Annotated in this window: 49 protein-coding genes and 1 other RNA gene; 45 read left to right on the forward strand and 5 right to left on the reverse strand. The window is 28.6% G+C overall.

From position 1 onward, the window contains the following. Positions 1–405: 405 nt before the first annotated feature. The 24 genes from C1715_RS08165 to C1715_RS08280 all read left to right on the forward strand — a co-directional run bounded on the left by C1715_RS08165 (position 406) and on the right by C1715_RS08280 (position 31,665). Positions 406–1,899 carry a polysaccharide deacetylase family protein gene (locus C1715_RS08165; RefSeq protein WP_102400021.1) on the forward strand — a complete coding sequence of 498 codons (1,494 nt, stop codon included), beginning with the start codon at positions 406–408 and terminating at the stop codon, positions 1,897–1,899. Between the two features lie 85 nt (positions 1,900–1,984). Further along, positions 1,985–3,418 (forward strand): hypothetical protein, encoded by a 1,434-nt coding sequence (locus tag C1715_RS08170; protein WP_102400022.1) that lies wholly within the window; start codon positions 1,985–1,987, stop codon positions 3,416–3,418. A gap of 36 nt (positions 3,419–3,454) precedes the next feature. After that, on the forward strand, positions 3,455–4,552 hold the full coding sequence (locus C1715_RS08175) for a glycosyltransferase (protein WP_102400023.1): 1,098 nt from the start codon (positions 3,455–3,457) through the stop codon (positions 4,550–4,552). Positions 4,553–4,634: 82 nt separating this feature from the next. Then, a complete protein-coding gene (locus tag C1715_RS08180; RefSeq protein ID WP_102400024.1) occupies positions 4,635–5,801 on the forward strand; it encodes a glycosyltransferase family 4 protein in 1,167 nt (388 codons plus the stop codon). A 116-nt stretch (positions 5,802–5,917) separates the two neighbouring features. Continuing rightward, positions 5,918–8,311: an N-acetylmuramoyl-L-alanine amidase gene (locus C1715_RS08185; RefSeq protein WP_102400025.1), complete on the forward strand. Its 2,394-nt coding sequence runs from the start codon at positions 5,918–5,920 to the stop codon at positions 8,309–8,311. Between the two features lie 334 nt (positions 8,312–8,645). Next, the gene (locus C1715_RS08190; protein WP_102400026.1) at positions 8,646–10,181 is read left to right on the forward strand and encodes a SpoIID/LytB domain-containing protein; all 1,536 of its coding nucleotides are present in this window, start codon (positions 8,646–8,648) and stop codon (positions 10,179–10,181) included. A 454-nt stretch (positions 10,182–10,635) separates the two neighbouring features. Continuing rightward, positions 10,636–11,634 carry a GNAT family N-acetyltransferase gene (locus tag C1715_RS08195; RefSeq protein WP_102400027.1) on the forward strand — a complete coding sequence of 333 codons (999 nt, stop codon included), beginning with the start codon at positions 10,636–10,638 and terminating at the stop codon, positions 11,632–11,634. Between the two features lie 6 nt (positions 11,635–11,640). After that, entirely contained in the window at positions 11,641–13,005 is a 1,365-nt protein-coding gene (locus C1715_RS08200) for a DUF7033 domain-containing protein (protein ID WP_102400028.1), read from the forward strand. Positions 13,006–13,020: 15 nt separating this feature from the next. Beyond that, complete coding sequence (gene wecB, locus C1715_RS08205) at positions 13,021–14,085, forward strand: non-hydrolyzing UDP-N-acetylglucosamine 2-epimerase (protein ID WP_102400029.1); 1,065 nt, start codon at positions 13,021–13,023, stop codon at positions 14,083–14,085. A gap of 15 nt (positions 14,086–14,100) precedes the next feature. Continuing rightward, the gene (locus C1715_RS08210; RefSeq protein ID WP_102400030.1) at positions 14,101–15,324 is read left to right on the forward strand and encodes a glycosyltransferase family 4 protein; all 1,224 of its coding nucleotides are present in this window, start codon (positions 14,101–14,103) and stop codon (positions 15,322–15,324) included. Between the two features lie 396 nt (positions 15,325–15,720). Continuing rightward, on the forward strand, positions 15,721–16,383 hold the full coding sequence (locus tag C1715_RS08215; protein WP_102400031.1) for a sugar transferase: 663 nt from the start codon (positions 15,721–15,723) through the stop codon (positions 16,381–16,383). A 35-nt stretch (positions 16,384–16,418) separates the two neighbouring features. After that, a complete protein-coding gene (locus C1715_RS08220; protein ID WP_102400032.1) occupies positions 16,419–17,654 on the forward strand; it encodes an O-antigen ligase family protein in 1,236 nt (411 codons plus the stop codon). Further along, complete coding sequence (locus C1715_RS08225) at positions 17,647–18,363, forward strand: WecB/TagA/CpsF family glycosyltransferase (protein ID WP_102400033.1); 717 nt, start codon at positions 17,647–17,649, stop codon at positions 18,361–18,363. The genes C1715_RS08220 and C1715_RS08225 overlap by 8 nt, the downstream gene beginning before the upstream one ends. A 22-nt stretch (positions 18,364–18,385) precedes the next feature. Beyond that, positions 18,386–19,660: a glycosyltransferase gene (locus C1715_RS08230; protein WP_102400034.1), complete on the forward strand. Its 1,275-nt coding sequence runs from the start codon at positions 18,386–18,388 to the stop codon at positions 19,658–19,660. Between the two features lie 62 nt (positions 19,661–19,722). Beyond that, complete coding sequence (locus tag C1715_RS08235; RefSeq protein WP_102400035.1) at positions 19,723–20,952, forward strand: nucleotide sugar dehydrogenase; 1,230 nt, start codon at positions 19,723–19,725, stop codon at positions 20,950–20,952. Positions 20,953–20,967: 15 nt separating this feature from the next. Next, positions 20,968–22,107: a glycosyltransferase gene (locus tag C1715_RS08240; RefSeq protein WP_102400036.1), complete on the forward strand. Its 1,140-nt coding sequence runs from the start codon at positions 20,968–20,970 to the stop codon at positions 22,105–22,107. A 234-nt stretch (positions 22,108–22,341) separates the two neighbouring features. Further along, positions 22,342–22,890 (forward strand): nitroreductase family protein, encoded by a 549-nt coding sequence (locus C1715_RS08245; protein WP_102400037.1) that lies wholly within the window; start codon positions 22,342–22,344, stop codon positions 22,888–22,890. A 215-nt stretch (positions 22,891–23,105) separates the two neighbouring features. Next, positions 23,106–24,548 (forward strand): lipopolysaccharide biosynthesis protein, encoded by a 1,443-nt coding sequence (locus C1715_RS08250; RefSeq protein ID WP_102400038.1) that lies wholly within the window; start codon positions 23,106–23,108, stop codon positions 24,546–24,548. 168 nt (positions 24,549–24,716) lie between these two features. After that, positions 24,717–25,583, forward strand: a complete 867-nt coding sequence (locus C1715_RS08255; protein WP_180964031.1) for a DMT family transporter — start codon at positions 24,717–24,719, stop codon at positions 25,581–25,583. 136 nt (positions 25,584–25,719) lie between these two features. Beyond that, entirely contained in the window at positions 25,720–27,243 is a 1,524-nt protein-coding gene (hutH, locus tag C1715_RS08260) for a histidine ammonia-lyase (protein WP_102400040.1), read from the forward strand. Positions 27,244–27,294: 51 nt separating this feature from the next. Beyond that, positions 27,295–28,191 carry a glutamate formimidoyltransferase gene (gene ftcD, locus C1715_RS08265; protein ID WP_102400041.1) on the forward strand — a complete coding sequence of 299 codons (897 nt, stop codon included), beginning with the start codon at positions 27,295–27,297 and terminating at the stop codon, positions 28,189–28,191. Between the two features lie 365 nt (positions 28,192–28,556). Beyond that, positions 28,557–29,819 carry an imidazolonepropionase gene (gene hutI, locus C1715_RS08270; protein WP_102400042.1) on the forward strand — a complete coding sequence of 421 codons (1,263 nt, stop codon included), beginning with the start codon at positions 28,557–28,559 and terminating at the stop codon, positions 29,817–29,819. Positions 29,820–29,844: 25 nt separating this feature from the next. Next, a complete protein-coding gene (locus C1715_RS08275; protein ID WP_102400043.1) occupies positions 29,845–30,474 on the forward strand; it encodes a cyclodeaminase/cyclohydrolase family protein in 630 nt (209 codons plus the stop codon). An 18-nt stretch (positions 30,475–30,492) separates the two neighbouring features. Further along, positions 30,493–31,665 (forward strand): CD0519/CD1768 family membrane protein, encoded by a 1,173-nt coding sequence (locus C1715_RS08280; RefSeq protein WP_180964032.1) that lies wholly within the window; start codon positions 30,493–30,495, stop codon positions 31,663–31,665. Between the two features lie 306 nt (positions 31,666–31,971). On the opposite strand, the gene pdaA is transcribed toward C1715_RS08280, so the two are convergent. Continuing rightward, a complete protein-coding gene (gene pdaA / locus C1715_RS08285; protein WP_102400044.1) occupies positions 31,972–32,973 on the reverse strand; it encodes a delta-lactam-biosynthetic de-N-acetylase in 1,002 nt (333 codons plus the stop codon). Between the two features lie 156 nt (positions 32,974–33,129). Here pdaA and C1715_RS08290 point away from each other — a divergent pair, with 156 nt between their 5' ends. The 7 genes from C1715_RS08290 (at position 33,130) to spoVAE (ending at position 38,742) form a co-directional block, all read left to right on the forward strand. Then, on the forward strand, positions 33,130–34,869 hold the full coding sequence (locus C1715_RS08290) for an Eco57I restriction-modification methylase domain-containing protein (RefSeq protein ID WP_102400045.1): 1,740 nt from the start codon (positions 33,130–33,132) through the stop codon (positions 34,867–34,869). Positions 34,870–35,061: 192 nt separating this feature from the next. Next, positions 35,062–35,397 carry an anti-sigma F factor antagonist gene (gene spoIIAA / locus C1715_RS08295; RefSeq protein ID WP_102400046.1) on the forward strand — a complete coding sequence of 112 codons (336 nt, stop codon included), beginning with the start codon at positions 35,062–35,064 and terminating at the stop codon, positions 35,395–35,397. Between the two features lie 16 nt (positions 35,398–35,413). Then, the gene (gene spoIIAB, locus C1715_RS08300) at positions 35,414–35,845 is read left to right on the forward strand and encodes an anti-sigma F factor (RefSeq protein ID WP_102400047.1); all 432 of its coding nucleotides are present in this window, start codon (positions 35,414–35,416) and stop codon (positions 35,843–35,845) included. 9 nt (positions 35,846–35,854) lie between these two features. Beyond that, positions 35,855–36,613, forward strand: a complete 759-nt coding sequence (gene sigF, locus C1715_RS08305; RefSeq protein WP_102400048.1) for an RNA polymerase sporulation sigma factor SigF — start codon at positions 35,855–35,857, stop codon at positions 36,611–36,613. A gap of 263 nt (positions 36,614–36,876) precedes the next feature. Next, positions 36,877–37,350, forward strand: coding sequence for a stage V sporulation protein AC (gene spoVAC, locus C1715_RS08310; RefSeq protein ID WP_102400049.1), 474 nt, complete (start codon positions 36,877–36,879; stop codon positions 37,348–37,350). 14 nt (positions 37,351–37,364) lie between these two features. Beyond that, the gene (spoVAD, locus tag C1715_RS08315) at positions 37,365–38,390 is read left to right on the forward strand and encodes a stage V sporulation protein AD (protein WP_102400050.1); all 1,026 of its coding nucleotides are present in this window, start codon (positions 37,365–37,367) and stop codon (positions 38,388–38,390) included. After that, positions 38,383–38,742, forward strand: a complete 360-nt coding sequence (gene spoVAE / locus C1715_RS08320; protein WP_102400051.1) for a stage V sporulation protein AE — start codon at positions 38,383–38,385, stop codon at positions 38,740–38,742. The genes spoVAD and spoVAE overlap by 8 nt, the downstream gene beginning before the upstream one ends. 212 nt (positions 38,743–38,954) lie before the next feature. Here spoVAE and C1715_RS08325 read toward each other — a convergent pair whose 3' ends face one another. Further along, positions 38,955–41,252 (reverse strand): transglycosylase domain-containing protein, encoded by a 2,298-nt coding sequence (locus C1715_RS08325; protein WP_102400052.1) that lies wholly within the window; start codon positions 41,250–41,252, stop codon positions 38,955–38,957. A gap of 200 nt (positions 41,253–41,452) precedes the next feature. Here C1715_RS08325 and yunB point away from each other — a divergent pair, with 200 nt between their 5' ends. After that, entirely contained in the window at positions 41,453–42,103 is a 651-nt protein-coding gene (gene yunB / locus C1715_RS08330; protein ID WP_102400053.1) for a sporulation protein YunB, read from the forward strand. A gap of 130 nt (positions 42,104–42,233) precedes the next feature. Here yunB and hpt read toward each other — a convergent pair whose 3' ends face one another. Then, a complete protein-coding gene (gene hpt, locus C1715_RS08335; RefSeq protein WP_102401909.1) occupies positions 42,234–42,758 on the reverse strand; it encodes a hypoxanthine phosphoribosyltransferase in 525 nt (174 codons plus the stop codon). Positions 42,759–43,009: 251 nt separating this feature from the next. Between hpt and C1715_RS08340 the strand changes: the two genes are divergently transcribed. From C1715_RS08340 to C1715_RS08390, 10 genes are all read left to right on the forward strand, one after another. Continuing rightward, positions 43,010–43,363 carry a DUF4064 domain-containing protein gene (locus tag C1715_RS08340; RefSeq protein WP_102400054.1) on the forward strand — a complete coding sequence of 118 codons (354 nt, stop codon included), beginning with the start codon at positions 43,010–43,012 and terminating at the stop codon, positions 43,361–43,363. 274 nt (positions 43,364–43,637) lie between these two features. Beyond that, positions 43,638–45,422: a GTPase HflX gene (gene hflX, locus C1715_RS08345; RefSeq protein ID WP_102400055.1), complete on the forward strand. Its 1,785-nt coding sequence runs from the start codon at positions 43,638–43,640 to the stop codon at positions 45,420–45,422. A gap of 129 nt (positions 45,423–45,551) precedes the next feature. Further along, positions 45,552–46,844, forward strand: coding sequence for an amidohydrolase (locus tag C1715_RS08350; protein WP_102400056.1), 1,293 nt, complete (start codon positions 45,552–45,554; stop codon positions 46,842–46,844). A gap of 514 nt (positions 46,845–47,358) precedes the next feature. Beyond that, the gene (locus C1715_RS08360; protein WP_102400058.1) at positions 47,359–47,688 is read left to right on the forward strand and encodes a hypothetical protein; all 330 of its coding nucleotides are present in this window, start codon (positions 47,359–47,361) and stop codon (positions 47,686–47,688) included. A 118-nt stretch (positions 47,689–47,806) separates the two neighbouring features. Then, on the forward strand, positions 47,807–48,028 hold the full coding sequence (locus tag C1715_RS08365; protein ID WP_102400059.1) for a hypothetical protein: 222 nt from the start codon (positions 47,807–47,809) through the stop codon (positions 48,026–48,028). A gap of 140 nt (positions 48,029–48,168) precedes the next feature. Beyond that, the gene (locus C1715_RS08370) at positions 48,169–49,065 is read left to right on the forward strand and encodes a nucleotidyltransferase domain-containing protein (protein WP_102400060.1); all 897 of its coding nucleotides are present in this window, start codon (positions 48,169–48,171) and stop codon (positions 49,063–49,065) included. Positions 49,066–49,266: 201 nt separating this feature from the next. Next, positions 49,267–50,670 carry a MocR-like pyridoxine biosynthesis transcription factor PdxR gene (gene pdxR / locus C1715_RS08375; RefSeq protein WP_102400061.1) on the forward strand — a complete coding sequence of 468 codons (1,404 nt, stop codon included), beginning with the start codon at positions 49,267–49,269 and terminating at the stop codon, positions 50,668–50,670. Between the two features lie 24 nt (positions 50,671–50,694). Next, positions 50,695–51,345 carry a HEAT repeat domain-containing protein gene (locus C1715_RS08380; protein ID WP_102401910.1) on the forward strand — a complete coding sequence of 217 codons (651 nt, stop codon included), beginning with the start codon at positions 50,695–50,697 and terminating at the stop codon, positions 51,343–51,345. Positions 51,346–51,368: 23 nt separating this feature from the next. Further along, positions 51,369–52,016, forward strand: a complete 648-nt coding sequence (locus C1715_RS08385; protein ID WP_102400062.1) for a YigZ family protein — start codon at positions 51,369–51,371, stop codon at positions 52,014–52,016. 389 nt (positions 52,017–52,405) lie between these two features. Then, on the forward strand, positions 52,406–53,578 hold the full coding sequence (locus tag C1715_RS08390) for an FprA family A-type flavoprotein (protein WP_102400063.1): 1,173 nt from the start codon (positions 52,406–52,408) through the stop codon (positions 53,576–53,578). 214 nt (positions 53,579–53,792) lie between these two features. Here the strand turns inward: C1715_RS08390 and rocF are convergent, their stop codons facing one another. Then, positions 53,793–54,689 carry an arginase gene (gene rocF, locus C1715_RS08395; protein WP_102400064.1) on the reverse strand — a complete coding sequence of 299 codons (897 nt, stop codon included), beginning with the start codon at positions 54,687–54,689 and terminating at the stop codon, positions 53,793–53,795. A 180-nt stretch (positions 54,690–54,869) separates the two neighbouring features. On the opposite strand from rocF, the gene ssrS reads away from it, so the two are divergent. After that, positions 54,870–55,053, forward strand: a non-coding RNA gene (ssrS, locus tag C1715_RS08400) — 6S RNA. A 41-nt stretch (positions 55,054–55,094) separates the two neighbouring features. Here ssrS and C1715_RS08405 read toward each other — a convergent pair. Next, the gene (locus tag C1715_RS08405) at positions 55,095–55,883 is read right to left on the reverse strand and encodes a phosphorylase family protein (RefSeq protein ID WP_102400065.1); all 789 of its coding nucleotides are present in this window, start codon (positions 55,881–55,883) and stop codon (positions 55,095–55,097) included. 515 nt (positions 55,884–56,398) lie between these two features. On the opposite strand from C1715_RS08405, the gene C1715_RS08410 reads away from it, so the two are divergent. After that, complete coding sequence (locus C1715_RS08410) at positions 56,399–56,575, forward strand: DUF896 domain-containing protein (protein ID WP_102400066.1); 177 nt, start codon at positions 56,399–56,401, stop codon at positions 56,573–56,575. Positions 56,576–56,608: 33 nt separating this feature from the next. Further along, positions 56,609–57,514 (forward strand): HPr(Ser) kinase/phosphatase, encoded by a 906-nt coding sequence (gene hprK / locus C1715_RS08415; RefSeq protein ID WP_102400067.1) that lies wholly within the window; start codon positions 56,609–56,611, stop codon positions 57,512–57,514. The last annotated feature ends 157 nt before the right edge of the window (positions 57,515–57,671 follow it).

Raw genomic sequence — 57,671 nt, forward strand, 5'->3', positions numbered from 1 at the left:
AAAGGTGAAGTGCTACCAAACATAACAAGTACAGTAATGGAGAAGCAAGAGTTAGAACAGGGACAAGAACAGGCGGTAAAAGTAAAAACAGATTATACGGGAAATGTACAATATCTTGTATATTTATATGATTATAATACTAAAAAGTGGACAGACCTAACAGGAGAATATTTACCAGCAGTAAGTGGAACCAGTGAACAGAGAATAAGTTTAGGGAAGAACTTTTCAGTAGGAAATTATAGAATAACCGTAAGAGCAAAGCGGGCAGGACAAGTAGGAAAGTATAATAATGTGTCATACTTTGAACCATATGATTCTTATGCCTATGGAGATTTTACTGTAANAAGTAAGTTACAGTTATAAAACCTATTGGAATTAGGTTCTAATAGTAAAAGGAGTTAAATTATGATATATATAGCTATAGAAAACAAAAAATATTTAAAAAAGATAAAATATGTTTTTGATACTATATTTTTTAATTTAGGACTAGACTATAAATTATTATCACAAGAAAAGTATACTAATATAAATGAAAAAGATATTTTAATAGTATATGGTTTTACTAAAGAATATGAAAATGATGTTATTGGGAAATTTTTCTTTAACAATTTAATCATCATAAAAGATAGTATGAAGCTATTCCATGAAGATTTCTATATGAAAGAGAGCTCTTTAGGAAATGTGCAAGTTAAAAATTTTGAGGGGTTTTTAGGAAAAAGTTTAATATCCATATTTTCTAACGATAATAAGTTATTTGTTGAAGAAACATATAAATGTGATAAGAAAATGTTTTTAACTAATTTTGATTTTATATCTGATATATTTTTTATGCTTACTAGATACGAAGAAGTCGTAAATACAGAAAAAATAGAAGAAATATACAATAGATTTCCAGCAGTACAATCTGTAGCTATAAAAAATAATTTTTTACACAGACCTATTGTAAATGAGGATATAGAGTTTATATGGTATATATTGCATAATTTCAATTTGAAACTTGAGAGAAAAAAATGGTGGAAGAATAATGAGTTTGCAGTATGTTTGACACACGATGTAGACATGCTTTTTAAGTACGATAAATTAAAAAATGAAATAAGAAATTGTGGAAGTTTTCTATTAAAGGAAAAGTCTTTTAATAAATTTGTAAAAAATATTAAGTTTTATTTTCGTAGCAAATTAGACTACACCAAGGATCTTTTTTGGAATTTGGATGATATAATGAAAAAAGAATATGAAAAGGGATTTAAATCCAGTTTCTATTTTATGAGTGGAGGAAATTCTCAATTTGATAATAATTATAGTTTGCAAGATTATAGAATTAAAGAATTAATAGAGCATATAGAAAATAAAGGATTTGAAGTTGGATATCATGGAAGTTTTAATAGTTTCGATGATATTAATATTATGGATGAAGAAAAAACAAGGATTGATGAGATAGTTACTTGTAATTCCTATGGATGCAGACAGCATTATTTAAGGTTTTCAACACCTACTACATGGAGAATACAAGAAAAGGTCGGGTTGTTATATGATACAACCTTAGGATATGCTGATTATGAAGGATTTAGAACAGGATATTGTTTTCCATATAAACCGTTTGATTTGATAGAAGATAGGGTTATGGATATATGGGAAATACCTTTGATTGTTATGGATGCTACAGTAAGTAATTATAGAAAATTATCTAGAAGTGAAGGGATTGAACGTATAAAGAATTTAATTGATTTAGTAGAAAAATACAAAGGAGTATTTACTTTATTATGGCATAACTCTTCATTTGATGAATTAAACAATGTTTGGAATAAATGGGATGGAGCTTATGAAGAAATACTTGATTATTTAGTATATAAAAATGCTTATGTAAGTAGTGGGAGGAATATTATAAACAAATTAATATAAAATGTTTTATGTAATAAACTGGTTGAAATATGACTTTAAAAATCAAATTAGTTTTTATTGTATAAACTTATAAAAGGAGAGAAATATGAATAATAAGTTGTTTATTAAAATATCAGTTTTAATAACAGTTTTTTTTACATGGATTGATATTTTATTGAATTTTACTATGCACGTAAATCAAATGTTTTTGGTATTTAGTTTAATTTTTATTATATATTATGTATTAAAAAATAAAATAACAATTAAAACTATAATAGCTGATTATACAAAAAATAGAATAAATAAATACATTTTAATTTTATTAAATTTATATATTTTGTATGATTTAATAACGATTATTTATTCTCCTGTAAAGATGTATGCATTGAGTAAATATATAATTATAATCCAAATGTACGTATTGTTTCTAGTCATATATTATTCATCTCAAAAAAAACAATATATATATGAATTGTTTTTAACAATAGGTATTGGGTCTTTAGGATTGGCTATTATTTCATTTTTAGCTTACTTTGGAATAATACCTATATATGTGCCATCTATAGAGAAAATATCCTTATTAAGTGATTATAATGTTGCAACTACAACTATATTAATAGGTATAATTATTTTATTCGCTATAATTTCCAAAATCTTAGATAAAAAAATGTATGGAAAATTTAATATATATATAAGTTTAATATGTATTTTAGCTATTCCAGTTATATTTAATGGAGGCTCAAAAAGAGCTGTTTTATTATTGGGTTTTGATTTAGTTGTGTTGTTATTATATTATATATTTAAATTATATAGTATGAAAAAAATAAATATTAAAAGTATAAGTGTTATTATATTTAGTATATTAATATCAGTTATGGTTACTGCAAAAGTTAATGAACTAGTTATAAAAGTTAGTAATGGTGAAAAAGTCATAGAATATAAAGTTAAACCTAATAATAAAGAAAATGATCAAAGTGATAAGAATAGTAAAAATGATTTAAACATAGATAGCAGTAAATCAGGATATAGTATTAATAATGCATATAAAACCATATATAAAGGTGGAGCTTTATCAAAAAGAAGAATTATATGGGATATTGCTTTTAAAGACATTTCAAAGTATAAATTAAAAGATATATTAATTGGAAAAGGAGCAGGATATTCTTCATATATTTATAGTAATATTTATCAGGAAAATATACAACAACTATATAAAAATAAAAAAGAAGTAAAATTAGGAGGAAATCATCCTCATAATTGTTTTATGATTGATATATTAGATGGAGGAATAATTAAATTATTATTAGGGCTAGGTATTTGGAGTTTAATATTATTTGAAATTATAAAAATATTTAAATTAGATAAAACTTTAGGTGTGATCTTGTTTACTGCATTTACAACTATTTTTTGCAATAACATGATATCAGGTAGATTTGGATATATTTATGATAAAGCATTTTGGATTTTTATTGCATTGTGCATGGCATCGATTAATGTATTAAATCACAATGAAAGAGAAAAATATGAAAATGGGATTTAAAATAATTAAGATATTATTAGTTGAAGAGGTGAAAAAATGAAAATTTGTGTTTTGACCTCAGGTCACGACGTTTTTGATGATAGAATTTATTATAAAGAAATTTTATCTTTAAAAAAGAAATATAGCACAATTTATTTAGTAGCACCAGGGGATAAAGATTTTATTACACAGGATGGGATAATAGTAAAAACATTTCCTAAAAGAAAAAAGTGGTACCATAGAATAAGTATTATAAAACAAATGTATAAAATAGCCACAACTATAAATGCAGATATATATCATGCTCATGAACCAGATTCATTTCAAGTAGCTGTTAAATTAAAGAAACATTTAGGGTGCAAAATAATATATGATTCTCATGAGTATCATCCAGAAGGATTTGCTGAACATTTTCCTTTATGTAGAGGAATAATAACAAAAATTATATATCAATATGAAAAGAAAATGGCGCAAAGAGCTGATTACATTATAACTGTTAACTCCATTTTAGTTAATAAATTTAAAAAATATAATTCAAATGTGGCTCTTATACCTAACTATCCTGTAATGGAATACTTAAATTTTGAAAAAGAATATAATAAAAAACCAACATTTATATATGTGGGGGGACTTAGAGAGGATAGAGGAATATTTAAAATATTAGAGGCAATTTCTTTAATAAATTATGATTATAAATATTATTTTGTTGGTCCATTTGAAAATGATGAATTCAAGCATAAAGTTGAGAATTTTATAGATTCAAATATGAAAAAAAGCGATGTGGTATTTACTGGAAAAATATCTCATATGGAAGTTTTTAAATACTTGAAAAAATCTCATGTGGGATTTGTATTATTACAAGCTAAAAATTGGAGATATGTAAATTCAGAGCCTGTAAAGTTATTTGAATATATGATGGGCAAAAATGCTATCATAGGAAGTAACTTTCCTATGATGAAGAATATTATTGAAAAATGGCAAGTAGGTCTAGTTATAAAACCCGATTCTGTTGAAGCTATAAAGGAAGCTATTGAAATAATGGGAGAAAACATTAGTGATACTAATAATATGGGAGCAAGAGGATTAAAAGCAGTAGAAATGGAATATAATTGGGATAAGTGTGAAAATGTTTTATTGGACATTTATAGTAAATAGTAAAATGTATTTTAATAATAAATTGTATGTATTTAATTATGTTTTGGTAAATTTTAAATAAATATGCAAGGATGGTATATATATGAGCAAGGTATTGATGATTGTACAGAATGATTTTGTTAATGATTCAAGAATAATAAAAGAAGCTAGTATATTGGCGAAAAATGGATATGATGTTAAAGTACTAGCATTACACAATAACGATTTATTAGAACAAGAGTGTATTCAAGGATTTAAAGTAAAAAGAATAAAATTATATACTCGTAATAGACTAGGAAAAAATGAATTTATTCAGGCTATAAAATATTTAGAATTTAAGAAAAAATGTAAAGAAGAGGCACTTAGCTTTTTACCAGATATTGTACATTGCCATGATGTTTATACGTTGCCTATAGGTGAAGAAATTGTAAAAAAAATAAGAAAAATAAAAAATGTAAAATTTGTATATGATTCACATGAATTGTGGCCTGAAGCATCTAATAATTTAAGTATGCCTAAAATTTTATTAAATATTCAAAATATGATAGAAGGTAAAATTATAAGAAAATGTGATAAAGTTATAACAGTAAGTGAATCTATTGTTAATTACTTAAAGGAAAAATATAATCTTGGGGAATATCCTGTACTTTTAAGAAATATACCATATAAACATAGTTCTATTGAAAACAGGAAATTATTTCATAAAGAATTAAATATAGAAGAAAACAAAAAAATAGTTATATATCAAGGGGTTATAGGAAGTGGTAGAGGTATAGAAAATTTGATAAAAGCAATGAAGTATACTAATGAAAATATAGTACTTGTACTTTTAGGTAATGGAAATAAAGTCGATGAATATAAAAATATAGTAATAAAAAATGAATTGCAGAATAAAATATATTTTCATGAAGCGGTTGACCCAAGTGTTTTAATAAAATATACTTCATCTGCTGACTTAGGAATGAGTATGATAATGAATATATGCTTAAGTTATTATTATAGTTTACCTAATAAAATGTTTGAGTATATACAATCGGAAATACCAGTGATTTGTAGTAACTATCCTGATATGAGCGAAATAATAAGTAAATATAATGTTGGCGAAGTGGCTAATGCTGATAGTTATAATGATATTGCAGAATCTATTAATAAAATTTTGTCAGATGAGGATATTTGTCAAATATATAAAAACAATTGCAAGTTGGCTAAGAAACAATTAAATTGGGAAGAAGAAAGTAAAAAATTAATTAATTTATATAATGAACTTTAATCTAATAATCTTACTAGAAACTATTTTATTAAAAAACATTATTTATAATGCTAAGGTTATTATTATGATATACGAATAATTATATGTAGAACATAAAAGAAAGGAGGTGATAGAAAGTGAAAAAGAAGCATAAATTTTTAACATTGTTATTTGCATTTTTTATTATACTAGGTTTGTTTTATTGTAAAACATATGCAGTGGAAAAATTACCTAGTATAACGAGTGCTACAATAGAAAAATCTGTGTTGCAAGTAGGAGAGGAACAAGCAGTAAAAGTAAAAACAGATTATACGGGAAATGTACAATATCTTGTATATTTATATGATTATAATACTAAAAAGTGGACAGACCTAACAGGAGGATATTTACCAGCAGTAAGTGGAACCAGTGAACAGAGAATAAGTTTAGGGAAGAACTTTTCAGTAGGAAATTATAGAATAACTGTAAGAGCAAAGCGGGCAGGACAAGTAGGAAAGTATAATAATGTGTCATACTTTGAACCATATGATTCTTATGCCTATGGAGATTTTACTGTAAAAAAAGGTGAAGTGCTACCAAACATAACAAGTACAGTAATGGAGAAGCAAGAGTTAGAACAGGGACAAGAACAGGCGGTAAAAGTAAAAACAGATTATACGGGAAATGTACAATATCTTGTATATTTATATGATTATAATACTAAAAAGTGGACAGACCTAACAGGAGGATATTTACCAGCAGTAAGTGGAACTAGTGAACAGAGAATAAGTTTAGGGAAGAACTTTTCAGTAGGAAATTATAGAATAACCGTAAGAGCAAAGCGGGCAGGACAAGTAGGAAAGTATAATAATGTGTCATACTTTGAATCATATGATTCTTATGCCTATGGAGATTTTACTGTAAAAAAAGGTGAAGTGCTACCAAACATAACAAGTACAGTAATGGAGAAGCAAGAGTTAGAACAGGGACAAGAACAGGCGGTAAAAGTAAAAACAGATTATACGGGAAATGTACAATATCTTGTATATTTATATGATTATAATACTAAAAAGTGGACAGACCTAACAGGAGAATATTTACCAGCAGTAAGTGGAACCAGTGAACAAAGAATAAGTTTAGGCAAAAACTTTTCAGTAGGAAATTATAGAATAACCGTAAGAGCAAAACGAGCAGGAAAAGTAGGTAAGTATAATAATGTGTCTTATTTCCAGGATTATGATAGTTATGCTTATGGAGATTTTACTGTAAAAAAAGCTGAAATTTTACCAAATATAGCTAGTGCAACTTTGGACAAATCTGTATTAGCAGTAGGAGAAGAACAGGCGGTAAAGGTAAAAACGGATTATACAGGAAATGTACAATACATTGTATATTTATATGATTATAATACTAAAAAGTGGACAGACCTAACAGGAGGATATTTACCAGTAGTAAGTGGAACCAGTGAACAGAGAATAAGTTTAGGGAAGAACTTTTCAGTAGGAAATTATAGAATAACCGTAAGAGCAAAGCGAGCAGGACAAGTAGGAAAGTATAATAATGTGTCTTATTTCCAGGATTATGATAGTTATGCTTATGGAGATTTTAAAGTTAGTGCATTACCAAGTATAACAAGTGCAGTAATGGAAAAGGCTATCTTAGAAGTAGGAGAAGGACAAGCGGTAAAAGTAAAAACAGATTATACAGGAAATGTACAATACCTTGCATATTTATATGACTATAGCACAGGAAAATGGACGGACTTAACAGAAGGATATTTACCAGCAGTAAGTGGAACCAGTGAACAGAGAATAAATTTAGGCAAAAACTTTTCAGTAGGAAATTATAGAATAACTGTAAGAGTAAAACGAGCAGGACAAGTAGGAAAGTATAATAACGTATCTTATTTTCAAGATTACGATGGGTATGCGTATGCAGATTTTAAAGTTGTAACTCATAGAAGCGGATTGGAAGGAAAAGTAATAGTTATAGATCCGGGACATAATCATGGTGGAGACTATGGAGCAGTTGGAAATGGTTTAAGTGAAACAGAATTGAATATGCAAACTGCTTTAAAGTTGAAAAGTGAGTTAGAGAAAAAAGGTGCAAAAGTAATTTTAACTCGTGATCCAAACCACAAGGAATATTTATCCGTAAAAGAAAGTTTGGTTAGAAGAGTAGAAATAGCAAATAGTAGTAAGGCAGATTTATTTATAAGTATACATCATGATTCTAGTGAGTATTCTTCTGCATATGGTACTTCTGCATACTATAGTATTTCTAGAGGAAATAGTAGTGTTTCAAGTTATGCAATACAAAAAAGCAAGGAACTTGCTGAAAAAGCATCTTCTAAAATAGCTTCTTTAGGAACGAAAAATAGAGGAGCACACGATAGGGATTTATATGTTACAAAATATACAAATATGCCTTCAGTGTTAGTTGAAGTTGGCTTTATAAGTAACTCAGCAGAAGCTAAGAAAATCAGTGATTACTATTATCAGCTAAGTGTGGCTAAAAAACTAACAGAAGCAGTTGAAGAGATTTTTAAATAAGGTTAAGTTAATGAGACTATAAGCTGTTGGTAAATTATATTATCAACAGCTTATATTTATATATAACAGCAATTATTAACTAAATCTTATATTATATCCAATTTAAAAACTAAATATGATATAATCATAATGAGTATTATTTATATTATATGATTAAAGTTTTAAATTTTAGATGAAGCTTTGGGTCAACTAAAATTTAAAACTTGTATCTGGGGGCTTATCCATTGTAATTCTTTAGTTTTCCACTATGATAAAAGTTATAATATTACGGTAAGTAGACATGGTATGTGGAGAATAAAAATATATCTAAAGAAAGAAGAGGTGACTTAAATTAATGAGGAAAGTGAAAAAAAATATAGCTTTATTTTTGGTAAGTTTTATGTTTTTAAATGTATTTTATTATAAAGTAAGTGCATTAGAGCAATTACCTAAAATAACAAGCACTGTAGTGGAAAAGGTAGAGTTAACACATGGAGAGGAACAAGCAGTAAAAGTAAAAACAGATTATACGGGAAATGTACAATATCTTGTATATTTATATGATTATAATACTAAAAAGTGGACAGACCTAACAGGAGGATATTTACCAGCAGTAAGTGGAACCAGTGAACAGAGAATAAGTTTAGGGAAGAACTTTTCAGTAGGAAATTATAGAATAACCGTAAGAGCAAAGCGAGCAGGACAAGTAGGAAAGTATAATAATGTGTCATACTTTGAACCATATGATTCTTATGCCTATGGAGATTTTAAAGTTGAGAATTTTACTAAATATGATGTTTCTATAGGATTAACTCAATTAGGTAATATAAATACCTTGAATTTTTCATTAACGGGTAATTATAATGTTAAGGGAAATAATGAGAATATATCTTTAGCAGCTAATACATATACTATAAAATCTAATGCACAAGGATTCCTTATTTATAAAAATGCTACATTAATTAAGAGTTTAGGGACAAACGAAATAGTAATAAAACCTTCTAGTAACGATACTTATATAAAATTTGTTAAAGAGTCATATACTAGAAATTTTCCAGGAGAGATAATTCTACAAAAAAAATCAGATAATACTATGCTAGTTATAAATAAATTAGATATAGAGGAATATACAAAAGGAGTACTACCTTTTGAAATGGGGGAAAGCTTTAGTTTAGAAGCTTTGAAGGCCCAAGCTGTGGTTGCAAGGACATATGCTGTTGCAAATAAGGGTAGATATTCAAGTTATGGATATGATTTAACTGATGATACTAGATGTCAAGTATACAGAGGTTATAATTCTAGTCTTACTAAATGTAATAGAGCTGTTGATGAAACTAGAAGTAAGGTGCTAAAATATCTGGGACAACCCATCTCAACAGTATATTGTTCATCGAATGGAGGATATACTGAAAGAAGTGAAAATGTATGGTTGGGCTCTCAATCATATTTAATAGATCAAAAAGATCCATTTGATTCAATTAGACCTAGTTATTTGACTAATTGGAGAGAAGAAAAAAGCAATGGAGATATTTTTGAATTATTAAAAAAAGCAAGTTGTAATATAAAGGAATTTGTTAAAATAGATATAAGTAATATAGAAAAATATCCTAGTGGTAGAATAAAAAAGTTGTGTTTAATATATAAAGATTCAAGTAATACGCAACAGAAGTTAGAGTTAACAAAAGAAAGAGCTAGAACATTTTTCGGTTTAAAAAGTGCAATGTACGATGTCAAATATGAAAATTCCAAGTATGTGTTTATAGGAAATGGATGGGGACATGGAGTTGGAATGAGTCAATGGGGCGCAGAAGGAATGGCTAGACAAAATAATAACCATAATGAAATACTAAAATTTTATTATAAAAATGCTACTTTAAGTAATATCTATTAAATGAAAGATTTAGTCAATAATATGAATTAATTTTAAATTAAGAGTATGAGTGAATTTTTAACAAAAATCTACTTGTACTCTTAATTTTGGTATATTGGAGTATGCTAATTGAATATGTAATAAACTCTAATGTTTATTACATATTCAATTGTAAAATGAGAAATAATGTTAGTTATGTTTTGGGATTTTTCTATTTGTAAAAATATTTTGATGCAATTTTATAAGTTTTTAAACTTGAAAAAGTTGCTTTAACAATTAAAGTCATGTATTATGATTCTTATGAAGTGATGAATTAATAATATAAACATGAATAGTAAAAGTTTATAAAACTCCATTTGAAATTTATGTAAAATAATTATATAATAAATGATTATATGTAATATTAGAAAGTTAAAGATGTTAAAAGGTATTTTATAAATTTTGATTATAGATAATAATAACTAGAGGTGGTTTTATGAAAAATATTACAGTTAGATATTTGAATAAAGATGAATTTGAAAAATGGGATGAATTTGTGGATGAATCACCATACGGAACCATATTTAGCAAATCTTATTGGTTGGAGAAAGTTTCAAATCAGTTTCAAATCTTAATAGCAGAAGAAAATAATAAAATAGTTGGAGGGATAGCTTTACCTTCAATATATGGTAAATTATACAAAGATTCTAAGTTGACGCCGCAGCTAGGAGTTATTTTATTTAAGCCTAACAATAAACAAAAATATTGCAGCGTTTTATCAAAACAAATAGAAATTACTGAAGCGTTAATAAAGAAATTACCTGAATTTAAACAGTTTAAATATAATTTTAATTACAACTACACAAATTTTTTGCCATTTATATGGAATGGATTTAGTGTTAATGTAAATTATACTTATGTGATTGAAGACTTAACGGATTTAGATAAAGTTCACAGCAACTTTGACTATGATGTAAAGTATATGATTAAGAAAGCTCATAAAAATAACTTAAGAGTAACTGACGAGTTTGGTATTAAAGAGTTCTATGAAGTAAATAAGAAAACTTTTGATAGACAAGGGATGGAGATGCCTTATACATTGGAGTTTTTAAGTCAATTAGATTCTATATTAGAGGAACATGGCAATAGAAAGATATTTTTTGCTTTAGATGATGAAAATAGGATAATTGCGGGAACATATATACTTTATGATAAGGAATGTGCATATTATTTAATGGGTGGAGCTGATCCAGAATTTAGAAATACTGGTGCTCAAACATTTTTAATTTGGGAGAGTATTAAGTTTGCAGCTAAAGTATCGAAAAAATTTGATTTTGAAGGCTCTATGGTAAGGAGTATAGAAAAACCTTTTAGAGAATTTGGAGGTACACAAAAAATAATACATAATGTGTATAAAAGTGATAAATTAACGGAAATCGCTTATAATTTTGCTAAAAAAAATAAAAATATTATAAGAAAAATATTTAAGGTGTGATGTATTATGATAAATTTTGTTATAAGTCCAAATTTAAAAAATAAAAAATCGTTGGTATACACTATATATTACTTAACAAAAAATCTTAATTGTGAAATAAAGATTTCATATGTAAAGAGAGAAGAAGCTTTAAATATATACTATGGAATAGATTGTAATGAAGGTATACATATACCTTGTGATTTTAGCACAGAAAAAATCATGTTTAGCAAGTATAAGGACAAGTTAATAATGTCTAATAGGGTAATTAAGGAACCTTTTATAATTAATAAAAATAAAATAGAATTTAATTATGATATATTATTTATTTCAAAGTATTTATTGACTTGTCAGGAAGAGTATGAAATAAAAAATAGGGACGACAAAGAAAGATTTATAGCTGAATTAAGTTTGAGAAAAGAAAAGGTAAAGATACCATTTTTTAATATTAACTCAGATATTTTATTAGAAGCAATTAATGTAATGAATAAATCTATTGGAATAAATAAAGATAATTTTGAAATATTTTTGACGCATGATGTAGACAGCATAAATAGTAGAGATAAATATGTTTTTTTGCACAATGCAAAGGTCTTATTGACAAATAAGAACGTTCCGTTAAAAGAAAGAGTTTCAGATTTATTTTTAGATATAATTTATAATAGGCATTTACAGATAGAGAATTATATTGACATTGAGTCAAGAAGAAAAGCTAAATCAGAATTTTATTTTATTGAAGGAGAAAAGCATAGACTAGGTAAAAGATATGATTTAATGAGTATAAAAAAGCAGATAGATAAAATAAAAAATAGTCCTAATCATGTAATTGGAATACATACAAATTATTTTTCTTATAAAGATAAAGGTAGAATACAAAATGAAATTAATCAAATTGAAAAAAGAACTGGAACTAAAGTTAAAAGTTGTAGAAATCATTATCTGAGATTTGAAATGCCAACAACACTTAATATTTTAAGTGAGTGTGGAATTATATCAGATTCTACTATGGGATACCCGGATATTAATGGATTTAGAGCTGGTATCTGTGAAAGTTATGTTCCATATGATTTAAATGAAAATAAATTAATTGATATTTATGAAACACCTCTTGTAGTTATGGATGGCGTTGTTATGGAGAAAAGTATAAGCTTCCAAGAAAAATGGCATGAAATAAAATATAACCTAGATTCTGTTATTAAATATAACGGAACAGCCTCTGTATTATTTCATCATAGGGTTATAGTTTCTGATGAATATAAATGCATGTATGAAAAAATATTAGACTATGTAGTAGATAAGGGAGGTAAATTTGTTCTTTCTAAAGAATTTGAAAATAGAAAAAAAAATGATATAATTGCTATTGAAAAACTATTTTCATATATAAATGATTAGTAAGGGAGTAATAGTATGAAAAAGATATTAACTATCGTAGGAGCACGTCCACAATTTATAAAAGCAGCAGCAGTTTCTAATATAATAAGAAAAGAACATGAGGAAGTTTTAATACACACAGGGCAGCATTATGATGAAAATATGTCTAAAGTATTTTTTGAAGAGTTAAATATACCAAAACCAGATTATAACTTAGGGGTTGGTTCAGGGTCTCATGGAAAGCAAACAGGTGAAATGCTACATAAATTAGAAGAAATATATTTAAAAGAAAAACCAGATTTAGTTTTAGTATATGGAGATACCAATTCCACATTAGCAGGGGCCTTAGCAGCAAGCAAACTTTTAATACCAGTTGCTCATGTGGAAGCGGGACTTAGAAGTTTTAATAAAGCTATGCCAGAAGAACAAAATAGAATACTTACAGATCATATATCAGAACTTTTATTTGTACCTACTATTACAGCAGAGAATAATCTTAAAAATGAGGGAGTAACTAAAGGTGTGCATAATGTAGGAGATGTTATGTTTGATGCAGTACTTCATTTTAAGAAATTATCTCAGGAGAAAAGTAAGATTCTTGAAGAAGTTGGTTTGAAAAGCGAAGAATTTATATTAACTACAATACATAGAGCTGAAAATACTAATGATATAAATAGGTTAAGAAATATAATAGAAGCTTTAAACGAAAGTGGTGAAAAAATAGTTTTACCACTTCACCCAAGAACCAAAAAGTATATAGAGGATTATGGCTTGGAATTTGGAGAAAATATAAAGGTAATAGAACCTATTGGTTATTTAGATATGATAAGTCTCGAGATGCATGCTAAAAAAATAGTTACAGATAGCGGTGGAGTTCAAAAGGAAGCATTTTTTATGGAAAAACCTTGTGTGACTATGAGAGATGAAACTGAGTGGGTAGAGACAGTAGAAAATGGATGGAATGTTATAGTAGGAACAAATAAAGAGGATATACTTGAAAATATAAAGAATTTTATTCCAAAAGAGAAGCAAAAAAATATATTTGGAGATGGTCATGCGGGAGATAAAATTTTAGACATTATAAATAAGGCTATAGTGTAAAATAGAGGTGAAATAATGAAAATACTTTTTTTAACTCAATATTGTCCACCAGAAGTTGGTGCGCCACAAAATAGAATATTTGAGCTTGCAAAACGGTTAAAGAAGTTTGGACATGAAGTTACTATTTTAACTGCAATGCCTAATTATCCTAAGGGGGAAATATTTGATGAATACAAGGGTAAAAAAGTAGTTAGAGAAGAAATGGACGGAATTAAAATAGTTCGTACCAGTATTTACGCTACTAAGGAAAAATCTTTTACTAAAAGACTTAGAAATTATCTTTCTTTTACATTTTCATCTGTATTTACAGGAGCAAAGTATATTGAAAAGCAAGATGTTCTAATAACAGAATCTCCACCATTATTTTTAGGATGGTCAGGTTATGTATTATCTAAAAAGAAGAAGGCTAAATTTGTATTTAATGTATCAGACTTATGGCCAGAATCTGCAGTTAAATTAGATGTATTACATAATAAAGCACTTATTAAAGCTTCTACATGGTTAGAAGAATTTTGTTATAAAAAAGCATCAGCTGTGACAGGACAAACACGTGGGATTGTTGATAACATAGTGAATAGAGGTTTTGATAAAAACAAAGTTCATCTTATAACTAATGGAGTGGATACTGAGTTTTTCAAAAAAGAAAATAGAGATGAAAATTTTAGAAAAGAAATAGGCATAGATGCTAAATTTGCACTATGTTATGCAGGAATACACGGTTTGGCTCAAGGATTGGAAGTTATAATAAATGCAGCAGAAATTATAAAAGAACATGAAGGTATACAAATTGTATTTATAGGGGATGGACCAGAAAAAAATAAGCTTATTGACATAGTTAAAGAAAAAGGTCTAAAAAATGTTAGTTTTTTACCAATTCAGCCTAAAACTAATATGCCTAAAATAATAGCTTCTATGGATGCTACTATTATACCTCTTAAGAAGTTAGATATATTTAAAGGGGCATTGCCATCCAAGATGTTTGAAGCTTTAGCATCAGAGCTACCTATAGTATTGGCTGTAGAAGGTGAAGCAGAAAAACTTATAAATAGTGCAAAAGCAGGTATAGTAGTGGAACCAGAAAATCATAAAGAAATTGCTGATGCAATTCTAAAGTTATATAATGATAAAGAATTGAGAGATAATTTAGGTTATAATGGTAGGAAATATGTAATAGATAATTATTCAAGAGAATCTATTAGCAGAAAGTTAGAAAATATATTACTAAAATTAGTTGATTAATTAATTTAAAATTTATTGAATATATTTTTAGGGGTGCTAAGTTGCTAATTAGAAACTCAACTTACTAAAAGCAATATATACTTTTAGGATTATAGGCATGTAATTAATATTACATGCTTATTTTAAAGTGTAATAGCTGTAGGAATTGTTTATGAAGAACTTGTATTTAAAAAGCAAATTTTGATAATTTGTTTTTATAGCTTAATAACTATAAAATGTTATATTATTGTTCTTAGTGGTGATAATATTTATAATAATGAGGGAAGAAGGTATTATTAATTAAATGTTATTAAAAATTCATATACTTATTTGAGTATATTTATGTTAAAATAACTATGATTAAATAAGTAATGATAATAATAAGGGCGCCTATTCAACATGAAAGGATGTATACATATGGATAAAGATAATAAATATGATAAAATAATTATAGATATAGATAAATTAAAATCTAAAAGACTAAGTTTTGCTATTAAGAGAATACTGGATTTTATATTATCTTTAATAGGTATAACTATATTGTTTCCAGTTTATTTAATTATATATTTAGCTATAAAGTTAGATTCAAAAGGACCAGCCTTATTTAAGCAAGTTAGAGTAGGTAAAGATAATAAAGAGTTTGTAATTTATAAATTTAGGACTATGATAGTAAATGCAGAAAAGAAAAGGGAGTTAGAAATAGATCCATCTAATATTGAAAATTTTGTTTTCCAAAGTAAAAGTGATAATAGAATAACAAAAGTAGGTGCTTTTTTAAGAAAGACAAGTTTAGATGAACTTCCACAGCTTTTTAATGTACTTATTGGAAATATGAGCTTAGTTGGGCCTAGACCGGAAATACCAGATGTAGTTAAGTATTATCCAAAGGAATATGCTCAAAGGCTTTTAGTTACTCCAGGCATAACTGGACTTGCACAGATTAGTGGAAGAGGAGAAATAGAGCTTGGAAAAACTATTTATTATGATTTGAAATATATACAAAATTTCTCTGTAATATATGACATAGAAATCTTTTTTAAAACAATAGCTTCTGTTTTAAAAAAAGAAGGAGCATATTAGAAATGACTTTATTTTAAAAAGGAGATTTTGTTATTATGAAAAGGGCATATGTTTATTTAACAAACATGTTATTTATTATATACGTTATTATTTATCCTTTAATTCCTATTGAAAATAAAATAGGCAAAATAGCTTTTAAATCAGATTATATTATTTATGTTTTAATATTTATTACTCTATTAGGGATAATTTTAAATAAATCTATAAGGAAAAAAATATTTTCTAATGTTGAAGAATTTTTTAAATCACCATTGGCTTGGTCACTTATAGGACTAAATATAGTTATGTATTTTTCAAGTATATATGCTTTAGATAAGAGAGTTGCAATTACTCATAGTATAAGATTTACAATTTATATTTTTATATTTTTTATAGTTTCCTATATGAATGATAATAAGAAAATAATAAATTTTTATACTATACTTATTTTAAGTGTTACTACATTTATAAGTTGTGGAGCAGTTTATGAATATATAAATATGCGCTATTTCCTACATAATAAAGGGGAAATAAGAATAGCATCATTTCTTCAAAATTCTAATAATTTAGGTGCATATATTATATTTTTTATTTTCATAAGTTTAACTTTGATTTTTGTAGTTAAAGGAAAGAAAGAAAAATTTATTTGTGGAATCATATCTTTAATTATGTTATTTTCAATAATATTTTGCGGTTCTAGAAATGCATTATTAGCTCTTATATTAGGAATAGGTATATTTGCTATATTTTATAATAAAAAATTTACGATAGTTGCTTTAATATTAGTGACTATGTTGTGTATAATACCTATTAGCAGAAATAGAATAACGCAAGTTTTTAATAGAGATCAAAATGAGTCTAGAATAAAGATATGGAAAACAGCTAGATATATTATAAAGGACAATAGTATTTTAGGAGTTGGGTATAACAATTATATGACAGCCTATACTAAGTATGTCAGTAAGTATCCTAAACAGTTACAAATACGTTCTAGTTACATTCCTAAACACCCACATAATATATTTTTAAAAATCCAATGTGAATTAGGAATACCGGGAACTATAATGTTCATAATGTTTTTATTGTTTTCTTTAAAAACAATTAGACAATCTTTAAAAGGGATCAAAGGGACAAGACAATATTATATTGTAAAAGCCTTAGGAATTTCATTTTTTATATTTCAAGTTATGAATTTAATAGATTGTTTTTATGATATACCTAAAATAATGACTACTATGTTTATTATATTAGGAATAATAAATTTTTATCAAAGGAAGATGTTAAATGAGTGATAAATTCATTAATTTATTAGGTTATAATATTTTTAAAAATGATATTAATGATTTAATGCAGTATATTAATAATTTCAACAAGATTAATATAATTTCAGGGAACCCAGATATCCTATATAGCGGATTAAAAAAACCTGAGTTATATAATAGCTTTACCTCGGAAAATAGTTTAATAATACCTGATGGCATTGGGACAGTATTAGCATCTAAGATAATAAAAAATCCTGTTAGAGGAAAAATAGCAGGTATAGATTTAATGAAAAATATTTTAAAGGAATGTGAAAAAGAAAATAAAGGGGTTTATTTTTTAGGAGCATCCCAAGAAAATTTAGATGCATGTGTTCAAAATATAAGTAATGAGCTTCCTAAATTAAATATAGTTGGATTTAGAAATGGATACTTTAATTCAGAAGATGAAGCAGAGATAGTAAATGATATCATTAGTAAAGAACCTTATGCAGTGTTTATTGCATTGGGTTGTCCTAAACAGGAAAATTTTATTATTAAATACATGAATAAGATTCCAGCTACAATTTTTATGGGAGTTGGGGGAAGCTTTGATGTCATAGGGGAAAAAACTAAGAGAGCTCCTAAATGGATGATAGATTTAGGATTAGAATGGCTTTATAGAACAATAAAAGAACCATATAGAATTAAGCGATTAGGCAGTATTCCTAAATTTTTATTAGAAGTTGTAAAGAGTAAATAATTATACAACTGAGGAGGGACGTATGAATATATTATTTATAGCTTGTTATGCACCATTTATAAATAATTCAGCAGCTATAAGGACATTACAGTATTTAAATAAAATATCTAATACAAGTGGGTATAAAGTACATTTATTGACTGTGAATTTTCCTAAAGATTCCATATATTATGATGAAAATTTAGCCGGTATGATAGCTCCTGAGGTTAAAGTACATTTAATAGATGGTGGAATAATATTTAATAAATTTATGCCCAGAAAGTCAACTAGTAATGTATCAAAAAATATTAAAAAGAGTAGGAAAAATAAATTTTTAAGAAGGATTAAAAATTATTTAGCTACACCAGATATGTATATAAGATGGGCTAATAAAGCTGCTAAATTTGGAATAAACCTTATGGAGAAGGAAAAGTTTGATGTGATTTTTTCAATGCATGAACCTCCCTCATCACATATATGCGCTTATTACATAAAGAAAAAGTTTAAAAATGTAAAATGGATAAGTTATTGGAGTGATCCGTGGTTAAAAGATTCTACGAGAGAAAATAGTTTTTGGTTAAAAAGATTGATAGAGAAAAAGTTAGAAAAAAAAGTAGTTAGGTTAAGTGATAAATTTTTATTTGTAACGGAGCCTAATAGGATTGATTATATAAACACGTATAACATTCCAGATGAAAAGACAAATATAGTTTCAAGGGGATTTGATTTGGAATTTTATACAAAAATTGAAGAAAAAGATCCTCCTAAACTTATACAGAAGGATAAAATTAATTTTTTATATGCGGGAGAGATTTTTTCTAAGTTGAGGGATTTAAAGCCTTTTATCAATGCGTTAAATAAATTAAAATCCAATGATATAGATTTATATAAAAAGCTAAACATATTGTTTTTTGGAAATATAGATGATGAGGCTATAAAAAATGATTTAGATAATATTGATGTGGTAACGGTTAATGGACGTATTTCCTATGATAAAGTTGTAGAGTATATGGTTAATTCAGAAGTATTATTGTTATTTGGGAATAAAAATTCTAAACAAATTCCAGCTAAAATATATGATTATTTTGGCACTAAAGCTAAAATAGTAGTTATTTATGGAGATGAATCCGATCCAATAAAAGAATTGGTTGAAAATAATGATAAATGTATATGCATTAATAATAGTGAGATTGATATACATAATACTTTAAAAAGTATAGCACAAGAAAATAAGGAAGAAATAATTGCAGATAGAGATTTAAATTATGAGTGGAAGAATATAGTTGAAAAGTTAATAGAAATTATTGAAGAAAATTAATTTTAGGATTATTATATATTAGTGATTATATGTTGTAATAATAATAGAAATGAGGTAATACGATGGGAGTATTAAATATTATAGGTTTAGGATATATTGGATTGCCTACATTATTAATGTTTGCATCTCATGGAATAGAGGCTGTAGGAACAGATCTGAATATAGAATTAGTAGATAAATTAAATAAAGGGGAGCTTACTTTTAAAGAAGAAGGGTTAGATTTAATTTTTGAACAAGCTATAAATAAAGGGGTAAGATTTTCTAATGAATATTGTTCCACTGATAAGTATATTATAACAGTACCTACTCCTTATATGGAGGATAGTAAAAAAATAGATGTAAGTTATTTAGTAACGGCAACTAAAAGTGTATTAGAGGTATGTAAGAAAGGTACTATATTAGTTATTGAATCTACCATATCCCCAGGGACTATTGATAAGTATGTAAAACCTTTAGTTATTGAAAAAGGATTTGAGCTAGGAAAGGATATACATATTGTTCATGCTCCAGAGAGAATAATACCTGGTAAAATGGTTTATGAATTACTTAATAATTCAAGAACTATAGGGGCAGATGAAAAAAGTATAGGAGAAGAAGTTAAGTCTTGGTATAAATCCTTTTGTAAAGGGGACATAGTTGTTACTAGTATTAAAGTGGCGGAAATGTCTAAAGTAGTAGAAAATACTTATAGAGACATTAATATAGCTTTTGCAAATGAATTAGTTAAAATATGTTACAAGGAAAATATAGATGTTTATGAACTTATAAAAATTGCTAATATGCATCCAAGAGTCAATATATTAACCCCTGGTCCAGGAGTTGGGGGACATTGTATTTCTGTAGATCCATGGTTTTTGGTAGGAGATTATCCTGATATAACTAAAATAATTTTATCTGCCAGGGAACAAAATGATTCTATGCCTGAATATGTGCTAAACAAAACAATGGAAATTATGAAAGAAAATCACATATATGATTTCGAGAAAGTTGGGTTCTACGGTATTACATATAAAGAAAATGTAGACGACACAAGACAGAGTCCAACACTACAACTTATTAAGCAACTTAAGAAACGTAATATTAGAGGATATAAAGTGTATGATCCTATGGTTAAGAAGGTAAAAGTTGATTTTCAAGTTATGAATTTAGAAAAATTTTTAGAAGGATTAGAAATAGTAGTGGTGTTAGTTGGGCACGATGAAATAAAGCATAATCAAGAGTTATTGAAAGACAAAATTGTATATGACACTAGAAATGTTATACAAAAATCAAAGAAATTATATAAACTTTAAAAGGAATGAAGTTAAATGCATGTTATGTTTGTACCTTCATGGTATTCTACACCTAGAAATAAGGTTCATGGTAGTTTTTTTAAAGAACAAGCACAAGCTTTAGCTGAGCATGGAGTTAAAGTAACTGTAGCTTTTAATGAAATATGGCCTTTAACGTTATTGGGAAAAATAAACGAGAAAAAAGGTATTAGTATACAAAATGAAGACGGATTAAAAACCTATAGATATAAAAACTATAATTATTTACCTAAAAATCCTCTTATGTTTATGTTTTTTAATAAAAGATTAGAGAAATTGTATAAATTGATTTCAGAAAGAGAAGGCAAAATAGATTTAATTCATGCTCATTCATCACTATGGGGAGGCATAAGTGCAGAATATATAAGTGGTAAATATAATATTCCTTTAATTATAACTGAGCATTCTTCTATAACCTATAGTAAATATTTGAAGCCAAGCTACAAAAAGTATGTTGTGAATTCTTACAAAAATGCTTCTAAATTAATTGCAGTTGGTGAAGGGTTAAAAGAAGAGTTGTGTGATTTAACAAAAAGAAATGAAGTAGAGGTCATTCCTAATTTAGTAAACTTAGAATTATTTAAACCCATGAAATTAGAAAAAAATAGTGAATTTACTTTTTTTTCATTAGCTTTTCTAGAAGGGGAAAAGGGAATGGATACACTTATAAAATCCTTTGCTAAAAAATTTAAAAATATTAATGCTAAATTGGTAATAGGTGGAGATGGCAGTCAAAAAAAGCAGTTAAAGGAACTGAGTAATAATTTAAATATAAGTGATAAAGTAGAGTTCTTAGGGGCACTAACAAGAAAAGAAGTAGTAGCACAGATGAATAAATGTGATTGCTTTGTATTAGCATCTAGACATGAAACTTTTGGTGTGGTTTATGTTGAAGCATTAGCTTGTGGGAAACCTATAATAGGTACCTATAATGGTGGTGCTAATGGAATAATAAATAGCGAAAATGGATTGATTGTTCCAATTGATGACGAAGAAAAGCTATCAAATGCCATGTTAGAAGTTATGAAAAATTATTCTAGTTATGATTCAGAAATTATTAGAAACAATTGTGAAAATAAGTATTCTAAACAAAATATAGTTAAAAATATAATTAAAGCATATAAAGAAGTATTATGATTAACCCACAAAAAGCATTATATTACTTGAATTATGAAATTTCTCTGGAATGACTTGCATAAGAAGCGAAGGAACTATTTAAATTAAATTTATTGTTCCGAGCTTTTATGCAAGTCATGGAGGAGAAATTTCATAATTCCACCATATTGTACCTTTTTGTGGTTTAATTATTAGAATAATAAAATACTAACCACACATACTAAAGTTAATACAAAGAAATAGGAGTGTGGTTATATGGATTTTTATTCAGTTATAGAAAATAGAACTAGTATAAAGGAATTTAATAGTACACCTATAGATAGGAGTAAGCTGGATAGAATGATAAATGCAGCTATGATGGCACCTTCTTGGAAAAATAATACGTCATACAAAATTATAATAGTGGATAATGATACTACAAAATCACAGTTAGCATCCACGGTTAAAAATAATACTGATGATACAGCTAAATCAATGCAAAGAGCACCAGTAGTTTGTGTTATTGTAGCAGATCCTAATATGTCTGGTGTAGTAAACAATCAACAATACTATTTAGTAGATAGTGCTATAGCAATGGAGCACTTTATATTAGCAGCAGCTAACGAGGGCTATGGAACTTGCTGGATAGGTGCTTTTGATGAAAACAGCGTAAAAAGCATTTTGAATGTACCAAGTAATTATAGAGTAGTTGCTATGACTCCTGTAGGTGAAATACAACAAGATAAAAAGCATTATCAAAAGAAAGATGTAAGAGAATATGTATTTACTAATTCATGGCAGCAACCATATACAGAAAGTAAATAGTAGATTTTAAAAATGAACACGACAACACTTTATTTTAAAGTGTATGTTGTGTTTTTGTATTTAATACTTAAAAATTATTTGTAAAGGCTTATATAGTTAATAGATTGTAAAAAGCATATAAATATTGGACTTTAGGACTAAATAGATATATAATTTGTATGGTATAATCAAAGAATAAGTATTTTATAATTATAATTTAGATTTGGAGGAACCTTATGGAGACAGGCAGTGAAAAAGAAGGAATTAATAGTTTTCTAAAAAAATTTGCGGGGTTTTCCGTTGGTCCCATAGTTTCTGCTATATTAAGCTTTTTAATAGTACCAATTACTAGTTATTTGGTGTCACCGGATGATTTCGGTAAATCTGCAATGTATACTATGGGGTATTCTATAAGTTCTCTTTTTATATTTTTAGGATTAGACCAATCATTTGTAAGAGAATATAATGAGCAGGAGAATAAGAGTAATTTGTTTTGGAATTCTTTGATAGTTCCATTAATTTTTTCTTTTATACTTGGAATCATATATATAGTTTTTTATAAACCTATATCTATTTTGATGTTTGATTCAGTAGAAAAGTATACAATAAATATTCTTGCATTTTCCCTTCCTTTTGCTGTAATAGATAGATTTAATCTTTTAACTTTAAGAATGGAAGAAAAAGCTAAGATATATTCTTTATTTAATATATTAAGTAAACTTTTAGTACTTTTTATAATGATTCCATATTTATTATTTATTGATAAAAGTTTTAAGGGAATTATAAATTCAAATTTTATAAGTTTAGTAGTTTTGTGTGTATTTGAAACTTATTTTTTAAGAAATGTTTGGAAGACGAGATTTAATATCAATAAAAAACTTATAAAGAAATTATTCAAATTTGGTTTACCATTAGTTCCAGCAACTATAATAAGTTGGTTCTTTAGTTCTATGGATAGGATAGCATTAAGGCAATGGGGTACATTTAATGAAATAGGGTTGTACTCAGCAGCTTTTAAAATCGTTATGGTACTTGGAATAATACAACAGGCATTTTGCACATTTTGGACACCTACTGCATTTAGGTGGTATAAAGATAAGGTGCCTAATGAAAAGTATATGAAAGTAAGTGATATGGTTATGAGTATAATGGTAGTACTATTCTCCTTTATAGTACTATTTAAAGACATAATTATAAAAATACTCTCACCTAAATACGCTAGTGCAAATATAATAGTTCCATTTTTGTTATTCTTGCCTATAATGTATACTGTATCTGAGACTACCACTTTAGGTATATCTTTTTCTAGAAAAACTTCATATAATATTATAATATCTTTGGTATCAGCAGTTACTAATTATATTGGTAATTTTATACTGGTACCTAAATTTGGAGCCATGGGAGCTTCTATTTCAACAGGAATATCATATTTGGTGTTTTTTTGGATGAGAACATTAATTTCTAGAAGACTATGGTTTAAATTTGATTTAGGTTTTTATGCTGTTAATTCAATTATGATGGTAATATTAGCTGCTGCAAGTATTAGATTAAATAATGTGATTATAAATATTATAATTGTTATATTAATATTATTTGTAAATAGAAAGTATATACGAGATATTTTAAAATATGCTAAGTCTGTTTTAGTTAATGTTAAGTTTATAAAAATTAAAAATTAATATATAAAAAATTAAACTGTCAATGAAATTTACTAATTATAGTAGTTCTTGAGAGTTTAATTTTTTGTATAAGAGAAAACTGAAAATTATGTACATTTTTAAGACATAATTTCCAAAACATGATACAATTGTGGAGGAAAAGAATAATTGTAGGGAATGGGTGGAATTATGTTTAAAAATGAAAAATTTAAGGGGATTTTTTATCTTGTAATATCTGCTTCGGCTTTTGGAGTAATGCCTATAATTACAAAGTTTGTTTATGCTCAAGGGGTGAGTACTTATAGCCTTCTTTTTTATAGGTTTTTGTTTGCGGGTATAATATTATCTATTTATACTATTTTTAAAAGAGTAAGTTTAAAGGTGAGCTTAAAGGGATTTTTAATTATAAGTATCGTATCCATACTGGGTTATGCACTTACAGCAGTAACTTTATTTTCATCTTACAAATACATATCTGTTGGACTAGCTACTATGATATTGTATACATATCCTGCTATAGTCACCATACTAGATTCTATTATATATAAGAATAAGATGAATAGAAAAAAGTTAATATCTTTAATAATGTGCTTTATAGGTTTGTGTTTTTTGGTGTTCAACAAATCGGCCAATTTAAATGTAACAGGTATAATTTTAGCATTTTTATCAGCCATATTTTTCTCTATATATGTGATAGGAGTATCTCATAAGTACGTTAAAGATATAAATAATTATGTAATGACAGAGTATATTTCTTTTATTGCTGGATTGTTTATTTTCTTAATAGGATTTTCTTATGGAGATATAAATTTGAAAATAAATTTTGTTAGTTTTGTGTATATAGTAGCTCTTTCTCTTATATCTACAGTAATAGCCCTTATAACTTTTATAAATGGTGTAAAAATAGTAGGGCCATCAAAGGCTGCCATATTGAGTACATTAGAGCCTATAGTTAGTTTAATACTAGGAGTAATTATATTAAATGAGAGCTTTACATTTAATACTGCTCTAGGAAGTTTATTTGTAATAATAGGTGTAATTATTCTATCAAAATAAATTTCATCAAATTAAAGCGATAGTATATTGAATAAATTCAGAATATTAAGACGGGCAGAAATAGAGGTTTAAGAGAAAAAATATAGAATAGTATTAATAATTTGAAAAATAATATAATACTGGGGGTAAGGGAAACATGGAAAAGATAAAAATAAACGGTAACATATTGACTTTACAAGAAGTTATAAAAGTATCTAGGGAGAATTATGAAATAGAATTAGAAGAAGAAGCAAAAGGAAAAATATTAGACTCAAGAAAAATAATTGATGATATTGTAGAAAAAGAAAAGGTTGTATATGGTGTTACTACAGGATTTGGAAAGTTTTCAGAAGTTAGCATAACTCAAGATGATTGTAAAACACTTCAAAGGAATTTGATTATATCACATGCTTGTGGCTTTGGAGAAAGTTTTTCTACAGAAGTAGTAAGAGCTATAATGCTTTTAAGAATAAACGCTCTAGCAAAGGGATATTCAGGTATAAGACTAGAAACATTAAATACACTTATAGATATGCTTAATAAGGGAGTCCATCCTGTAATTCCTGAAAAAGGTTCATTAGGAGCTTCTGGAGACTTAGCACCACTTGCACATATGGTTTTACCAATGTTAGGAGAAGGAGAAGCTGAATATAAGGGAGAAATACTTCCAGGAAAAGTTGCAATGGAGAAAGCAGGTATAGAAACTATTGATTTAGTGGCAAAAGAAGGACTTGCTCTTATTAATGGTACTCCAGTAATGACTGGCGTTGGAGCTATATCTTTATACGATGCAATAAATCTTATAAAAACAGCAGATATAGCATGTGCATTATCAGCAGAGGCATTAAGAGGCATAACAGATGCTTATGATTTAAGGCTACATGTGGTAAGACCACATGCGGGACAAATCAATACTGCAAAAAATCTTTTGAACTTAACAGAAGGAAGTACCTTTGTAACAAGACAGGGGGAAGTAAGAGTTCAAGATGCTTATACTTTAAGATGTGCACCTCAAGTTCATGGAGCTAGTAAAGATGCTGTAAATTACGTAAAAGAAAGAGTTGAAATAGAAATAAATTCTGTTACAGATAATCCTATAGTTACAAGAGAAGGGGATGTAATTTCAGGAGGAAACTTCCATGGACAACCTATGGCATTAAGTTTTGACTTCTTAGGAATAGCTGTATCTGAAATAGCCAATATATCAGAAAGAAGGCTTGAAAGACTTATAAACTATCAATTAAATGATTTACCACCATTCCTTGTAAAACATGGCGGATTAAATTCAGGATTTATGATAACTCAATATGCAGCAGCGGCTCTTGTTTCAGAAAATAAAGTATTAGCTCATCCAGCATCTGTAGATTCAATTCCATCTTCTGCAAATCAAGAGGATCATGTTAGTATGGGAACTATAGCTGCAAGAAAGAGCAGAGAAATATTAAAACATGCTCAAAGAGTACTAGCTACTGAAATTTTAGCAGCTTGCCAAGCTATAGATTTTAGAGAAGGATTTACTTTAGGAAAAGGAACTAAAGAAGCTTATGAATGTGTAAGAAAGCATATAGACTTTATAGAAAACGATATAGTTATGTATAAAGAATTAGATAAATGTACCGAGTTAGTAAGCAGTGGAGAAATTTTAAAAGCAGTAGAGGATAAAGTTGAAGTTTTGTATTAGATTTAAATTAGCCTTTGGCTAAAATATATAAATTATAAGGAGGATTCACATATGGCTAGATTAGTTGAATGTATACCAAATTTTAGTGAGGGTAGAAATAAGGAAGTAGTAGAAAAGATAGTGGATGCTGTAAGAAAGACAGAGGGAGCTAAACTATTAGACTACTCATCAGATGCAAGCCATAATAGAAGTGTTGTAACATTTATTGGAACTCCAGAAGCAGTGGAAAAAGCCATGGTAAATATGGCTGAAAAGGTTTATGAGAACATAGATATGAGAAATCATAAGGGAGAACATCCAAGAATGGGAGCTTTAGATGTAGTGCCTTTTGTACCTATAACTGGAGTGACTATGGAGGAATGTATAGAAATAGCCAATAGGGTTGGAAAAACTATTGGAGAGAAATTTAACATACCTGTGTACCTATATGAAAAGGCAGCTTCAAGTAAAGGAAGAGAAAATTTAGCAACAGTAAGAAAGGGACAGTATGAAGGATTCTTCGAAAAAATAAAAGATGCTAATTGGAAACCGGATTATGGTCCATGTGAAGTAAATGAAAAAGGTGGCTGTGTGGCTATAGGAGCTAGAGTTCCACTTATAGCTTACAATATAAACTTAGATACAGATAATGTTGAAATAGCTGATAAAATAGCTAAGGTTATAAGACATTTAGGTGGAGGACTTAGATATGTTAAGGCACTAGGTGTTAAAATAGAAGACAGAAATATGGCTCAAGTATCAATAAATGTAGTGGACTATCAGAAAACAGCATTATACAGAGTTTTTGAAATGGTAAAAATGGAAGCTAGAAGATATGGTGTTAATGTAATTGGTAGTGAAGTAATTGGCTTAATACCAATGGGAGCTATATTCCAAACAGCAGAATATTATCTACAATTTGAGAATTTCTCAACAGAACAAGTTTTAGAAACTAGAATTTGGGAATAATCTGCAAGCTAGCCGGTGAGGTAGAATTATAGTAAGTTAAAATATTAGACTAAGGCACATTCAAATAAATAACAAGTCAGTATGCTAGTCTATTTTGCGTCAGCAGAACCCGCAGATAGTTCCTACTAGCTACGGAACCTGCTTCCTTGTCTGACATAAAATATACTAGCATCTTTCATTTGTTATTTATTTTCATGTACCTAATTAATCCCCAGTGGATCAGTCGTCAGTAACCTTGTGTTAGGGGATTGGGGACTAGAGGCTGGGAGTTTTTTAGTGGGCTAGTGTGCCAGAGGGCTAGGAAATAGTGGGCTAGAGTGCTAGAGTGCTAGTGTTTGGGGGCTAAATAAAAGGAGGTAGGTAATTTGTATACTATTATAAAAAACATAGATTCTTTAGTTACTTGTGCGGGAAGTTATAGAAAAATTAAGGCTGAAATGAAGGATGCTAAGGTTATAGAAAATGGATATGTAGTTATAGAGAAAGAAAAAATATTAGAAGTAGGACAGGGAGAAGGCTATAGCAAATACTTAAAAGAACAGTGTAATGTTATAGATGGAACGGGAAAAACTGTTACTCCAGGGCTTGTGGATCCACATACTCATGTGGTTTATGCAGGATCTAGAGAAAAAGAACTACCATTAAAATTACAAAAAGTAAGTTATATAGAGATATTAAAAAATGGCGGAGGGATACTAAGTACTGTTAGAGCTACTAGAGAAGCGGCGTTAGAAGAACTCTATGAACAGTCTAAAAGAAGACTGGATTTAATGTTATTACATGGTACTACCACTGTGGAAAGTAAATCAGGATATGCTTTAGATTTTAATGGGGAAATAAAAATGCTTGAAGTAAATAAAAAATTGAACCAAAATCATCCTATGGATGTAGTATCTACTTACTTAGGTGCTCATGCAATTCCTGAGGAATATAAAGAAAATAGAGAAGGATATATTAAGCTAATGAAGGAAGAAATAATTCCTTATGTAGTAGAGAATAATTTGGCAGAATTTATAGATTGCTTCTGCGAAGAGGGAGTTTATACTGTAGAAGAAGCAGAGGATATTTTAACTTATGGACATTCAAAGGGATTGAAAATAAAAATACATGCTGATGAGGTTGAATCTATAGGTGGAGCAGAGCTAGCAGGAAAAATAAAAGCTACTTCTGCTGAACATTTGGTGGCAGCTTCTGATGAGGGAATAAAGGCTTTAGCCCAGAGCGGAGTAGTTGCAGTACTACTACCATGCACCTCCTTCTATCTAATGCTTAAAAATTTTGCAAGGGGAAGAGAAATGATAGAAAAAGGAGTTCCGGTGGCTTTAGCTACAGATTGTAATCCAGGTACTTCTCCTACAGAATCTATGCAGCAGGTTATGACTTTTGCATGCTTTGGCATGGGAATGCTTCCAGCAGAGATAATAAATGCTATGACTATAAATGCAGCTTGTGCTATAAACAAAGAAAAAACCATAGGAAGTATAGAAAAAGGTAAGAATGCTGATATATGTATATTCAATTCTAAAAATTTAGAGTATTTAATTTATCATTTTGGTGTAAATGCTATAGACAAGGTTATAAAAGATGGTAAAATAGTAGTTGAGGATGGTAAAATTTCATATATGTAAAATTTATTTAGGGGGAAGATAGGATATGGAGCTAAAAGATTTTATCGAAGAACTAAGCTCAAATTCGCCAGCACCAGGTGGCGGTAGCATTTCAGCACTATGTGGTAGTTTGGCTAATGGATTGGGCAGTATGGTGTTTAATTTAACAGTAGGTAAAAAAATGTTTAGTAATTATGAAAAACACATTCAAGACACTATAAAAGAATCATTAGAAAAAGTTAGTGTTCGAAAAGAAGAGTTTTTAAAACTTATGGACAAGGATACAGAAGCATTTATGAAGGTAATGGAAGGATTTAAATTGCCTAAGGATACGGAAGAAAATAAAAAAATTAGAAATGAAAAAATACAAGAAGCATACAAAGAGGCTGTTTTGGTACCATTAGAAGTGGCAGAGAAAGCATTAGATACTTATGAACATATATTAATTGCTTGTAAATATGGTAATAAAAATGCTATTACAGATGCTGGAGTAGCATGCCTTTTAGCTAGTACCTCAGTGCAAGGAGCTATATTAAATGTAAGAATTAATTTATCCAGTATAAGTGATGAAGAGTATAGGGAAAAAATAAGTAACAGATGTGATGAAATAATGATGGCTAGTGAAAAAGAGAAGGATGAAATAATGAAAATTGTAAACGGTATAGTTCAATCTTAATATCGGAGGAAAAGTATCATGGAAAAGAAAATAAAAAATAACAAAGGATACAAAAAAGCCATAAGTTTAGAAGGAATAGTGTTTATTGGACTATTTATTTTGTTTTTTTACCTTTTAGGACATAAAATGGGAGTAGTTAATATGTTTAATACTCTTATGAATACAGCTCACGACTTACTTTTAAATACGGTATTTTATATAATGGGGATAGCAGTATTAGCAGGGTCAATTGCAGCTCTTTTATCGGAGTTTGGAGTGGTTTCTATAGTTAATAAGATATTATCACCTCTTATGAAACCAATATATGATTTGCCAGGTGCTGCAACGTTAGGTATTGTAACTACTTATTTATCAGATAATCCAGCTATAATAACATTAGCACAGGATGAAGGATTTAAGAGATACTTTAAAAAATATCAAATTCCAGCCTTAACTAATTTGGGCACAGCCTTTGGAATGGGACTTATAGTTACTACATATATGATAGCCCAAAAATCGCCTATAGGAGAAAGTTTTATAGGACCAGCTTTGATAGGAAATTTAGGAGCATTTGCAGGAAGTATAATAAGTGTAAGGATAATGCTCCATTTTACTAAAAAGCAATATGGACAGGAAGATGTTTCTATAGAAATGAATATTACAGATGGTGTAAATATACTTAATTATAGAGGAATAAGAGAAGGTAGTGTTGGAAAAAGATTTTTAGAAGCTATGCTAGAAGGTGGAAAATCAGGAGTTGAAATGGGTATGGCAGTAATACCAGGAGTGCTTATTATTTGTACCTTTGTACTTATGCTAACCAAGGGACCTTCAGCAGCCGGGTATACTGGAGCTGCATATGAGGGAGTCCCTGTACTTCCATGGATAGGAGACAAGTTGTCGTTTATAATTAATCCATTACTAGGATTTAAAAATTCACAAGCTATAGCTTTTCCAGTTACAGCATTGGGAGCGGTAGGTGCAGCTATAGGTTTAGTACCAGAACTTCTTAAAAACAACTTAATAGGTGGAAATGAAATAGCAGTATTTACAGCTATGGGTATGTGTTGGAGCGGATATTTAAGTACTCATGTAGCTATGATGGATAGCTTAGGTTGTAGAGAAATTACAGGAAAAGCTATATTAAGTCACACCATAGGAGGGCTTTGTGCAGGTACGGTGGCACATTTTCTCTATGTGTTAATATTTTAAGTTAAGAGTTAAGAAGTAAGAAGTAAGAGGTAAGAGGTAAGAGGTAATTAAAAGTTAAAAAGAAGGTTTGCGTTGCAAACCTCCTTTTTAATTTTTTTTGTTATTTTATATTTGAACTTTATTATTTACACTAAATATTAGTTAGTCACTAATTCAACTTTCGCAGTTGAAAAATAAAAATATAAAATTTTAAATTTAAAACCCTTATTAATCTAATATAGAGCTTGAACTTTATGTGCCAAAGTTGAATTACCAATATTGAATGCTGAGTATAAGGTAATGAGTCTTGTATATTGGTGATTAGTATTAAGGATTAGAAATTTGTGATTGACTAGGAAGTTCATCCAAAGATTTAAATGTATAGCCTTTAGCCTTTAAGTCTTCTATTACATCGCCAAGTACTTCTGTATTGGTTTTTGAAACTGCATGTAGAAGATATACAGCTCCTGGGTGAACCCTTTCAACTATAGTTTTTTTAGCTAATTCATGGGAAGGCTGAGAAGCTGGTTCCCAATCTCTATAGGCGAAGCTCCAAAATATAGTTTTGTAACCTAAATCTTTTGTACGTTTTAGAGAAAGTTCACTAAATTTTCCCATAGGTGGTCTAAAATATTTAGGCATATCTTTTCCCGTTAAGTCTTTAAATGCTTTTTCACATTCAAAAAACTCTTTTTTGAACTTTTCTTCATCTTTTATAGAGGCCATAGATGGATGAGTAGTAGAGTGATTGCATACTAAGTGACCTTCTTTTACCATTCTTTTAATAAGTTCCTTATTAGAATTTATATAAGGAGTGGTTACAAAGAAAGCGGCTTTAACATTACATTTCTTAAGTACATCCAGTATTTTTGCAGAATAGCCATTTTCATATCCTTCATCAAAGGTAAGGTATATAACTTTTTGTGAAGTATCTCCTAAATAATAAGCATCATATTTTTGTATTATAGGAGCCCCTTCTTCTATACATCTAGGTGGAATTTCATCCTTTCTAGGCAGGAAGTACCAGTTAAGCTCTTTTAAGCTGAGATTCTTAGAGGAATCTTCTTGAGGTTTATTTTCTTCTGTTTTATTATCTTTTTTAGAAGGATTAGTGGTTTCTACTGAGGTATTGTAATCTTTATCTTTATTATCAGTAGAAGATTTATCCTCTTCATTTTTTTCATTGATATTGTTTTCGGTTATTTTATCTTCTAGAACATTATTAGCTTGTTTGTTAGAAGCATTCTTTGAAGATACATTACCTTTACAACTGCAGAGAGATAAAATTAATGTGGATATGATACAAATAGAAATAAATCTCTTTTTCATATTTTAAATCACCCCTAATATATGATATACTTTTATAAGTTCATTTAAACTAAGTATACATTAAACAATAAATTTATTGAACTTAAAATGTACTTATAGTATTTGATATTATATAGAAAATTATTAATAAAGCTTTTATAAGGAGAAGGAATAGGCATGGAAAATTTGGTAAAGTGTATAGACGAAATATATAAGATAATACTGCAGCCTATAGATATATTATATAAAATACAAGCAGTGGATTACTATAGAAAAAAACTAAAATTAGGCAAAGAAGAAAATTTTGGACATATCTATAGTAGAGCGCTAATTAAAAATAAAATTAGTGGAGTTGTTTATACCCCTAAAGAAATATCTCAGTTTATAATACGAAAAACTATAGATGAAAGTGACATAGTAAATAATCCATTTTTAAAAATATTAGACCCTGCTTGTGGCTCTGGGAATATACTTATACCATGTTTTTTTTATTTAAAGGAAATATATAATAGAAACCTATTGACTATAAATAAAAAACACAATATGAATTTAAAAATTCATACTATAAATGAGCATATTTTAAAATATAATTTATTTGGCTATGATATAGATAAGGAAGCCTTGAAAATACTAACAATAGATATGTTTCATTTAACTAATGTGATAGTAGAGAATATAGATAGTAAGGATTTTTTAATGGATAATGTGGATTTAAAATTTGGAGTTATTTTAGGAAATCCACCATACATAGGAGCAAAGAGTATAGAAAAGAGTTACTCCAAAAGGTTAAAGGAAGAATATAAGGATATATATAAGGATAAGGGGGATATATCCTATTGTTTTTTTAAGAAAGCTTTAGATATATTGGAGATGGAAGGTAAGGTAAGTTTTATAACTTCTAGATATTTTTTGGAGTCTCCTAATGGAGAAGAACTTAGAAAAGTTTTAAGAGAAATGTGTTATATAAGAGGAATAGTGGATTTTTATGGAATAAGGCCTTTTAAGAATGCGGGAGTGGATCCACTTATTATATTTTTACAAAATAAGCAGCTTGCGGACTATGATATAAAAGTTATCAAACCAATTGAAAGTGTTGGAAAAAATAAAAAAAGATTTTATCAATCTCTTTTTTATGGTGAAGATAATTTTTATAAGAAATTTTATTTAAATAAGAATTTACTTAATAACAAAGGGTGGATTTTAAGAGATGACAAAGAAAGAAGAATAATAAGTAAAATAGAAGAAAAAAGTTTTACAAATTTAAATAATATATGTAACAGTTACCAAGGTATTATAACTGGTTGTGATAAAGCTTTCGTAGTGACAAAAGAAGAAATTGAAAGAGAAAACATAGAAATTAATTTGGTAAAACCGTGGATAAAAAGTAGTCATATTAAAAAATTTCAAGTGGAACAAAGTGAAAAGTATTTAATATATTCAGATTTTATACATAAAGAACAGGAGTATCTTAATGCTATAAAACATATAAGTGAATTTAAACATAAGCTTATGAATAGAAGAGAATGTAAAAAGGGAATTAGAAATTGGTATCAATTACAGTGGGGAAGGGTGCCAGAGGTTTTTGAAGGTAAGAAGATAGTTTTTCCGTATAAGTCTAATAAAAATAGATTCTCTTTAGATATTGGTAGTTTTTTTAGTGCTGATATATATTGTTTAACCTTAAAGGAAAATGTTCCTTTTACCTATGAGTATCTACTATTTTTATTGAATAGTAAAGTATATGAGTTTTATTTTAAAACTTTTGCTAAAAAGCTTGGTGAGGATATATATGAATACTATCCTAATAATTTGATGAAATTATGCATACCTACTATGCAAAAGTTTAAAAATGAAGATCAACTATATGATTTTTTTGGATTTACTGAAGAGGAAATAGCAGTAATAAATGAAAATTAAGGTGACAGTCACCTACCGAATTAAGTCGAAAAATGGAATCAGTAATGGTGTGCTAATGAGCACACTATTTTTTATTTAAAAGTTTTTTATAGAAAAAGAAGGAAAATAATCAATAATATAGAATGTAGAATATATACTTTTGTGTAATATTTGTAAAATTGCATTTAAATATACAAGTATGGAGGGGTATAAATGTATTTAAAATTCGATAAGGTGGGAGATACTGTTATAGCTTATATGATGGGCGAGCTGGATCATCATAGTGCTGAAGAAGTTAGAAATAAAGTGGATAATAGAATTGATGTAGAGAAGGCAAATAATTTAATAATGGATTTTTCTGGGGTAACATTTATGGATAGTTCTGGCATAGGAGTGGTCATTGGTAGATACAAAAAACTTAATAGAAATGGTGGAAAAGTGTTTGTAGCGAATGTAACAGGTGCTGTTGAAAGAGTATTTGAATTATCTGGCATGTTTAAAATAATAAATTTGTACAATAGCATAGAAGAAGCGATAAATAATATTTAATTATGGAGGGATTATAATGCAGGATAATATGATGAAAATAGAATTTTTAAGTAGATCAGAAAATGAAAGTTTTGCTAGAGTTGCAGTATCAGCATTTGTATCACAGCTGGATCCTACCATTGAGGAGCTAACGGATATAAAAACAGCTGTTTCAGAAGCTGTTACAAATTCTATAATTCATGGATACGAAAATAGTAAGGAGGGTATAGTTAAAATAGAAGGATTTATAGAAGATAATTCATTTACAGTAATAGTAATGGATGAAGGCAGAGGAATTGAAAATTTAGAGTTAGCTATGCAGCCGCTATATACTTCAAGACCAGATTTGGAAAGGTCCGGTATGGGATTTACTGTTATGGAAACCTTTATGGATTCTTTAGAAGTACATTCTGAAAAAGGAAAAGGTACCAAGGTAATAATGAAAAAAGTTTTCAGATCTTTAAGTTAGGTGAAGCTTATGGAAAATAATAATATAAATAAAAATAAAAAAGATAATATTTATGAGGATAATGATGAGCTTATAAGATTGGCTCAAAAGGGTGATAAAAAAGCTTTAGATGAAGCTGTAGAAAATAACCTGCCTTTGGTATCGGCTGTAACAAAAAGATTTATGAATAGAGGATATGATTATGAAGATATATTTCAAATAGGCTGTATTGGATTAGTTAAAGCTATAAATAATTTTAACTTAGAGTTTAATGTTAAATTTTCTACCTATGCAGTTCCGATGATAATGGGAGAAATAAAAAGGTTTATAAGAGATGATGGAATAATAAAAGTAAGTAGAAATGTAAAAGTATTAGCTCAAAAAATTCATTATGATAGAGAAAAGTTAACTAAAAAATTAGGAAGAGAGCCCACTATACAAGAACTTTCAGATTATTCACAGGTGGATAAAGAGGAAATTTTAGTTGCAATGGAATCTGCTACTAAACCTCAATATTTGTATGATGTAATCCATCAAGATGATGGTTCACCAGTTATGCTTATAGACAAGATAGGAGAAAAAGGTGAAGAGGATAAGGATGTTTTAGATAAGCTGGTACTTAAAGAAGTTTTGGGTGAACTTAGTAAACGTTCTAGGCAGATAATAATTCTTAGGTATTTTAAAGATAGAACTCAAGTAGAAGTTGCTAAAATGCTAGGAATAAGCCAAGTACAAGTTTCTAGAATAGAGAAAAAAGTATTAAAAATATTAAAAGAAAAGTTATCTTAATAAGGTATTATATGTTACCTTATTTTTTTTGGCTTCTAGGCAAGTTTAAAAAAAATAATATTGCAAATAATAGTATTAGTAAAGTTGCATTTTTTTAACTTATACACGGATATATTAAGTGGAAAGAGTAGTAATATTAAAATAATAGTTGTCAATATAATACTCTTATTATCTTCTATATTAAATGGAAATCTAATATTAAAGCAATAATATACAAATAATTAATTTTATATAAGCATTTTGCATAGAAGGGAAGGATAGATATGGGTAAAGTTGAAGAAAATAAGAAAGAAGAAAGTGTTAAAAAGAAATTTCAAGAGTTATCAAAAATTGAAAATCCAAAATCTGATATGTTAATGCATTGTATAAGGGCTTTCGTAATCGGAGGATTGATTTGTGATATAGGGCAATTTTTTTATAATTATTTAGAAAGATTCGGGCTTCCCAAGGAGGAAATAGGAACTTGGGTATCTATAATAATGATATTTATAGGAGCTCTATTAACAGGTATTGGTATTTATGATAAGTTAGGGGAATATGCTGGAGCAGGTACAGTAGTTCCTATAACAGGATTTTCTAATTCAATAGTTTCTCCTGCTATGGAGTTTAAAAAAGAGGGCTTTGTATTTGGGGTAGCCGCTAAAATGTTCACCATAGCGGGGCCAGTATTGGTATATGGCATAGGTTCTTCTGTAATTGTAGGAATTATATATTATTTTATAAATTATTTTAAGTAGGTGGGTGTTTTTATATGAATAAGAGAGTTGGAATTCAAACAGTAAGGTTAGAGAATAAACCTAAAATTATATCTACAGCAAGTATAGTAGGTCCTAAGGAAGGAGAAGGACCTTTAAGAGAATATTTTGATACAATTCTTCAAGATGATTCAAATGGAGAGGATAGTTATGAAAAAGCGGAAAAAAGTTTACTTTATAGTGCTATAACTGCAGCTATAAAAAAAGCTAATTTAAAAGAAGCGGATATAAACTACTTATTTTCGGGAGATTTATTGAATCAAATAATTTCATCTAATTATGCGGCTAGAGATATGGATATACCTTTTATAGGCCTATATGGAGCTTGCTCCACTATGACTGAGTCATTAGGGCTGGCATCTATGATTATAGATGGTGGATTTGCTAACTATGCTGTTGCATCAACCTCATCACACTTTTCATCTGCAGAAAGGCAATTTAGAGCTCCATTGGAAATGGGTTCCCAAAGGCCCCCTTCTGCTCAGTGGACTGTGACTGGATCAGGGGCTATGGTCCTGGGAACAGAGGGAAATTTTCCTTATGTAACCTATGTAACTAATGGAAAGGTTAAGGATTATGGTATAAAGGATGCTAACAATATGGGTGCTGCCATGGCACCAGCAGCAGTGGACACCATTAAGCAGCATTTTAAGGATACTGGTAGAACAGCAGATGATTATGATATAATTGCTACAGGAGATTTGGGAAAAATAGGTAAGAAAATAACCGGTGAACTAATTAAAGATTATGGTTATGATATTGATAAAATTTATATAGATTGTGGAGATGAAATATATAATTCTGAAAAGCAAGGAGTTAATGCAGGAGGCAGTGGATGTGGATGTTCTGCAGTGGTAGCCTGCGGATACATATATAAAAATTTATTAAGCGGCAACATTAAAAGAGCATTATTAATTTCCACAGGGGCACTTATGAGCCCTACGGCATCTTTTCAAGGTGAAAGTATACCAGGTATAGCTCATGCAGTAGCTATAGAATTTGGAGGTACAAAAAATGAATGATTATATAAGTGCTTTTTTAGTTGGAGGGACTATTTGTTTAATAGCTCAAATTCTAATGGATAAAACTAAGCTTACACCTGCAAGAATATTAGTTAGTTTTGTAACTGTAGGTGTTATATTAGGAGCTTTGAACATATATGATTATGTAATGGAGATTGGAAAGGAAGGTGCAGCAATTCCCTTGCCTGGATTTGGATACAATTTGGCTAAAAGCACCATAAAGGAAGTTAATAAAGTAGGACTTTTAGGAGCATTTACTGGTGGTATAAAGGGAAGTGCAGGAGGCATAAGTGCTGCAATAGTCTTTGGATATATAATGTCTTTAATATTTAACCCTAAGACTAAAAAATAAGGTAGTGGTAAATATATTATGTATAGTTACAATAACAATAATACAATAACAAAGTAAACTTTAAATTAAAGAAAAGAATAAAGTTAATAAAAATATGAACTAAAAAAATGTAGTAAAAAGCACAGGAGTAGTTTTTTGATTTCTCCTGTGCTTAGATTTTAAATTATATTATCCATTTTAAACAATTGTCTTAATTAGGGTTATCTACTGGCTTATTCATCATGGCCGCCATCACCACTGGGATTAGGAGGTGGTGTTGTATCTTGCCCAGGTGTGCTTGGTTTGTCAGTACTATTTTCATTTTTGTTTTTATCTTTATTTTTGTCTTTATCTTTATCTTTATTTTTATCCTTGTCTTTATCTTTGTCTTTGTTTGTATCTTCTTCAGGCTTTTTAATTTCTGCCTTATGAACATCACAGAATTCTGTAGGAGCTGTTCCATTTAAGAATAATTCAGTGAATGTTTTCCCTTCTTTTAAACAATACGGTCCAACTATTTTTCCAGATGCCGAGCAAACTGTAACTTCTTGGACTCCAGAAGGCTTTTGTATATTTTTAAAAGGTAAGTCATTATGAGCATACTTCATGATTCTTCCCCACAATAGTGCGGCATCATTACTGTTTAGATTTCTACCTAATCTTAAGTCGTTAATAACAGTATTTTTATCATCACCTATCCATACAGCTGAAGAATAGTATGGAGTAAGACCAGCGAACCAAAGGTCTTTGGCAGCAGTGGTAGTACCAGTTTTACCACGAGCCATAGCACCGAAATTTGCCTTAGTACCCCAAGTTGTTAATGGCTCTTTTAATAAATCATACATTATATAAGCAGTAGCAGGTGAAATTACTTTTTTAGTTTGAGCCTTATTTTCTAAAAGTACTTTTCCATTTCTATCGACTACTTTTCTATAGGTTTTAGGTTCTGTATATAATCCATCATTTCCAAAAACACCGTAAGCAGCGGCCATAACCATAGGAGTAGTTCCTTCTATTTCACCTAGTGACAAGGCAGCAATACTACTCTTATCTCTAGCGGTTAAATTTAAACCAAATTTTTCAGCGTAACTAGCTCCAGTTTTTAAACCTATAACATCTTCTACTTGAGCAGCTATAGTGTTTTTAGAATACTTTAATCCGGTTCTAAGAGAAATAGGACCAGAATATGAGTTAGGTGAGTTTTTAGGATCCCAATTTTGGTATTTATCTTTAAACTCTTTTGGTAAATGATTATCATTTAAAACTGATGCACCTGTAAGTAATTTTGTATCTATAGCAGGGGCATAAACAGAAATTGGTTTTATACTAGAACCACAAGGGTTAAGCTGGGAAGTAGCTCTATTTGTAGACATAGCTGGTTGCTCACCTTTTCCTCCTACTATAGCCTTTACTTCACCTTTATGATAATCCATTAATACGGCAGCAGCTTGAAGCTGTGAAATATTATTTTTAGTAATAGATCTTATATTAAGTAGTTTATTCATATCATTTATTACATTTTGGGTGTTATCTTGTAAATTCTTATCCATAGTGGTATATATTTTAAGGCCACCTTGCATAAGTAATTTATTTACTTCATTATCAGTGTATCCGTGAGTTGACTTCAAATCATTTTTAACTTGTTTTATAACTTCTCTAGAAAACCATTCATATTGCATCTTATGAGAATTATTAGAAGGATTAAATTTTAAATTTCCTTTATCAATATCTTTTATTGCTGTAGTATATTGTTCATTATTTATCTTACCATTTTCATGCATTTTACTTAAAACAGTTTTTGTTCTGTTTAGGTAAATTGAAGGGTTCTTTTTTGATGTAGGTGAAAAAGCATCATAAATTGAAGGGCTTTGAGTAACCCCAGCTATATAAGCTGATTCTATTAAATTTAGGTCTTTAACATTTTTGCTAAAGTATTGTTCTGATGCAGCACCTACGCCTCTAGCACCTCTTCCTAGATAAATAGTATTTAGATAAGCTTCTAAAATTCTATCTTTTGATATTGAATTTTCTAGTTGCATAGCCAAGTAGATTTCTTGAACTTTTCTTTTTAGTTTTACTTCTGGTGTTAACATAGAGTTTTTTATAAGCTGTTGAGTTATAGTAGAAGCACCTTGTAAGTTTTTATTGCCTGTAAGTTTGTTTTTAATGTTAGATAATACGGCACCCATTATTCTTTTAGGGTCGATACCCTTGTGTTCATAAAATCTCTCGTCCTCTATACTTATGAAAGCATTTTTTAAGTTTAACGGAATTTCGTTAATTTTAACGGGAGAGCTTTTTTCTTCAGTAAGTATATTATCCATAAATTTATCTTTGTCATCATATAATTTTGATGTTTCACTTAAAGCAAATATTTGGTTTACATCTAATGAAGGTGTTGTTTTAACCATAGCTAATAGTATTCCACCAAAGGCTACTGAAGCCAATAAAATTAATAACAAAATAGATAATAACACCAATTTAAATACTCTTCTGCCCTTTTTCTTAGCAGATTTCTTCTTCTTGGTCATAAAATATCCTCCTTGAGAATCAAAATTTAAGTATTATTCATTAGTTTATTATATCACAACATTTTATTTTATAAAATCTAAAAAAGTATATATAATTTTTAAATAATTTTTAAATAAAAGTCTAAAACGCCTATATAATTCTTAATTATATATATTAATCATATATATTAAATATAGCTTATTAAAGGAGGAAAAATAAAATAAAAGCAAAGACAAAATTTAAAGTTTTATTTGGAATGTTTATTATAATTACTTTTTTTATTATCTTTATATATGCATTTGATAAAATTGTAATGCCTACTGTATTAGTAGTTGCAGATTCTGAGATGAAAGCTAAAGCTACTGAAATTATAAATAGTTCCATAATACAGGAGTATTCTAAAGATTTTAATTATGATGAAGTTGTTAAAGTTCATAAGGATAATGATGGAAATATTGTTATGATGAAAGCTGATACATTAAAAATGAATAAAATAGCATGTAGTGTGGCTTTGGATTCACAAAGAAAATTAAAAGATTTAGGATATGTGGGTATTAAAATTCCTGTTGGTTACATAAGCAAAAATAATATAATTTCTTATTTTGGTCCTAGCATAACTGTTAAAATGCAACCTATAGGGCACATAGAAACTAAATATCTATCAAAATTTGAAAGTGCTGGTATAAATCAAACTAGTCATAAAATATACGTGCAGGTAAAGACAAAGGTTAGAGTAATAATACCACTTAAAAGTAGTGAAATAGAGGTAAAACATGAGGTGCCTATAGCAGAAACTATAATAGTGGGTAAAGTACCAGGAACTGCTATACAAATGGACTTAGGGGATGCAGGATTTAAGATGGAAAACTAAAAAATAAAAATTACTAGCTTTTAGTAAATAATCACTAATGCCCAATCGCTAAATGATAAACAGTAAGTTATTTATCACATTACTTATTATTTATTAACTAGGGTATAGGCATTAGTGAATAGATATAGTTCTAGTTTTCCCAGTTAAATACATAAGGAATATTTCTGTAATAATCTCCATAATTAAGACCGTAGCCAACAACGAATACATCTGGTATTTGGAAACAACAGTAGTCAGGCTCTATATCTACTTTTCTTCTTTCTGGTTTATCTAAAAGTACACAGCATTTAACATTCTTAGCGCCTAATTCTTTTACATGTTTCATTACAAAATCCATAGTTATTCCAGAATCAACGATATCATCTACTACAAGTACATTGAAGTCTTTTATGTTATCAGGAATATCATTTACCACTTTAACATTTCCACTAGTTTCTTCTCCATGACCATAACTAGAAGTAGTCATGAAACCTATTATAGTAGGTAAATCTATATTACGAACTAGATCAGCTGTAAATATAAAACTACCTCTTAATAAAGATAGAACATAAACTTTTTCACCAGAGTAGTCTTTAGAAATTTGTTCTCCTACTTCTTTGATTCTTTCTCTTATTTGTTCTTCGGATATTATTATATTTCTTTTTTTATTATCCATACTTTCCACAAGGATACCTCCTAACTTCATAATACACATATTTATAATTTATAAAATTTATAATGATTGAAATTTTAAAAGTATATTATTTATATTAACAATATTTTTTGATTTTTTCAATTCATTTAATTTTATTGAATGAATAATGTATGTTAAGAAAAAATATCCTTAAAATACATTATAAACAATATTTACAAAATATATACATAAATATATAATATAACTGAAAGGATATAATAGGAGGTAACATAATGGAAGATAAAAGAACAGCAGAATTTGTATTAGGACTAATAGGAGGTATTTTTGGTATCATAGGTGGTATTATGGCTATGGGTATAGGAGGACTTGGAGCTGCTTTTGGCGCAGAAGGTGCTACTACCGTAGGAAATCTTGGTGTAGCAGCTATAATTTTGTCAATCCTAGGGATAATAGGAGCTGCTATAGTAAGAGGAAAAACAAAGCTTTCTGGAATTTTTATGGTTATAGCTGCAGTAGGTGGGGTAATTTGTATTTCAGCGTTTTATATATTACCAGGAATATTACTTATAATAGCTGGTTTAATGGCGTTATTAAGAAAGCCAAAGAATACAACCGCTTCAATGTAGAAAAATTTAATTTAAGCTACCTATAAAATAAAAAATAGTCTCAACATGAGGCTATTTTTTATTTTATAGTATATTTATAATGTAATTTACAATAGAGCTTCAATGGTATAAAATTATATAAAATACCAACCCAATATAATATTTGGTTCACATTTTTATAAAAAATTAAATAATAATACTATAAATGAGAAAACTTATAATAGAATATTTGTTGGATAAGGAACACTGGACATTAGAGATTTACAAAAATAGAATTGATTATGGAGTTGAGAGCATGATAACAGGAAATATTGAAGGAATAAGGAATACAATATTAGATAAGTTAGAAGAAATATATGAAATAAACACGGATAAAAACTATACTTTAAATCTTCAAGTGATAGATATATTGTGTGCTATAACTGAAATAATTAACAGAGAAATTAGTGTTGCTATAGATAGAAGAGGTAATGTTATAAACGTATCTATAGGAGATAATTCTACGGTAGAAATAGCTGCTGTGGATGTAAAAGAGAAAAAATTAAGTGGAGTAGCTGTAATACATACTCACCCTAAGGGAAATTCAAGATTATCTATATTAGATATATCGGCTTTGGGTAGGCAGAAACTAGATTATATAGCAGCTTTAGGGGTAGAAGATGGAAGGTGTAAAGAAATAACTTTTGGGTTTTGCATTGTAGAAGAACAGCAATTGAAGGCTAAAGTAATAGGTCCACTTACTCTAGAGAAAGCTTTAAATTTAGATATAAGGAGAGAAATTTTCCAAAGTGAGGAGTCTATAGGGGAATATGAAAATGTACAGGATGATTCTGAAAGAGCATTGTTAGTGGGAATTGACAGTAAGGAGAGTATAGAGGAATTAGAGGAACTAGCAAAAGCTTGTAATGTTAAAACTATGGATAAAATTTTTCAAAATAAAGAGAAGGTAGATACTGCTTTTTATGTAGGAAGGGGAAAAATAGATGAAATATCTTATCTGGTTCAATTACATAAAGCTAATGTAGTTATATTTGATGATGAACTTTCTGCATCTCAAATAAGAAATATAGAAGATGCACTGGGAGTTAAAGTAATAGATAGAACTACTTTGATACTAGAAATATTTGCTAGAAGAGCTAGGACTAAAGAGGCTAAAATACAAGTGGAATTGGCTCAGCTTAAGTACAGACTTCCAAGGCTTATAGGCATGGGAGGAGTTTTATCTAGAACTGGTGGCGGAATAGGAACTAGGGGCCCTGGAGAGAAGAAATTAGAGACAGATAAAAGGCACATAAGGGAAAGAATATATGACTTAAAAAGAGAACTTGTAAAAATAAAGGATACGAGAAAAACTCAAAGAGAAAAGAGAGAAAAAGAAAATATACCTAAGGTGGCTTTGGTGGGATATACCAATGCGGGGAAATCCACACTTAGAAATAAAGTATGTGAAATTTATGCACCAAATGAGAGTATGGCAAAGGAAAATGTATTTGAAGCTAATATGCTTTTTGCTACTTTAGACACTACAATAAGAGCTATAGAATTAAAAGATTCTAGAATAGTAACTTTTACAGATACAGTAGGCTTCATAAGTAAACTTCCGCATGATTTAGTAGAGGCATTTAAATCTACATTAGAAGAGGTTATTTATTCAGATTTACTTCTTCATGTGGTGGATAGTTCATCTTCTAATGCTATAGAACAGATAAATGTAGTAAACCAGGTGCTTAGAGAATTAAAGGTTCAAGATAAGTCTATTATATTAGTGCTTAATAAAATTGATATGGCAAATAGAGAAAATGTAGAAAAGATAAAAGAAAAATTTATTGGGGAAAACTTTATAGAAATAAGCGCTAAAGAAGGTAGAAATATAGATGAACTTATGGATAAAATACAGCAGTATCTTCCTAATAATATGGAGCAAGGAAATTTTTTGATTCCTTATGATAAACAGAATATAGTAGCTTATATTCATCAAAATGGAAAGATAAATGTGGAAGAGTACAAAGAAGAGGGGACTTATATAGAAGCTATAGTAGATAAAAAAACCTATAATAAATATAGAGACTTTTTAATATAAAATTATGGATGGATTGTTTTAAAGCATAAGAGTAAAGGGGCCCTTTGCTCTTATTCATCATAATTAGAATTTTTATAATATACAAAAATAGGGTGAGAATTTAAAAATAAAGGGAAGGGGATAAGGAAAATGAATATATTAATAAAAAATGCCTTTATAGTTACTATGGATGAGAAAAGAGAAATAATAGAAAAGGGTTATGTGTTTATAGAGGGAGAATATATTAAAGCTGTTGGAGCAGGAGAATATAAGGGTGAATTTGAAAATAGTCACAACACTAAAGTAATAAATGGAGAAAATTACTGCGTGATGCCGGGTCTTGTAAATGCTCATACTCATGCAGCTATGACATTATTAAGAGGTTATGGAGAAGGACTCCCTCTTATGCAGTGGCTAAATCACAAGATATGGCCTATGGAAGCTAAATTTAAGGAGGAACACATAAAAGTTGGTACTCAGCTAGCTTGTATTGAAATGTTAAGAAGTGGTACTACTACTTTTAATGACATGTATTTCATGCAAGAACAAGTATTAGAAGTAGTAAAAGATATGAACATGAGAGCAGTATTAGGACTTCCTATAATTGGGGAAGCATGGGAAAATCAATTAAACACATCATTGGAGATAATGCAAAAGATAGATAAGGAAGAAAATGTGAGTTTCAAAATGATGTTTGCACCTCATTCACCATATACATTGTCCTATGATGCTTTAAAGAGCATAGGACAAATGGCAAAAGAAAAAGATAAAGGTATACACATTCATGTATCAGAAACTGAAGATGAAGTTAATATAATTAGAGAAAAATATAATAAAACTACTTGTGAACTATTAGATGAAGTGGGTATTTTGCAAAGTCCTGTGGTGGCAGCTCATTGTGTACATTTAACAAAAGATGATATGGATATCTTACAAAAGGCAGGGGTAAGTCCAGTATATAATCCTCAAAGCAATATGAAGTTAGCTAGTGGAACAGCGCCAGTGGGAGAAATGCTTAAAATGGAAATAAATGTGTGCTTGGGCACAGATGGAACCTCTAGTAATAATAATTTAAATATGTTTGAGGAGATGGAAACAGCTGCATTTTTACAAAAGCTCAAATACAATGATGCAACTAAACTAAGTTCTAAAACTGTTCTAAAGATGGCAACATATAATGGAGCTAAAGCTTTAGGATTTAAGGATTTAGGTATGATAAAGGAAGGATTTAAATGTGATCTCATAATGTTAGATTTAAATAGACCTAACATGGTTCCAATTTATGATATGCATTCTAATTTAGTATTTTCAGCTAATGGAAGTGAAGTACAATATGTAATAGTAAATGGAAATATACTTATGGAAAAAGGTGAATTTTTAAATATAGATGAAGAAAAAATCATATATGAAAGTAATAAATTGTGCAAAAAACTTATATATTAGTAGTACGAATACTTAATCCAAAAATGCGAATACTTAACAAAGAATATATTAATTAACTCAACTTTTGTATTTATAAAATTATAATTTAGAATGTAAAATAGGAATTTGTAGAGTAGGTAAGAGGTAAAAAGTAAGAAGTAAGAAGTAAGAGTGAAAAGGTAAGAACTAATAGGTAAAAAGTAAGAAGTAAAAGGTAAGAGTTTCTTTAAAAAATTCAGCAAAGCTGAATTTTCACTACAACTATTACTTATTACCTGTTACTTACAAATTAATTATAAAAAACTCCTTGAGTTTTATCCTTAACTCTTACTTCTTAGCTCTTACCTATTACCTACTACTTACCTGCAAATTTCAAATTATAGTTAGTTTCTAAAAGAGCTTTATTCCTCATTTTAAATTTTATATTTTTATTTTATAACTGCGAAAGTTGAATATTTCATTTATTTAATATAGAAGATGTAATAAGCTGAGTTAGTGTAATAACAAAACAATAGTATAAGGTGTGAAATTTATTATGGAGGAACAAGATTTAATTATATTAAGGGATAAGCTTGTAGCGTTAAACCAAATACGGGAAGAACTTGTTAAGCTAGAATTAAACCCCAAATATAGAATATTTTATGATCAAAATGTAAGTCCTTTACTATTGTCTTTATTAAGTTTATCTTATGCAAGCATAAATTTTAGTCATTCTGCTTCATTTTTGAACACTATAAATAATAGTAAAAATTCAGAAATAAAGGATTTGCTACATTTAGTATATGATATTCAAGGGACTTCTCAACATGTGCTTTGTGAATTAGAAAAACAACTAGATATATTATTAAAGTTATATTGCAAATAGTTATTTTTAGAGGTCCTAGTGGCCTCTTTTGAATTTTAAATATTTCTTATGTTTAAGATTAAATTTAACATTATTGGCAAAAATATAATGAGAATATAAAATAAGAGAGGTGTCCTTAGTGGAAAAAATATGTCCCATATGCAATAAAATAGAAGAAAAAAACATATGTTGCTTCAGATGTAGTGGAATCATGGTGGATAAAGGAAGAATACAAGAGTACATGGGCCCTTATGGATCAGAAATGCCTATAAAAGATTCAAAGGAATATTGCTTACATTTATATTGTTGTGAAAAATGTAATTTTATGAAAAGAGTACACATAAAGAAGATAATCATATAAAAATATGTCATATAAAATATGAAAGAATTAATTCATAAATTGCTACTTATAAAAAGAAGTCTATTGTTTTTATACTGCATTATATTATATAATATTCTTTATATAATGAATTTAAAATAAATTTAAAAGGGGGAAAGACTATGACTAATACGATACTGCAATATCAAAAAGCATTTAACAACATTGTAGATAGATTAAAAAGTGATAAGTCTGTTTTAGCTGTTATGGTTTTTGGAAGTATGGTAACGGGAGATCTTTGGGATGAATCAGACATAGATTTGTTTGTAGTAAAGGATGATGAGGACAATACTATAAAGAATATTTATACTAGGGAAAAAAATGTGCCAATCCATATAAAGCTTATGAGTAAAGAGAAATTTATAAATTTACAAAATGAAGATTTAAAGGGTGGATTTTTACACAGAATTTTTTCCGCATCTAGATTGGTTTTCTCTAAGGATATGGATATCACCAATAGATACGATAGAGGAAGATTTTATCCAGATTTAGATAGAGAGATATGGAATATGATTTACCTTGCAAAGGCTTTAAAAAATATTGGGGTTTGTAAGAAATACTTAGCAAATAATAGAATATATACTGCTTATACTTCAGCTATAAAATGCTCAGAAGATTTTGCAAAACTTAAAATAAATTCATCAGGATATATGGTAAGTAAAGATGTTATGAGTACAAGTATGAATATAGATGAAAATTTTAGAGTTCATGTAGATGAATTATTTTTTAATAATTTAAAAGCTGATGAGGGAATTAGGGATGCTATAGCTTATATAGAAGCAGAAATCGACAAGGATTTAAGAAATATAACTGGATTTTTATTAGAATATATAAGAGAAAAAGATTCTTTATTGAGTGCAGAGGATATTAAAAGAGATAAATTATTTAAGGATTTTGATATAGATATGGAAGAGATATTAAATAAACTGTGGGAAAAGAATCTTTTAAAGAAGGAAACTAGAGATTACAAATCTTCAGAGGGAAATGTGTTATTTAAGGAGAATGTATACTTTGTTTAAATAGCATTATATAAGGCACATTCAAATAAATAACAAGTCAGTATGCTAGTCTATTTTGCGTCATACTGCGTCAGCAGAACCCAACGATAGTTCTACTAGCGGCGGAACCTGCTTCCTTGTCTGACACAAAATATACCAGCATCTTTCACTTGTTATTTATTTTAATGTACCTAAAGGGAATAATGTATGTGCGGTGATTAAATGGAAAAGTATAAAGTGAATTTTCAAGAAGAAGAAAATAAGTATGTTCAAATATATAAAAATATTAAAAAGCTCATAGATACATCTAAAATAGAAGAGGGGGATAAACTGCCCTCTATTAGAAAGTTAGCTGAGTATTTAAAAGTTAACAACGTAACTATAGTAAATGCTTATAAGAAGCTAGAAGAAGAAGGATATGCGGTACAAAAGATTGGCAGTGGAACTTATGCCAAAAGAAAAAATAGTGGAAGAGGCTTTAGAAAAGAATATGCAAAAGCCTTTAAAAATGCTATGGATCATCCAGGAGAAAAATATATAGACTTTACAGGGGAGGCCACTTGTGTAGATTACTTCCCTGTAGATGTTTTAAAGAAGGTAATAGATGAGGTTTTGGATAGGGATGGGGCTGAGGCTCTAGTCTATCAAGAAACCCTCGGCTACCACGGACTTAGAAAGAGTATAAATCATTTTTTTTGGCAAGGAAAACTGAGTGATGAGGACATACTTGTGGTATCTGGAGCGCAGCAAGGCATAGATATAGTTACAAAATCTATAGTTAATGTGAATGACAATGTTATTGTAGAAAAGCCAACATATAGTGGTGCATTATCTGTTTTCAAATGGAAAAAAGCCAATATAATAGAAGTAGACATGCTTCATGATGGAATTGACATAGATCAGTTAAAGAAAGTTTTAAAAAGACATAAAATTAAATGTTTTTATACTATGAGCTATTTTCAAAATCCAACGGGTATAAGTTATAGCTTAGAAAAAAAGAAACAAATATTAGAGTTAGCAGATATTTATGATTTCTATATAATAGAAGATGATTATTTATCAGAACTTATATATAATGAAAATTTAAAGTACAAAAGCTTTAAGAGTTTAGATGCTAATGATAGGGTAATATATATAAAAAGCTTTTCTAAAATATTCTTGCCAGGTATAAGATTAGGATACTTAGTTTCACCAGTAAGATTCATAGAAACTATGAAAAATTCAAAGATAAATACAGACATATCTACATCTAGCTTAATGCAAAGAACTCTTGATTTATATATAAAAAAAGGATATTGGAAAGAGTATATAAATAAACTTAATAATATATATGTAAAAAAATATAAATTTACTAAAGAAAAGATAAAAGACTTATTAAAGGATAAAGTTACTTTTAATGAACCACAGGGTGGACTAAGTTTCTATTTGAAAATATCTGATAAGATAAAAATAGACAGTATTAGTCTTTTTTATAAGTGTAAGGAAAAAAACATATTAATTACACCAGGGGTTCTTTTTTATAAATTTCCTCACGAGGGTAAAAGATATTTTAAAGTGAGCTTTTCACAGATATCTAACGAGGACTTAGAAAAGGGACTCAAAATTATATATGATGTTTTAAAATAGAACTAAAAGTGAGATGAATAAGTGGTGAAAAAGAATTTACTAAATGTAAAATGGGAAAATATTCAAAATTATGATGACAAGGATATATCTTATTTTCTTTTTTTGGAAGGTAAGGATTTAGAGGCTATTTCGAAAATAAGAAATTTAGACAAAATAGAGGTGCAAAACCACATAATAGAAGGTAAAATAAGGTATAGATTTTTAGCTAAAAATTCAAGTGTAGAGGAACTTTTTACATCCATATACCAAGCAGGTAAAGAGGATAGAAAACTATTTTTAAAATTTGTAACTGGGGAAACAAAGGAAAAGCTAATAAATTATATAAAGTCTAATTATGCAGATATGCCACCTAAAAGCAAGGAGAGAGCAGTATGGATATTAGGCGAATTAAAAGATGGGGTAGATATTTTAAAAAAAGCTTCAGTGCACAAATTCACTAGCATCAGAAGGCTTGCGGTATCTGCCATGGGTAAAATAGGACATAAGGATTGTGAAATTGCTTTAATTAGAGCATTAGATGATGAAAATCCTCAAGTGGTTTTATATGCCATAAAGGCATTGAATAAATTGAATAGCCAGTTAAGTTTGACAAAGCTTAAAGAAATAGAAGATAAATGGAATAAAGAGTATATAAGCAGAGCAGTGGATGAGTACATTAATCGTATGGAATCTTAATAATTTTAAGAGGAGATGGTTTGATGGGATATTTAACCATAAAGGATAGGGCAGAAGCTAGATTCTATGAAAAGAAATCAGAGTTTATAGGATATGTAAAAAGGGTAGAAACGGAAGAAGAGGCTAAAGAGTTTATAGGAGAAATAAGACATATGCATAAGCAAGCTACTCACAATGTTTATGCATATGTCATAGGAGAAAATAGAGGAATACAAAGATACAGTGATGATGGGGAACCACAAGGTACAGCAGGTATACCTGTGTTAGAGGTTATAAAGAAAAACAATGTATCTGATTGTGTTGTGGTGGCAACTAGATATTTTGGAGGAGTATTATTAGGAGCTGGGGGACTTATAAGAGCCTACTCAAAAACAGCAGCTATGGCTATAGAACAAGGAGGAATAGTAGAAAAAGTAAAAGGGATTCCTATAGAAATGATAATAGATTATGATATGTTAGGAAAACTTCAATACACTTGTGAACAAAAGGGATGGTATATTGAAGACACAATATATACAGACAAGGTAGCCCTTTTATTTTATTTTGAAATAGATAAAAAAGAAGAATTTGAAAAAAGAGTTATAGATATAACTGGTGGCAAAGTAATAATAGAAGAAAAGGATGAGGATATTTTCTTTAAAAAAGATAGCAGATTGTATTTAGTTTGCTAGTTTGTTAGTTTAGGGTAAATTTATTGTTCCGAGCTCTTATGCAAGTCATGGAGGAGAAATTTCATAATTCCACTACATTGTACCTTTTTGTGGGTTAATCATAATAAAAGTTAAAATAAAAGGAATACTAGTAAAAGTAAGTAATATGATTATAGCTATGGAAAAACAAAACTCCAAAGGAGTTTTTAATAAAATATAAATTAAAGAAATTCCTATGGAATTTAAATATTCATTTTAAATTTAAAGTATTATAATTTAAAAAATTATAATGATAATAGCATGAAATACAAATAATAATTATATAATAATTATTATTACTTGAAAATAAAAGTATATTATGGTACTATAATTATATATATGTAATAATAATAGATATTGGAGGTATGGTTATGGCTGTAGAAAAATTAAATGAAAACATATATTGGATCGGAGTAAAAAATCCTGAACTTAGAGTTTTTGACATAATAATGGAAACTAAGAAAGGAACCACATATAATTCTTATCTAATTAATGATGAAAAAGTTGCTATAATAGATACGGTTAAAGATGGATATTATGATGAATTTCTAAGCAATATAAAGAGTGTTATAGGAGATAAGAAGGTAGATTACATAATAGTTCAGCATACAGAGCTAGATCATAGCGGTTCTTTAGTTAAACTTATAAAGGATTTCCCAGAAGCAAAGGTAATAGGGTCAAAGGCAGCATTAACTTACAGCAAAAATATAACTAATATGGATTTAAATGCCATGGATAAGCCAGATGAATTAAATTTAGGAAACACTACACTTAAATTTATATATGCACCGAACTTACATTGGCCAGATACTATGTTTACTTATGCTAAAGAGGATAAGATACTTTTTACTTGTGATTTTTTAGGATGTCATTATTGTCCACAAGGATGCATGACAGATGCTTGTACTGGAGAATATTTTGATGAAATGAAGTATTATTTTGACGTTATAATGGGACCATTTAAAAAGTTTGTACTTGCAGGATTAAACAAGATCAAAGATTTAGATTTTAAAATAGTAGCTCCAAGCCATGGACCTATACATGTAGATGATTTAGAAAAATATTTGGATTTATATAAACAGTGGGCAACGGTAGAAACTCCACAAGAAAAAATAATTCCTATTTTCTATATTTCAGCTTATGGTAATACAGAAAATATAGCAAAGTACTTCCAAAAGAAATTAGGAGAAAATCAAATTAAATCAGAAGTGTATGAAATAACTACTACTGATATGAATAAAATGGTGGATATGATTGAAAAAGCTCCTGGATTTATGATAGGATCACCAACAATCAATCAAGATGCTGTTAAACCATCTTGGGACTTACTATCTTTTGTATCGCCTATAGTAAATAGAGGTAAGGTAGCTGCAGCTTTCGGATCTTATGGATGGAGTGGTGAAGGTGTACCAATGTTAACTGATAGAATGAAAAGCTTAAAATTAAAGGTGGTAGAGCCAGGATATAAGGTGAACTTTGTGCCATCACAAGAGGATTATAAAAAGGCAGATGAATTTATAAATAAATTTATTGAGCTTTTATAATCTCTAATGAGTGGGTAAGAAATGTATTTTACTGTATTGCTTGCAAATGAGTGATAGTTAAAAGTATAGATGAAAGTATATTAAAAATGAATAGGAAAATATAAAAATAGCCCTAAAACTTCTATGTGTAATTATTGTACCTAGAGGTTTTAGGGCTTAACTAATAATTTTTCAATTATAAGTGTAGCTTGTAATTGAATAGAATTTAATGTGGTTAGAGGTGTTTTGATATCCAATCCATAAGTTCTAAGCAAATATTTAAAGTTTGCTGTGAAGAATCTAATTTAGTGTTTAACTCTACAAAATCTAAAGAGCAAATTAAATTAGTTTCCAATAGCGCTTTTAAGGCATATTTACCATGAGATAATTCTATACCTTCACATACAGGAGTACCTGTTCCTGGTACCAAATTTGAATCAAGGCAATCTATATCAAAACTTAAATGTACAGCATCTATATCTTTAGATTTTAGTTTGGAAATAACATCTTCCATTACTTTTTCAATGCCTAGTTCTTTTATAGTATTTGTAGTATATAAATTTATGTTTTTATCTTTAATAAGTTGAGTTTCACCCTTGTCTAAGTCTCTAGCAGCTATCAAAAATACATTTTCAGGATTTACATTTACTCCATGATAGTATGTATTAGTTAAATCATTATGGCCTATTCCCATAGCTGCTGCTAATGGCATGCCGTGAACATTTCCAGAAGGGGTGGTTTCATGGGTATTAATATCACCATGAGCATCTATCCAAACTACTGCTAATTTAGAATATTTTCTGTTGGCACCTCTTAAGCTTCCAAGACCAAGAGCATGGTCTCCACCGATGATTAATGGAAAATTGCCTGAGTTAATAGAGGTATATACTTGATGTGCTAAGTTTGTATTTACGTCTACAATTTCTTTTAGATACTTCATTTTATTGCTGTGACTATATTTGTTTTTTTCTGAAACTGCTGGAACATATATGTTTCCAAGATCATAAACTTTATGATTGTGCTTTTCAATAATGTTTATAATACCATTTTCTCTTAGGGTATTAGGTGATAAATCTACTCCCTTTCTATCACAACCATAGAATAGTGGTACTCCTATTATATTTATGTCCATAATGATACCTCCAAAATAATTTTTTTATACAGAAAATTATTATACATTAAATAAAATAAAAATTTAACTACTTTAGTAAAATGCAAATAATTAAAAAAAGACTAAATATTTATGCAATTATGAATTTTCGAGAGCATATACTATTGTATATAAATTTAAAAATGATATAATAAATATAAAGTTATCCTGAGGTGTTCGCAAGGCTTATTGGTTCAACCGACACAGTAGAATAGGGATTTTCAAAATTCTTAAGGATATGGGGGATTTAATATTTTATTAAATTTTGATAGAATTAAGATGCGAAGAACCCACCTGGTATATAGCCGGGTGTGTACTATAAGTTAAACGGCATGTTGGGAAACTTATTAAATGTAATTAAGAGCCTTCTAGGAGGCTCTTAAAATTTTATTTCAAAGAATTTAATTCATCTAAAGCATTTTTACAGCTACAGCACCAATTATCTAATTCTATATGATCTATAAAATATTCTAGAGTGCTTTTTAATGTGGACATCATTTTATCCATATTTTCGCTTACTTCTCTATGAGTTAATGGGTTATTAGATATGCCAGCAGCGTAGTTAGTCACAAGAGCTATTGTAGCATAGCATAAGGAAGCTTCTCTTGCCAATATAACTTCAGGTACATTGGTCATACCTACTACATCTCCACCTAATGTTTTATACATTTTTATTTCTGCAGGAGTTTCAAATCTAGGTCCTTCAGTGCAAATATAAGTACCTCTCTGAACTAGTGGAGCTTTTAGGGCATTAAAAGCCTTTATAAGATTTTTTCTTATTTCTCTACAATAAGGTTCCGTCATATCCACATGAATTACACCTGAACCCTCCTCATCGAAAAAAGAATAATTTCTATTTTTGGTAAAATCCATAAAGTCATCTAACAATACAAAGTCTCCAACTTTGCAATTATTAATGCCACCTACAGCAGCAGTAGAGATTATTAAATCTACATTTAACTCTTTTAGAGCAGTTATATTTCCTTTATAATTTACATTTGAAGGTATTAGCTTATGACCAGCAGAATGTCTTTCTATAAAAAAAATTTCTTTTGTTCCCCTAATACCTTTTAAGTAGGATATTTCACCATATTTAGTAGAAATGCTACATTTCATTGGATTTTTAATGAATGAGCTATCATAAACGCCTGTACCGCCTATTATGCCTATTTTCATATATGCGTGGTGTCCCACTCCCTCCTTCCAAATTTTTAATTGGTAAATAAAATATATTTATACTTTAGTATTCTACATTAGAGTTTTTTTACCTTTAACAAAAAAACTTTTCAATATAATTTAAATTTTGATATAATATATTTAAAGTAATATACTCAACTTTCGCACATTAAAGTTCAAGCTCTACATTAGATTAATAAGGTTTTTAATTTAAAATTTAGAATATAAGATAGAAATTTTTAGAATAGGTAAAAAGTAAGAAGTAATAGGTAAAAAGTAATAGTTCTTGAAAAAATTCAACAAGGCTGAATTTTCAGCACAACTATTACTAGATGGTCTTATTTATTCACAAATTAATTATAAAAAAACTCTTTGAGTTTTATCCTTAACTTTTACTTCTTAGCTATTAACTACTACTTATCTGCAAATTTTATATTTTTAGTTTATAACTGCGAAAGTTGAATAATATATATTATATTAAATTAATATATAAATATATTAGGAGAGGGTATAATATGGGTATGGAAGAGTTAATAGGAAGAATAAATTTTTTATATAAAAAGGGTATTGGTGAAGGACTTACCCCTGAGGAAAAGTTAGAGCAAAAGAAATTAAGAGATCAATATATAGGAATAATAAAAGGTAATTTTAGATCTCAACTTAATACCTTAAAAAAGGTTTCCTGTAGATAGTAAGTTTAAATAAAATAAGAAAGGAAAGTATATATGGGGGTCGCAGTAGAAGAAATAATAGATAAATTAGGATTAGAAGTTTTAGTTAGAGGAAAAGATAATGTAAATATAAATATAAGTGATATAAATAGACCAGGACTTCAATTTGCAGGGTTTTATAATTATTTTGCTAATGAAAGAGTTCAGGTAGTTGGCATGGCTGAATGGAGTTTTTTGGATGCTATGTCTATTGAGCTTAGAAAGAAAAGACTAAAGAAGTTTTTTCAATTTCAGACACCTTGTGTTATAATAACGAGAAATCAAGAATGTCATGAGGAACTTATAGAAAATGCTATAAAAAGTAATACATGGATTTTAAGAACAGACAGTATATCTACGAGATTCATAAGTAAGCTTATGGGTTATTTAGATGATAAATTAGCACCAGAAACAAGGGTACATGGAGTTCTAGTGGACGTATATGGCATAGGCATACTTATAACTGGGGAAAGTGGTATAGGTAAAAGTGAAACTGCCTTAGAGCTTATTAAAAGAGGCCATAGATTAGTGGCAGATGATGCGGTAGATATAAAAGCTATTGATGGTATATTAAAAGCATCGTCACCCTTTATAACCCAAGGTATGCTTGAGGTTAGAGGTATGGGAATAATCGATGTGCCTGCACTTTATGGTTTAAGTTCGGTGCTAGAAAGTAAGACAATTCATTTAATAATTAACTTTGAACAGTGGGAAGAAGGAAAACATTACGATAGACTTGGATTAGACAAGGATTACACAAATATACTAGGAGTTGACGTTAGGAAGCTTACAATACCTATAAGACCAGGAAGGAATATAGCAGTCATTATAGAAGCAGCGGCAGTTAATTTTAGATATAGTTTGAATTCAAAAGAGACTCCAGTGGACACTATTGAGAAAAGAATGGATATAAAAAGGTAAATGTCATAAATTTATTTAAAATGTCATAAAAACATGTTAAATGCCATAAATTTATTTAAAATGCCATAAATATATTAATAAGTACAAATATTATGGGTAAAACACAAAAAAACATATTTGTATTTTGATATATAATTTAGTACAATGTATATAATGA

The organism is Haloimpatiens massiliensis (assembly GCF_900184255.1).
GTDB lineage: Bacteria > Bacillota > Clostridia > Clostridiales > Clostridiaceae > Haloimpatiens > Haloimpatiens massiliensis.

What these genes read in the sequence shown, in the direction of transcription:
- ftcD (WP_102400041.1), top strand. Translation starts at nt 27,295, where the DNA reads ATGGCTAGATTAGTTGAATGTATACCAAATTTTAGTGAGGGTAGAAAT.
- C1715_RS08390 (WP_102400063.1), top strand. Translation starts at nt 52,406, where the DNA reads ATGGCTGTAGAAAAATTAAATGAAAACATATATTGGATCGGAGTAAAA.
- C1715_RS08350 (WP_102400056.1), top strand. Translation starts at nt 45,552, where the DNA reads ATGAATATATTAATAAAAAATGCCTTTATAGTTACTATGGATGAGAAA.
- C1715_RS08250 (WP_102400038.1), top strand. Translation starts at nt 23,106, where the DNA reads ATGGAGACAGGCAGTGAAAAAGAAGGAATTAATAGTTTTCTAAAAAAA.
- C1715_RS08240 (WP_102400036.1), top strand. Translation starts at nt 20,968, where the DNA reads ATGCATGTTATGTTTGTACCTTCATGGTATTCTACACCTAGAAATAAG.
- hflX (WP_102400055.1), top strand. Translation starts at nt 43,638, where the DNA reads ATGATAACAGGAAATATTGAAGGAATAAGGAATACAATATTAGATAAG.
- C1715_RS08195 (WP_102400027.1), top strand. Translation starts at nt 10,636, where the DNA reads ATGAAAAATATTACAGTTAGATATTTGAATAAAGATGAATTTGAAAAA.
- C1715_RS08340 (WP_102400054.1), top strand. Translation starts at nt 43,010, where the DNA reads ATGGAAGATAAAAGAACAGCAGAATTTGTATTAGGACTAATAGGAGGT.
- C1715_RS08245 (WP_102400037.1), top strand. Translation starts at nt 22,342, where the DNA reads ATGGATTTTTATTCAGTTATAGAAAATAGAACTAGTATAAAGGAATTT.
- spoIIAB (WP_102400047.1), top strand. Translation starts at nt 35,414, where the DNA reads ATGCAGGATAATATGATGAAAATAGAATTTTTAAGTAGATCAGAAAAT.
- C1715_RS08385 (WP_102400062.1), top strand. Translation starts at nt 51,369, where the DNA reads ATGGGATATTTAACCATAAAGGATAGGGCAGAAGCTAGATTCTATGAA.
- C1715_RS08200 (WP_102400028.1), top strand. Translation starts at nt 11,641, where the DNA reads ATGATAAATTTTGTTATAAGTCCAAATTTAAAAAATAAAAAATCGTTG.
- C1715_RS08360 (WP_102400058.1), top strand. Translation starts at nt 47,359, where the DNA reads ATGGAGGAACAAGATTTAATTATATTAAGGGATAAGCTTGTAGCGTTA.
- C1715_RS08220 (WP_102400032.1), top strand. Translation starts at nt 16,419, where the DNA reads ATGAAAAGGGCATATGTTTATTTAACAAACATGTTATTTATTATATAC.
- C1715_RS08405 (WP_102400065.1), bottom strand. Translation starts at nt 55,883, where the DNA reads ATGAAAATAGGCATAATAGGCGGTACAGGCGTTTATGATAGCTCATTC.
- C1715_RS08215 (WP_102400031.1), top strand. Translation starts at nt 15,721, where the DNA reads ATGGATAAAGATAATAAATATGATAAAATAATTATAGATATAGATAAA.
- sigF (WP_102400048.1), top strand. Translation starts at nt 35,855, where the DNA reads ATGGAAAATAATAATATAAATAAAAATAAAAAAGATAATATTTATGAG.
- C1715_RS08325 (WP_102400052.1), bottom strand. Translation starts at nt 41,252, where the DNA reads ATGACCAAGAAGAAGAAATCTGCTAAGAAAAAGGGCAGAAGAGTATTT.
- pdaA (WP_102400044.1), bottom strand. Translation starts at nt 32,973, where the DNA reads ATGAAAAAGAGATTTATTTCTATTTGTATCATATCCACATTAATTTTA.
- C1715_RS08170 (WP_102400022.1), top strand. Translation starts at nt 1,985, where the DNA reads ATGAATAATAAGTTGTTTATTAAAATATCAGTTTTAATAACAGTTTTT.
- C1715_RS08210 (WP_102400030.1), top strand. Translation starts at nt 14,101, where the DNA reads ATGAAAATACTTTTTTTAACTCAATATTGTCCACCAGAAGTTGGTGCG.
- C1715_RS08190 (WP_102400026.1), top strand. Translation starts at nt 8,646, where the DNA reads ATGAGGAAAGTGAAAAAAAATATAGCTTTATTTTTGGTAAGTTTTATG.
- C1715_RS08275 (WP_102400043.1), top strand. Translation starts at nt 29,845, where the DNA reads ATGGAGCTAAAAGATTTTATCGAAGAACTAAGCTCAAATTCGCCAGCA.
- C1715_RS08165 (WP_102400021.1), top strand. Translation starts at nt 406, where the DNA reads ATGATATATATAGCTATAGAAAACAAAAAATATTTAAAAAAGATAAAA.
- spoIIAA (WP_102400046.1), top strand. Translation starts at nt 35,062, where the DNA reads ATGTATTTAAAATTCGATAAGGTGGGAGATACTGTTATAGCTTATATG.
- pdxR (WP_102400061.1), top strand. Translation starts at nt 49,267, where the DNA reads ATGGAAAAGTATAAAGTGAATTTTCAAGAAGAAGAAAATAAGTATGTT.
- spoVAE (WP_102400051.1), top strand. Translation starts at nt 38,383, where the DNA reads ATGAATGATTATATAAGTGCTTTTTTAGTTGGAGGGACTATTTGTTTA.
- C1715_RS08180 (WP_102400024.1), top strand. Translation starts at nt 4,635, where the DNA reads ATGAGCAAGGTATTGATGATTGTACAGAATGATTTTGTTAATGATTCA.
- hprK (WP_102400067.1), top strand. Translation starts at nt 56,609, where the DNA reads ATGGGGGTCGCAGTAGAAGAAATAATAGATAAATTAGGATTAGAAGTT.
- spoVAC (WP_102400049.1), top strand. Translation starts at nt 36,877, where the DNA reads ATGGGTAAAGTTGAAGAAAATAAGAAAGAAGAAAGTGTTAAAAAGAAA.
- C1715_RS08280 (WP_180964032.1), top strand. Translation starts at nt 30,493, where the DNA reads ATGGAAAAGAAAATAAAAAATAACAAAGGATACAAAAAAGCCATAAGT.
- spoVAD (WP_102400050.1), top strand. Translation starts at nt 37,365, where the DNA reads ATGAATAAGAGAGTTGGAATTCAAACAGTAAGGTTAGAGAATAAACCT.
- C1715_RS08255 (WP_180964031.1), top strand. Translation starts at nt 24,717, where the DNA reads ATGTTTAAAAATGAAAAATTTAAGGGGATTTTTTATCTTGTAATATCT.
- C1715_RS08175 (WP_102400023.1), top strand. Translation starts at nt 3,455, where the DNA reads ATGAAAATTTGTGTTTTGACCTCAGGTCACGACGTTTTTGATGATAGA.
- wecB (WP_102400029.1), top strand. Translation starts at nt 13,021, where the DNA reads ATGAAAAAGATATTAACTATCGTAGGAGCACGTCCACAATTTATAAAA.
- C1715_RS08230 (WP_102400034.1), top strand. Translation starts at nt 18,386, where the DNA reads ATGAATATATTATTTATAGCTTGTTATGCACCATTTATAAATAATTCA.
- C1715_RS08290 (WP_102400045.1), top strand. Translation starts at nt 33,130, where the DNA reads ATGGAAAATTTGGTAAAGTGTATAGACGAAATATATAAGATAATACTG.
- C1715_RS08225 (WP_102400033.1), top strand. Translation starts at nt 17,647, where the DNA reads ATGAGTGATAAATTCATTAATTTATTAGGTTATAATATTTTTAAAAAT.
- hutH (WP_102400040.1), top strand. Translation starts at nt 25,720, where the DNA reads ATGGAAAAGATAAAAATAAACGGTAACATATTGACTTTACAAGAAGTT.
- C1715_RS08410 (WP_102400066.1), top strand. Translation starts at nt 56,399, where the DNA reads ATGGGTATGGAAGAGTTAATAGGAAGAATAAATTTTTTATATAAAAAG.
- rocF (WP_102400064.1), bottom strand. Translation starts at nt 54,689, where the DNA reads ATGGACATAAATATAATAGGAGTACCACTATTCTATGGTTGTGATAGA.
- hpt (WP_102401909.1), bottom strand. Translation starts at nt 42,758, where the DNA reads ATGGATAATAAAAAAAGAAATATAATAATATCCGAAGAACAAATAAGA.
- C1715_RS08370 (WP_102400060.1), top strand. Translation starts at nt 48,169, where the DNA reads ATGACTAATACGATACTGCAATATCAAAAAGCATTTAACAACATTGTA.
- C1715_RS08235 (WP_102400035.1), top strand. Translation starts at nt 19,723, where the DNA reads ATGGGAGTATTAAATATTATAGGTTTAGGATATATTGGATTGCCTACA.